We start from the raw sequence: 57,671 nt of genomic DNA, 5'->3' as shown, positions 1-57,671 counted from the left end.
TTAAGGCTTTCATCATTGGGTGTGAAATTACACTCTGTAAAGCCTCATTTACTTCAGTTTCGTAAAACGGTCGAATGGCATCAAACTTTTGCATTTTGGAATAATTTTATAAGGAACAAAAGAACAAAAAAAATATCAAACTAAAATCAATTCTGTATTAAATCCCAAAAACAGCTTTGGAATTTTCAGTAGTAATCCGAGCTATTTCAACTAAGGGTAGTTGGTACAATTCGGCTAATTTTTGGGCAACCAAAACTGCATAACTACTCTCGTTGCGTTTGCCACGATATGGAACAGGAGCTAAATAAGGCGCATCCGTTTCAAGGACAATATGTTCCAGCGGTATTTGGTTTAAAAACTGATCTATTTTTCCATTTTTAAAAGTAGCCACTCCACCGATTCCTAACTTTAAGCCTAATGATATGGCTCTTTGGGCTTGTTCTAAATTACCCGAAAAGCAATGAAAAATTCCAAACAATTCAGCTGATTTTTCCAATTCCAACACTTCAAAAACTTCGTCAAAAGCATCTCGACAATGAATATTGATAGCCAGCCCGTGCTGTTTAGCCAGTTGGATTTGGCGTTGAAAAGCTATTTTTTGAATATCCAAAGTCGTTTTGTCCCAGTACAAATCAATGCCAATTTCGCCAATAGCATAGAATTTATGAAGGGACAATTGTGCTTCTACATGCGTCAATTCTTCCAAATAATTTTCTTTTACATAACAAGGATGCAACCCAATCATCAGTCGAACATTGTTTGGAAATTGCGCCTCCAAATCATACATTTTCTGCGTTCCAGTACTGTCAATTGACGGAATAAAGAATCGAGACACTCCAGCAGCAATAGCGCGCTGAATCATTTCCATTCTATCTTGGTCAAATTCTTCTGAACACAAATGCGTATGGGTATCGGTAATAATCATAAAAGTTAATTTATATAGCTTAGTCTCGCTTTCTAAATGATAAATAAGCTACAATCGTGCTCAGTAACATCAAAAGACCTCCTAAAACAAAAGGCGCACCTGGAAACTTAAACGGTGCTTCGCTATGGGTAAAGAAATAAAATACCGTTGACATCATTGGCGGTCCAATAATTGCCGAAGCGCTCATCAAACTCGACATTGTTCCTTGAATTTCGCCTTGTTCATTAGCAGGAACTTGTTCTGAAATTACAGCTTGCATGGCAGGTCCAGCAATTCCTCCTAAACAATACGGAATCAAAAACACAAATAGCATCCAACTCTGGGTAGCAGTGGCAAACAAAAACATCCCTACAGTATACAAAGCCATTCCTACATAAATACTTTTTTCATTTCCTAATTTAGGGTTGATCCAACGAATTAATCCTCCTTGAACTAACCCTACCAAAAGACCAATAACACCTAACGATATTCCGACCATTTTCTCGTCCCAATTGAACTGGTACATCGTAAAGAAACTCCAGTTGCTATGTACAGCGTGAGATGCTACATACAATAAAAAAGTAGCGATTACCAACCCTATTAATTGAGGGTAATTTTTCAAATGCAATAACGCACCAATAGGATTGGCTCTCTTGATATCAAATTCTCTTCTGTTTTCTTTAGCAAGTGACTCTGGTAGAATAAAAAATCCGTATAAAAAATTTAACAAACAAAGAATCGCAGCGGCGTAAAAAGGTACTCTCGAACCGTATTGTCCTAACAAACCACCAATAACAGGCCCAATGATAAATCCTAATCCAAAAGCAGCGCCAATCATCCCAAAGTTTTTGGCTCTGTTTTCAGGCGTACTCACATCGGCAATATAGGCTGATGCTGTAGTAATACTTGCTCCTGTAAGTCCTGCAATAATCCTACCCAAAAATAACCACTGAATTGTTGGGGCAAAAGCCAACAATAAATAATCCATTGAAAAAGTAAAAAGCGAAATTAAGATAATAGGCCTTCTTCCAAATTTATCGCTAAGATTCCCAATTAGTGGCGCAAATAAAAATTGGGTAATCGCATACGCAAATGTTAACCAACCTCCGTATTTTGCAGCTTCGCTAATATCCCCATGAATCAATTCTTGAATCAATTTAGGGATAACTGGAATAATGATTCCCCAACCCGTAATATCAATTAACATAGTAATGAAAATGAATCCGATGGCGGCCGACTTTTTATTGGATGACATAACTGTACTTTTTAGGAAAGGCAAATAAACAAAAAAATCCTAAACTCTCTAGAGAGTTTAGGATTTAGATTCTGAATCAAGTTCAGAATGACAATTATTTAGACTGAGCTTGTAAAATTCTTATAATTCAAATGCTTTTTTAGGATTGTTATCACAAAGCAATTCTACTGGGTTTTCAAGCGCTTCTTTTACCGCAACTAAAAACCCAACAGACTCACGACCATCGATAATTCTGTGATCATATGAAAGCGCCACATACATCATTGGGTGAATTTCTACTTTACCATTTACAGCAATTGGACGCTCAATAATGTTGTGCATTCCTAAAATTCCTGATTGTGGAGGGTTGATAATTGGCGTAGACAACATACTTCCGAAAACACCTCCGTTAGTAATGGTAAATGTTCCTCCTGTCATATCATCTACTGTAATTTGCCCATCACGTGCTTTGATTGCCAAACGTTTGATTTCAGCTTCAATTCCACGGAAAGTTAAGTTCTCTGCATTACGAACTACAGGTACCATTAAGCCTTTTGGCCCAGAAACTGCAATAGAAATATCGCAAAAATCATAGGCTACTTTATAGTCTCCATCAATCATAGAATTAACATCCGGATACAATTGCAATGCTCTTGTAACCGCTTTTGTAAAAAATGACATAAATCCTAAGCTTACACCTCCATGTTTAGCTTTAAATGCATCTTTATATTCGTTGCGTAAGTTGTTAATTGGAGTCATGTTTACTTCATTGAAAGTAGTTAACATAGCCGTGTCATTTTTAGCAGCCACTAAACGCTCTGCTACTTTACGACGCAACATCGATAACTTAACTCTCTCTGCTCCACGATTTCCACCTGTTGGAGTTCCCATAGATGCTACGGCATTTACCGCATCTTCTTTAGTGATACGTCCATCTTTACCTGTTCCAACAATGTCAGAAGGTTGGATGTTTTTTTCATCTAATATTTTACGAGCCGCTGGCGAAGGCGCTTGAGCAGCATACGTTGCTGCTGGAGCTGGAGGCGCTACTGGAGTTGCTACTTTCTTTTCTTCAGCTTTTGGAGCTTCCGCCACTGGAGCTGGAGCTGAACCTGATGGCTTTGCTGCAGCGGTATCAATCAAACAAACTACTGCACCTACTGCAACTGCATCACCTTCTTCAGCTTTAAGTGTAATCACACCACTCGCTTCGGCTGGCAATTCTAATGTCGCTTTATCTGAATCTACTTCAGCAATAGCTTGGTCTTTTTCTACATAATCGCCATCTTTTACTAACCAAGTGGCAATTTCTACTTCTTTGATTGATTCCCCTGGTGAAGGGACTTTCATTTCTAAAATCATCGTTTGTAATTTTATTGTTGTTCTTGTATGATTAATCTAATAAATTTTCTATGGATATATCTTCATCTATTTCAGACCAGTGAACCCCTTCTCCTTTACCAATAAGCCTCCATTTACTTAATTCTTCGGAAGTTGCTTTCCTTAATCTTGGAAACCATTCTAACGGTATAGATAATTCTCTTCCATCTTCTAAAAAAACAATCATTTTTGAATTTTCAAAAGCGATATCAATGGCGTTTTTCGACTTGTTAATTGTTAAAATACTCATCCCATTTTTGTATTAATAGTTCCTGATTCTCTTCAACTAAAGTACGTATTTGTTTTAGTTCATTTGATTTAAAACCAAAAGATTTAACTAATTCTGCATTTTCAAGATAAAACTTTGCCGTCCTATCTCCGTTTTCAATATGAATATGTTTTGGCAAATGTTCATTACTATAAAAGAAAAATCGATATCCATTTATGTAAAAAACAGTTGGCATTATTATCTAAATAAATTTTTATCAAAAACCATTCTAATGGCATCTGCATGGCGTCTTCTATCTCGAGTATGACTTCCTGCTGCAGGAGCCGAGTAATTTTTCAATGATGCTAAACGCCAAGGAACCAAATTAAAGTTTACTAACATATAGCTGTAAGCTCCCATGTTTTTAGGCTCTTCCTGTGCCCAAACATAATCATCTGCATTTGGATAGGTTGCAATAATCGCTTTTAACTGCTCTGTTGGTAATGGGAATAATTGCTCAATACGAACTAAAGCCACATCTTTTCGTTCTAGTTTTTCTCTTTCCGCTAAAATATCATAATAGAATTTACCTGTACAAAAAACTACTGTTTTTACTTTTGATTTATCTACAGATGTATCATCAATGGTTTCTTGGAAACTTCCGTTAGCCAATTCCTCTTGAGTAGAAACACACAATGGGTGACGCAATAAACTCTTTGGAGAGAATACAACTAATGGCTTACGGAATTTCGTTTTCATTTGTCTTCTTAACAAGTGGAAGAAGTTAGCTGGCGTAGTACAATCAGCCACATACATATTATGACGAGAACACAATTGTAAGTAACGCTCCATTCTAGCCGAAGAGTGCTCTGCACCTTGCCCTTCATAACCGTGAGGCAACAACATTACAATACCATTTTGATTGTTCCATTTGTCTTCTCCACAAGAAATATATTGGTCAATCATAATTTGACAACCGTTAGAGAAATCTCCAAATTGTGCTTCCCAAATGGTTAATGAGTTTGGATTAGTTAATGCATAACCATAATCAAAACCTAAAACACCATATTCTGAAAGGAAAGAGTTAAACACATTGAATTTCCCTTTTTTATCTTGCACGGAGTTTAAAAGAATTACTTCCTCTTCACTATCTTCTACTTTTACCACAGCATGACGGTGAGAAAAAGTTCCTCTTTCTACATCTTGTCCTGATAAACGAACATCAAATCCTTCTTGTAATAATGATCCAAAAGCAAGAGCCTCTGCGGTACCCCAATCAATTTGATTGTTATCGTACATGACTTTTCTATCGGTTACAATCTTAGTAATCTTATTGATGAATTTTTTATCTGATGGTAAAGTCGAGATGGTTTCTAAAATTCCGTCTAATTTTTTCTTGTCATACGTGGTATCCACTTTTTGCAACATCACATCATCAGAGACTTGAACAAACCCTTGCCATTCATCTTGCATAAACGGCTTGATAATAGTCAAATCTTTCTTACGTGATTCTTGTAAATTTTCGTCCAATTTTGCTTTGTACTCACTTTCGATTTTGTTTACATACGCTTGGTCAATAATTCCATCAACAATCAGTTTTTCCGCATAAATATCTCTCGGGTTTTTATGACGTGCAATGATTTTGTACAATACAGGTTGTGTAAAACGAGGCTCATCCCCTTCGTTATGACCGTATTTTCTATACCCTAAAAGATCGATAAAGACGTCGCCTCCAAAAGCCATTCTATAATCCAAAGCAAATAACATTGCATGTACTACTGCTTCTGTATCGTCTGCATTGACGTGCAATACTGGCGACAATGTAACTTTTGCGATATCGGTACAATACGTAGAGGAACGCGCATCCAAGTAATTAGTAGTAAAACCAACTTGGTTATTAATTACTAAATGAATAGTTCCTCCTGTTTTGTATCCGTCCAATTGTGCCATTTGCACAATTTCATACACAATTCCCTGTCCAGCTACTGCAGCATCCCCGTGAACGGCGATTGGCAATACTTTTGAAAAATCGTCTGGGAAATATTTATCTTGTTTGGCACGAGCAATCCCTTCAATAACTGCCCCAACAGTCTCTAAGTGAGATGGATTGGGTGCCAAATTAATATTGATAGACTTACCCGATTTAGTTTTTCTATCCGAGGTTAATCCTAAGTGGTATTTAACGTCTCCGTCAAAATATTCTTGATCGTAGTCTTTTCCGTCAAATTCAGAGAAAATGTCTTGAGTGGCTTTACCAAAGATATTGGCTAAGATATTCAACCTTCCGCGGTGTGCCATACCCATTACAAATTGTTCTACTCCTTTTTCAGCTGCTGCTTCAATCAAAGCGTCTAAGGCAGGAATAATACTTTCTCCTCCTTCTAATGAGAAACGTTTTTGGCCCACATATTTAGTATGTAGGAAGTTCTCAAACGAAACCGCCTCATTTAATTTATCAAGAATATTTTTCTTTTGTTCTACATCAAAACTTGGTAAATTATCATTCACATTTAATCGATCTTGAATCCATTGCACTACTTCTGGTTTACGAATGTACATGTACTCCACCCCAATTGATTGACAATAAATATTCTCAAGTCGGCTAATAATTTCTTTTAAAGTGGCCGGTTGATGGCCTAAAATTTTAGCCGCATCAAATACTGTATCTAAGTCTGCCGTTGACAAACCAAAATTTTCAATCGCTAAGTTAGGTGTATGAATTCGTCTTTCACGAACAGGATTTGTCTTTGTGAATAAATGCCCACGAGTTCTATACCCATCAATTAATTTAATAACGTTAAATTCTTTCAATACTTTTTCAGAAACTTGTCCTGAAGCAACGGAATTAGAAGAATACTTTGCCATTTGGTCTGCCACATTTTCTTCATTGTAAGTTGCCATTCCAAAATCAAACCCTTGAAAAAAACTTCTCCAACTTGGTTCAACACTATCTGGATTATCTAAATATTGATCGTATAATTGAGCAAAAAATTCGGTATGAGCTGCGTTTAAAAAGGAAAACCTATCCATAATTATTGATTAATATGCTTTTTGTTTAATTTGTTGACAAAAGTACAATAAACCAAACTATTTAATCCTATTTTTTACCTACTTTTACGTTAAATTTTGTTAAAAATATTTAAAATCCCCATGAAAAAAAACGTTTTCGCCCCTATTTTTAATCTAAAAGTAATTGTAACTATTGGATTTATTTTTCTTTTTTCATTTTCGAATTCGCAAACGATTGCGAAAACCAACCAAAATGATTTCTGGAAACACGTACAATTTGGTGGCGGATTTGGATTGAATTTTGGTACAGGCTACACCGAAATTACTTTAGCACCCAGTGCCATTTATCCCGTAAATGATTATGTGAGTTTAGGCGCTGGACTATTAGGTAGTTTTACCAATTCCAAAAATTACTACACCACAGGAGTTTATGGCGTGAGCGCCATCAGTTTATTCAATCCGATAGAAAAAATACAACTTTCTTTAGAGGTTGAACAAGCAAGAGTCAATACTCAGTTTCAAATGATTCCGAATCCTGTAACCAAAAACTATTGGAACACAGGATTGTATGTTGGTGCTGGTTATCGCAATGGAAATGTTACCCTTGGAGCGCGCTACAATTTATTGTTTGATAAAAATAAAAGTATTTACAGCGATGCTTTGATGCCTTTTGTTCGATTGTATTTTTAATTAGAAATTAGTAATATTTATTTCTAAACCAAACTTTCATCCATTCACGTTTCAAAACTAAAAACGTCACTTGTTTTGATAATTCTAAAATATCCGAACCATCTAAACTTTTAATCTGTTCTTCTGGAACATCAACTATATAAAGCAGGTTCAAATATTCGGCAAATTTATATTGAATCAAGCGGTAGATTTTTTCATGCAAAGCTACTTTCAACTCTTCTGGCTGAATGTCTAAGGCCAAATCGATTGCTTCATTGGCAAAGTTGAAGTCTTTACTAATTTGCTCGATTAATTTTAGATACAAGTTTTCTTTTTCCGCTTCAGAAAGTAACTCATCCGTATTAATAGGCGCTGTATATAGGCTACTACTAGACATTTCGATTCATTAGCTTCTCTCCAAAAGCTTTTAAAAGTTCTTTTTTATCCGAGCTAATATTCATTTTATCCAAAGTGGCAAACGCTTTTAAAGTATAGTCCTGAATAGCTTGTTGTGTAGCTTTAGAGGCGCCTGTTGTGTTAAAAATAGTTTTAACTGCTTCTATCTTACTCGTATTGTCTTCTAGAGATACAGAAAATAACTGCACCAATTGGTTTTTTTCTTCGCTTGACGCAAATTCAATGGCTTTAAGGTACAAATAGGTTTTTTTATTCTCAATAATATCGCCTCCGACTTGTTTGCCAAAAGTGGCTGGGTCACCAAAAGCGTCCAAATAATCGTCTTGTAATTGGAACGCTAAACCTAAATTCAAACCAAAATCATAAATCAAATCGCCATTTTCAGCAGAAGTTTGAGCAACAATAGCTCCCATTTTCAAAGCTGCTGCAACTAAAACAGCCGTTTTGTATTCAATCATTTTCAAATATTCGAGTATAGTTACATCAGACCGCGTTTCAAAATCCACATCCCATTGTTGACCTTCGCAAACTTCTAACGCTGTCTTGCTAAACAACTTCGCCAAATCCCTAAAAATGACTGGTTTGTAGTGTTCAAAATATTGGTAAGCCAAAATCAACATGGCATCTCCCGAAAGGATTCCCGTATTGATATTCCATTTTTCGTGTACCGTAACATTACCTCTTCGCAAAGGTGCGTCGTCCATAATATCATCGTGAATTAACGAGAAATTATGAAAAACTTCTACTGCTAAGGCTGCTGGAAGTGCTTTTGTATATTCGGAATCAAAAATTTCGGCACTCATCAAAGTCAATACCGGACGCATTCTTTTTCCGCCCAACTCTAATATATAATGTATGGGCTCATACAAATTCTTAGGTTCTCTAACACAATGTTGCGCCTTGAGATACTCCAAAACAAATTCTTGATACTGTTGAATAGAATGCATAACTATTTAATTCCTGTTTACAAAGCTCCAAATATACAACTCCATACCGAAAATTCGATTCAAAAAACACACTGATTTTAAGATTTTTAATCTAAAATTAAAAAAATACTAAAAACATTGGAAACTTTTTTGGTATTTAAAGTTTCCATTTTATATTTGCACCACAATTTTTTATGAATGAAAGATAAAATCATATCCAAAGCAAGTAAGCTGTTTTTGAAAATTGGCTTCAAAAGTGTCACTATGGATGACATTGCTAACGAAATGTGTATCTCAAAAAAAACGATTTACAAATATTTTGCTAACAAAGAAATCTTAATAGAAAAGACCACAGAAGCAGGTTTGAAGGAAATAGACAAAATTATTGATGAAATAATTTCGAAAAATTTCAATGCAATCGAAGAAAACTTTGAAATTATGAAGATGTTCAAAGAGATGTTTAACTCTATTGAAACTTCGCCTTCCTTTCAACTAAAGAAACACTATCCTGAAATTTATCAAAAATTGATTTCAGAATCTGAAAACGAATGCAATCTCATGTTCAAACAAAATATTCAGAAAGGAATTGAACAAGGCTTATATCGCAAAGACATTAATGTTAATCATTACGCAATATTTTATCAAGTGCTTATTAATTATATTAACGAAAATATTTGCTCAGAAAAAGAATCTAAAATTTACGAATTAAATGCTCTAGAATACCACATTAGAGCCATGGCAACTCAAAAAGGTATTGTTGAACTCGAAAAAAATTTAAAAACCCACATTCTACACTAATGAAAAAAACACTATTAATCGTACTACTAGCTTTTACCACTAGTATCAACGCACAACAAAAAAGCACCATACCATCCTATTCGTATTCCTTAAACGAAGCAATCGAATATGCATTGACACACAATTACAGCGCAATCAATGCATCTAGAGATATTGATGCTGCAAAAAAGAAAAAATGGGAAACTACCACCATTGGATTACCACAAATTAACGCAGCAGTGGGTTACCAAAATAATATTAAACTACAACGTTCTTTGATTCCTGCTGAATTTTTTGGAGGACAACCTGGAGAATTCGCTGAAGTGGCTTTTGGAACCAAACAAAACATGGCTGCAAGTACCTCATTAAGCCAACTTATTTTCAACGGCTCTTATTTAGTAGGATTACAGTCGGCTAAAGTGTATTTGCAAATTTCTGAAAATGCCAAAATCAAAACCAATCAAGAAATTCGCGAAATGGTAATCAATGCTTACGGAAATGTTTTATTAGCTGATGAAAGCATCATCATTTTAGAAAAAAATAAAACTAACTTGGAAAAAACCTTGAACGAAACCACCCAGATTTTTAAGAATGGCTTGATTGAAGAAGAGAATGTCGAACAATTACAAATTACATTATCAACCATTAAGAGTGCACAAGAAAATGTAAAACGCCAAAAAACTATTGCTACTAATATGCTGAAATTAGTTTTAGGTATCGAGATGGAAAACGATTTAATATTGACAGACAGGCTAACTACATTAGCACAAAACAATATTAAACTTAGTTTGACGCAAGAGCCATTTCTGGTAGAAAACACTATTGATTATAAAATCCAAGAGAATGTAGTTCAAAGCAAAAAACTATTAGTGCTTTTAGAAAAAAGTAATGCACTACCTAGTTTGGCCGCTTCTTATAATTTAGGATACAATGCTTTTGGTAACCAATTTCAATTTTTCAATGCCAATCAACGTTGGTTAAACTACTCTAATATAGGCGTAAGTTTAAACATCCCTATTTTTAGTAGTCTTGGTAGAAGTGCCAAAACACAACAAGCTAAAATTGCCTTGGAGCAATCTAAAACACAAATGCTACAAGTAGAACAAAGCCTTAAATTACAATTTGAAAAAGCAAAAAGTGATTACGAATACAGCTTGGAACAACTAAATACTACCAAAAGTAGTTTGACACTGGCAGAACGTATTGAAAACAAACAACAAATCAAATTAAAAGAAGGATTGTCTTCGAGTTTTGATTTGAGCGAAGCACAACGCCAATTATACACAGCGCAACAAAATTATTTACAAGCCATGCTGGACGTAATCAATAAAAAAGCAGCATTAGAAAAAATTACAACTAAAAACTAATCTTGACAACAAATATGAAATCTAATAGAACACCTATGACTACAAAAATATTCCCTCTACTTCTTGCGGCTACACTAACTGTTTCTTGCGGAGAAAAAGACAACAACCAAACAGTTGACCAATTGATCGCTGCCAAAAACAATAAAGAATTACAAGCAAGAAAAGCAGCAATTCAAGCTGACTTAGCAAAAATTGATGCGGCACTAGCTACTTTAAATGTAAAAAAAGAAGAAGCATTAGTATCGGTTATGTCGCTAAAAGATACTGTGTTTAACCATTATTTAGACATCCAAGGAAGTGTAGAAACTAAAGAAAATATTTTAATCCAACCCGAAATACCTGGTACACTCATCGCATTGAATGTCAAAGCAGGACAACACGTAAGCAAAGGTCAAATTTTAGCACGTGTTGACGATGGTGGTTCAAGCCAACAAGTAGCGAGTTTAGAAACACAATACCAACTGGCTAAAACAACTTATGAAAGACAAAAAAACCTCTGGAATCAAAAAATCGGATCTGAAATTCAATATTTACAAGCACAAACACAAATGTTGAGCTTACAACGTTCTGTAGCACAAGCCAAAGCAATGTTAGCCAAAACCGTTATTCGCGCGCCGTTCTCTGGAACAATTGATGAAGTATTTGTTGAAAAAGGTCAAGTTGTTTCGGCAAACCCTCAAGGTTTGATGCGAATTGTGAATTTAAATAATATGTATGTTTCTACTTCGATTCCAGAAAGCTACATTGGTAAACTAAAAGTAGGTACTCAAGTAGATGTTTTTTTAACCTCATTAAATAAAAATTACAAAGGTAAAGTACGCCAAGTGGGTAATTTTATTAACCCTAACAACAGAAGTTTCGGTATCGAAGTAAGCATTCCAAATCCAGAAAATCTTTTGCGTCCTAACCAAGTAGCAAAATTAAAAGTGATTGATTACACAGCTAAAAATGCTATTGTAGTTCCAACCAATGTTATTCAAGAAGACGGAGAAGGAAACAAATTTGTCTTTGTTGCCATTAATAGTAATGGAAAAACAGCAACCGCAAAAAAAGTGTTAGTATCCACCGGAAAATCATCTGATAATGTAACAGAAATCCTAACCGGTTTATCAGCTAATGACATCATTGTAACCGAAGGAGTAAACTCCATTTCTGAAGGAATGAAATTGAACTTTTAAAGCCCCCTAACCCCCAAAAGGGGAATTAGCAACTTTGTAAACAAAATAAAAAGGCAGAAAAACTATTTTATTATTAACATAAATTCCTATTGACCCCTAATAGGAATTCCCCCCTTTGGGGGATAGGGGGCTACTATGTCACATCAAAATAAAGAATTCGGCATTTCAAGTTGGGCAGTAGATAATCGTGTTACGGTCTATATCTTAACTTTTATCATTGTCATCATGGGTTTGACCGCATATATTAATATGCCTAGAGAGGATTTCCCTGAAATTATTGAAAACAAAATATACATCTCATCTGTATTCCCAGGGAACTCAGCCGAAGATGTTGAAAAACTGGTTATCAAACCTTTAGAGAAACAAATCAAAAACATCAGCGGTGTTGATAAAGTAACTTCGAGTTCGTTTCAAGATTACGGAATGATTATCGCTGAATTCTCTGACGATGTTACGGTAGAACAAGCCAAACAAAAAATCAAAGACAAGGTGGACAACGCCAAAGCCGACACCGATTGGCCTAACATGGACAACGGAAGCAAGGTAGAACCAAATGTTTTTGAATTGAACATTTCAGAAGAAGTGCCCATTTTGAACATCAATTTGCAAGGAAATTATACTACCCAACAATTGAAAAAATACGGGGAGTTATTGCAAGACGATATCGAAGAAATTTCGGAAATCAAAAAGGTGGATATCCTTGGTGTGGATGACAAAGAAGTTGAAATCGCCGTAGATATTTTTAAAATGACGGCGGCACAGGTGACTTTTGACGAAATCCAAAATGCCGTGAAATATGAAAACATGACACTTTCGGGTGGAAATTTAATTTCGCAAGGTTCTCGCAATAACATCCGAATTGTGGGAGAATTCAAAGAACCTAAAGAATTAGAAAACATCATCGTGAAATCTTTTGGAGGCCCAGTGTATCTAAAAGACATTGCGACTATTCGTTTCAAAGAAAAAGAAAAAACAACCTACGCTCGTGAAAAAGGAACTGAAGTAGTAATGTTGAATGTTAAAAAACGTTCCAATCAAAACATGATTTCGGCGATTGAGCAGGTAAAAGAAAGAGTAAAAAGAGCACAAGAAACTTATTTGCCAAAAAACCTAAAAGTAGAATTAACAAGTGATCAATCCTCACGAGTGGAACATCAGGTTGACGAATTGTCCAACCACATTATCTTCGGAATCATTTTGGTAATGATTGTATTGATGTTTACTATGGGATTGCGCAACTCTTTATTTGTGGGAGCCGCCATTCCATTATCGATGATGATTGCTTTTGCTATCTTGTCTATGTTTGGATTAACCCTAAACACTATGGTGTTATTTGGATTGGTAATGGGATTAGGAATGCTAGTAGATGACGGTATTGTGGTAGTGGATAATGTGTATGCCAATATGCAAAAAGGAATGAGCCGAATTCAGGCTTCAAAAGTGGGAATTGGAGAAATTGCTTGGCCGGTAATTTCGTCGACTGCTACAACTTTGATGGCATTTTTACCATTTGCCCTTTGGCCAGGAACCATGGGTAAATTCATGAAATATTTCCCTATTACTTTGACAGTAACTTTAACAGGATCTTTATTCGTAGCCATGGTAATCAACGCCGCTATGACAGGAGGTTCTATGGCATTAGAAGATAAAAACATCAAGAAAAAAAGCTTGCGTTTCTACACTATATTATTCCTTGCGTTAGGAATTTTATTAGCCATTCCTGGCTACCTAAACGACAGTAAATTATTAAGAGGTGTTGGTCATTTATTGCTAATTTCTGTCGGATTAATGTGGCTGTATTATTGGAAAGTATTTCAATGGACACAAGATTTTCAACATAGTTTTTTCCCTAGAATGGAGGAAAAATACAAATTGTTCTTGGCTAAAATTTTGACGGGTAAAAATGCTTGGAAAGCCTTAGGAGGTATCATCGCATTACTATTCTTATCTTTTATCCTTTTGGGAATTTTTCCAAGAAAAGTATTGTTCTTCCCAGATAATATTCCAAACCAAGCCATTGCTTATATTGAATATCCTCAAGGAACTTCTATTGAAAAGACGAACAAAGCCACTTTATTTGTTGAAAAACAAATTATCAAAATTTTAGAGAAATATGTGGATCCAAAAACCAACAAAAACTATATGGCGGAATCTATCATTTCGCAAGTGGGTGTGGGTGCTGGAAATCCAAATGTGGATGCAGGTTCAGCTTCTGAAACTCCTTTTAAAGGTAAAGTGACCGTAAGTTTCTCTGAATTCAAATTTAGAAAAGGCGTAAATACTTCGGATATTTTAGAAGAAATTAGAAGTAAAGTGACCGGAATTGCTGGTGCTACCGTTACTGTTGAAAAAGATGCCAACGGACCACCTGCGGGTTACCCAATTAGTATCCAATTAACAGGAGCCGATTACGATCAAATGTTGAAAGAAGCCGATAGAATGATTGCCTTTATCGATTCTAAAAACATTCCGGGTATAGAGAAATTAAGTATCGATATCAATAAAGAAAGTCCAGAATTAGAAGTAAAAGTAGACCGTGCCAATGCAGGAAGTATGGGAATTTCGACAGGACAATTAGGTTTCAATCTACGTCGTTCGGTTTACGGACAAGAAATTTCAACTTACAAAGAAGGCGATGACGATTACAATATTGTAATGCGTATGCAGGACGACCAACGTAAAAATGAAAATATTCTTTTCAACCAATCGTTAACGTTCCGTAATCAAAACAACGGTCAGATTATGCAAGTCCCAATTTCTGCGATTTCAAAAACAGAAAAAACGACGACTTACAATCAGATTAAGAGAAAAAACCACAAACGAATTATGACCATTTATTCGAATGTGTTAACTGGATATAATGGAGACGAAATCACAAAACAAATCAAGGAGGAACTAAAAAGTTATGGCCTTCCTAAAAGTGTGAGTTATTCATTCTCAGGAGTACAAGAAGAACAAGGTAAAAACCAAAGTTTCTTGATGTATGCGTTATTTTTAGCTTTGGCTGGAATTACCATCATCATTGTATTGCAATTTAACTCGGTTTCTAAAACCATGGTGATTATGTTTACCGTATTGTTGAGTTTTAGTGGTGTCTTCTATGGTTATGTGATCGCCAATATGGATTTTGTTATCCTGATGACCATGATGGGAATCATCTCGCTGGCGGGAGTTGTGGTGAAAAACGGAATTGTATTAATGGACTTCTTTGTCTTATTATTGGACAAAAAAGTAGCCGATAAAAAACTAGAAAGCCACGACGATTTATCATTAGAAGAAATAAAAGAAGTAATTATCGAATCGGGTAAATCAAGATTACGTCCCGTATTATTGACTGCCTTAACAGCCATCTTAGGATTGATTCCTTTGGCTATCGGATTGAACTTTGACTTCTTTACCTTGGTAACCGATTTCAACCCACATTTCTTCATGGGAGGAGATAATGTAATGTTCTGGGGGCCTTTGGCTTGGACCATTATTTTCGGATTGACCTATGCCACCGTATTAACTTTGGTGATGGTACCGGTAATGTTCTTCCTTGTAAAAAGAACTAAATACTGGTTGCGTGACCGAAGAAACAAAAGAAATCAAGATGCAATAGCGGAATAAAATTGGTTTTAAATAAAGTGAATTAAGAGCCTGCAAAGTAAAATTTGCAGGTTTTTTTATTCTTATAATTTTATCCTGCATTTATTCATAATTAGTCCTAAATTTGCACACAAATATTTTTAATCATGTACAGAAGTCATCACTGTGGCGAATTGAACGCCTCACATATCAATACAGAAGTTACACTAGCGGGTTGGGTTCAAAAATCACGCGATAAAGGATTTATGAACTGGGTTGATTTGCGTGACCGTTACGGCATTACGCAATTGATTTTTGACGAAAGTCGCACTGAAAAATCGGTTTTTGAATTGGCCAAAACCCTTGGACGCGAATATGTAATTCAAGTAAAAGGAACTGTTATTGAGCGTGAGTCTAAAAACACAGCTATTCCTACTGGAGAAATTGAGATTTTGGTTTCAGAAATGACCATCTTAAATGCTGCCTTGACTCCTCCTTTCACGATTGAAGATGAAACCGATGGTGGTGAAGACATCCGAATGAAATACCGTTACCTAGATATTCGTAGAAATCCAGTAAAAAACAGTTTGCTTTTCCGTCACAAAGTGGCGATGGAAGTACGTAAATACCTTTCGGACTTGGATTTTTGCGAAGTAGAAACGCCTTATTTAATCAAATCAACTCCAGAAGGAGCACGTGATTTTGTGGTGCCTTCACGAATGAACGAAGGGCAGTTTTATGCCTTACCACAATCACCACAAACCTTCAAACAATTATTGATGGTGGGCGGAATGGACAAGTATTTCCAAATTGTAAAATGTTTCCGTGACGAAGATTTACGTGCCGACAGACAGCCTGAGTTTACTCAAATTGACTGCGAAATGGCTTTTGTAGAACAAGAAGACATTTTGAATATTTTTGAAGGACTTACACGTCATTTATTAAAAGAAATAAAAGGAGTTGAAGTAGCTAAATTTCCAAGAATTACTTACGATTATGCTATGAAAACGTACGGAAATGACAAACCAGACATTCGTTTCGGAATGGAATTTGGCGAGTTAAATGCCGTAGCACAACATAAAGAGTTTCCTGTTTTCAACGCTGCTGAATTAGTAGTGGGAATTGCAGTTCCAGGAGCTGGAAATTACACTCGAAAAGAGATTGATGCCTTAATTGATTGGGTAAAACGTCCACAAGTAGGTGCTTCAGGAATGGTATACGTCAAATGCAACGAAGATGGAACTTACAAATCATCTGTAGATAAATTTTACGATCAAGATGATTTAGCACAATGGGCGAAAGCAACACAAGCACAAGCAGGCGATATGATTTTTGTATTATCAGGTCCAGCTAACAAAACTAGAGCACAACTTTCGGCTTTACGAATGGAATTAGCTACCCGTTTAGGATTGAGAAAACCAAACGAATTTGCACCATTATGGGTAGTCGATTTCCCATTATTAGAATTTGACGAGGAAAGCGGCCGTTACCATGCCATGCACCATCCATTCACCTCCCCTAAACCAGAAGACATTAGCTTATTAGAAACAAATCCAGGAAAAGTGCGTGCCAATGCTTATGATATGGTGTTGAACGGAAACGAAATTGGAGGAGGTTCTATTCGTATTCATGATAAAGCGACACAAGAATTGATGTTCAAATACTTAGGGTTTACTCCTGAAGAGGCCAAAGCACAATTTGGCTTCTTGATGGATGCCTTCCAATTTGGCGCACCACCTCACGGAGGTTTGGCTTTTGGATTGGACCGATTAGTCGCTATTTTAGGAGGTCAAGAAACCATTCGTGATTTTATTGCCTTCCCAAAAAACAATTCGGGACGAGATGTGATGATTGATGCGCCTTCAACTATTGACGAAGCACAATTAAAAGAATTGCATATTCAATTGAATATAAAAGTGTAGCTGAACGAGTATTTTGGTCAGAAAACGTTGAAAATCAATATTTTTAGAAAATAAAAACCGAAGAACGCATTTCGTATTGTATTAAACGTTACATTTGTCTTATTATAAATTATTATTACTATTACAATGCGTACAGGTACAGTTAAATTTTTTAATGAATCTAAAGGTTATGGATTCATTACGGACGAAGAAACAGGAAAAGACATCTTCGTTCATGCATCAGGAATCACAGCGGAAGAATTACGCGAAGGTGACAGAGTGAGCTACGAAGAAGAAGAAGGAAGAAAAGGAAAAGTAGCTGCACAAGTAGCTGTTATCTAAGCTGAAAAATATTTTTTTTTAGCCTGAGAATGGGTCAAAACGCCTCGATTTACATCGAGGCGTTTTTTTGTTTAGTATATTTTACAACAACTTAAACACAAGTAATAATCCTTTGTTATTTATAATGAATAAAAATAAGCTATTTTTTAGATTTACAGTACAAATAATATCCTATTTGTGCTTGTGTTTTAATAACTTGAAAGTTATCTTTGTGGCTAAAATTCAATAAAAAATACCCAATCATTATGCAATCAGAACAATTGAATTATATTCCTATTTTCATGCAACTGCTTTTAGCAGTTGGTTTTGTGGCAGGCACCATATTTATTTCAGGAAAATTAGGTCCAAAAAGGAACTCCCAATCGAAAGATAAAAACTTCGAGTGTGGTATTGAATCTGTGGGAAATGCACGTATTCCTTTCTCGGTAAAATATTTCTTAGTAGCCATTCTTTTCGTTCTGTTTGATGTAGAAGTGATTTTCTTGTATCCTTGGGCTATTAATTTCAAGGATTTAGGAATGGAAGGCATGATTAAAATGGTTGTTTTTATGCTTTTGTTGTTAGTAGGCTTTTTCTACATCATCAAGAAAAAAGCATTGGATTGGGAATAATACAATCAAAGTTATAAATTCAAAAAATTACGAATTCAAAATGAGTGATTCAAAAACAAAAATGGTAGCGCCACCAGAAGGAGTTGTAGGAGAAGGTTATTTTGCCACAACACTTAATGAAGTTGTAGGTTTGGCTCGTGCCAATTCACTTTGGCCTTTGCCTTTTGCAACTTCTTGTTGCGGAATTGAATTTATGGCCACTATGGCTTCACATTATGATTTAGCCCGTTTTGGCTCTGAACGTGTGAGTTTCTCTCCTCGTCAAGCCGATATGTTGATGGTAATGGGAACTATTTCTAAAAAAATGGCTCCGATTTTACGTCAGGTATACGAACAAATGTCAGAACCTCGTTGGGTAATCGCTGTAGGTGCTTGTGCTTCTTCAGGAGGTGTTTTTGACACCTACTCTGTTTTACAAGGAATTGACAAAGTAATTCCAGTAGACGTCTATGTGCCAGGATGTCCTCCAAGACCAGAACAAATTGTAGATGGCGTGATGAAATTACAAGAAATCGTTAAAAACGAATCGGTTAGAAGAAGAAGTTCTCCTGAGTACCAAGAATTATTAGCTTCTTATAATATCAAATAACAAGATGGCTTTAGAAACAAACGAAATACAAGAAAAATTAGTAGCCACTTTTGGTTCAGACGTTTTTCAATTCAATCAAGAAAAAGATATTTTTTCATTTGAAGTAGCCGCTGATAAGATCACAGCCGTTATCCTTTTCTTAAAAAACGATCCTGTTTTACGTTTTCACTTTTTGACAGATTTATGCGGCGTTCATTACCCAGATAACGAAGAAACAAGACAGTTTGCAGTGGTATATCATTTGCACAATTGGTACGAAAACAAACGAATTAAAATCAAAGCGTTCATTAGCGGGAACAATCCTGAAATCAAAACCGTATCGAATATTTTCTTAAGTTCAAACTGGATGGAAAGAGAGGCCTACGATTTTTTCGGTATCAATTTCATTGGCCACCCACAGTTGAAACGTATTTTAAATATGGATGAGATGGTTTCTTTTCCAATGCGAAAAGAATTCCCAATGGAAGACAGCGGAAGAACAGATAAAGACGATCGTTTCTTCGGAAGAACAACAGCAAATTGCTAAAACAACAATATATAATTTTTCACATTCATTAAATGTCAGAACTATTATTACCACCAGAGCATCGCTATGCTAAAATAATCAAAGAGCGCCATAATGAAGACGGAAGCGAGCTTTCTATTCTGAACTTAGGGCCAACTCACCCAGCAACACACGGTATTTTCCAAAATATCTTGTTGATGGATGGAGAAAAAATCTTGGAAGCGGAACCTACTATTGGTTACATCCATAGAGCATTTGAAAAAATCGCAGAAAACCGTCCGTTTTACCAAATTACACCACTTACTGATAGAATGAACTATTGCTCCTCTCCTATTAATAACATAGGATGGTGGATGACTTTAGAAAAACTATTGGATATTGAAGTACCAAAAAGAGCGCAATATTTGCGTGTTATCGTAATGGAATTGGCTCGAATTGCAGACCACTTAATCTGTAATTCCATTCTTGGGGTAGATACTGGTGCGTATTCTGGTTTCTTGTATGTGTTCCAGTTTAGAGAGAAAATCTACGAAATCTACGAAGAGATTTGTGGTGCGCGTTTAACTACTAATATGGGAAGAATCGGTGGTTTCGAAAGAGATTGGTCGCCAGAAGCTTTCCGTAAATTAGAAGTGTTTTTAGAAGAGTTTCCTGTTGCTTGGAAAGAATTTGAAAACCTATTCGAAAGAAATAGAATTTTTATTGACAGAACCGTAAATGTAGGAGCTATTTCAGCTGAACAAGCGATGGCTTACGGATTTACAGGACCTAACTTGCGTGCAGCAGGTGTAGATTATGATGTACGTGTAGCACAACCGTATAGCTCTTACGAAGATTTTGACTTTATTGTTCCGGTTGGAAAATCAGGAGACACCTACGATCGTTTTTGCGTTCGTAATGCTGAAGTATGGGAAAGTTTAAGTATCATTCGTCAAGCTTTAGACAAATTGCCTGAAGGACCATACCACGCTGATGTTCCAGAATACTATTTGCCTCCAAAAGAAGACGTATACCATAATATGGAGTCTTTAATTTACCACTTTAAAATTGTAATGGGAGAAGTTCCAGTTCCTGTAGCTGAAATCTACCATCCTGTTGAAGGTGGAAATGGAGAAGTTGGATTCTATTTAGTAACCGACGGAAGTCGTACTCCTTATAGACTACATTTCCGCAGACCTTGTTTTATTTACTACCAAGCCTATCCAGAAATGATAAAAGGTGCGATGCTTTCGGATGCCATTGTCATTTTATCAAGTTTAAATGTTATTGCCGGCGAATTAGACGCTTAAATTATGGAACGTACCTTACACAAACAAGAAATAAACATGACCGAAGCCTTGATGAATCGCATCAATGAGTTGATTAGTCATTATCCCGAAGAAAACAGAAAATCAGCTTTGATTCCTGTTTTACACGAAGTACAAGATGCACACCAAAACTGGTTAAGCATTGAATTAATGGACAAAGTTGCCGAAATCCTTCACATTAAACCTGTTGAAGTATATGAAGTGGCTACTTTTTACACCATGTTCAATTTAAAACCTATTGGAAAATATATGTTTGAGTTTTGCCAAACGTCTCCTTGTTGTTTGAATGGAGTGGAAAACTTAATGGATTACACTTGTAAAAAATTAGGTGTGAAAGTGGGCGAAACCACTCCAGACGGTCTTTTTGAAGTTCGCGGAGTAGAATGCTTAGGCGCTTGTGGGTATGCTCCAATGATGCAGTTAGGCGATTTTTACAAAGAGCATTTGACCGAACAAAAAATCAATCAAATTATTGAAGATGCTAAAGCGGGTAAAATAATCTTACACGATAAATAAGATGTCACAAAAAATATTATTAGACAAAATCAATATTCCAGGGATTAAAACCTACGAAGTATACCGTCAAAATGGTGGGTATGCCTCTGTAGAAAAAGCCTTAAAAACACTAACACCTGACGAAGTAGTAGAAGAAGTAAAAACTTCTGGGCTAAGAGGTCGTGGTGGTGCGGGTTTCCCTGCTGGAATGAAATGGAGTTTTATTGATAAAAAATCAGGAAAACCAAGACATTTAGTGTGTAATGCTGACGAATCAGAACCGGGAACTTTCAAAGATCGTTTCTTGATGGAATACATTCCGCACTTATTAATTGAAGGAATGATTACCTCAAGTTATGCCTTGGGTGCTAACCGCTCGTACATCTACATTCGTGGAGAATACATGTGGGTTTTCAAAATTTTAGAAAGAGCCATCGCCGAAGCCAAAGCTGCCGGTTGGTTGGGTAAAAATATATTAGGGACAGGTTACGACTTAGAACTTCACGTTCATTGTGGTGCTGGTGCTTACATCTGCGGTGAAGAAACCGCTTTAATTGAATCATTAGAAGGGAAACGTGGTAATCCACGTATTAAACCACCCTTCCCTGCGGTATCAGGACTTTGGGCAAACCCAACAGTGGTAAACAACGTAGAAACCATTTCAGCTGTGCCTTGGATTGTCAACAATTCGGGCGCTGATTATGCTAAAATTGGAGAAGGACGTTCGACAGGAACCAAATTAATTTCGGCTTCGGGACACATTAAAAACCCTGGAGTTTATGAGATAGAATTAGGTTTAAGTGTGTATGAATTCATGAATTCTGACGAATATTTAGGAGGAATGAGCTCTGATCGTCCTTTAAAAGCCTTTGTTCCAGGAGGAAGTTCAGTGCCAATCTTACCCGCTCATTTAATTTACAAAACCGCCAATGGCGATGACCGATTAATGACGTACGAAAGTTTATCTGACGGTGGTTTTGCAACCGGATCAATGTTGGGTTCAGGAGGATTTATTGTATATGACGATACGGCTTGTATTGTTCGTAACACTTGGAATTTCTCTCGTTTTTACCACCACGAAAGCTGTGGTCAATGTACGCCTTGTAGAGAAGGAACAGGTTGGTTAGAAAAAGTATTACACCGAATTGAAAACGGTCACGGTCGTGAAGAAGATATTGAATTGCTTTTGAGCATTCAAAGTAAAATTGAAGGAAACACGATTTGTCCTTTAGGTGATGCAGCTTCTTGGCCTGTAGCTGCTGCGATTCGCCATTTTAGAGAGGAATTTGAATACCATATTCGTTTCCCAGAAAAAATAAAACATAGAGACCATTTTGTCAATGAACCATTTGAAAAAGTGAGACATTTAGTAACAAAACAAACTGTATAAATTAGTTACAGGTTTCAAGTTTAATGTTCCAAGTTGCTTATAACTTGAAACGTAAAACCTGAAACTAAAAAACAAAAAACAAAATGAAAGTAACAATAGACGGTCAGTCAATAGAAGTAGAACCAGGAACAACGATCCTGCAAGCAGCCCGTATGATTGGTGGGGATGTAGTTCCACCAGCGATGTGCTATTATTCTAAACTAAAAGGGAGCGGTGGAAAATGCCGTTGTTGTTTAGTTGAAGTTTCAAAAGGAAGTGACGCTGATCCAAGACCGATGCCAAAATTAATGGCGTCTTGTGTAACAGGATGTATGGACGGAATGGAGGTGAATTCAAAATCTTCAGAGCGAGTTGCTGAAGCTAGAAAATCCGTTACCGAATTCTTACTAATCAACCATCCTTTGGATTGCCCAGTTTGTGACCAAGCTGGAGAGTGTGACTTACAAAACTTAAGTTTTGAACACGGAAAATCAGAAAGTCGCTATATAGAGGAGAAAAGAACTTTCGAGCCTGAAGACATTGGTCCCTATATTCAATTACACATGAATCGTTGTATTTTATGTCAACGTTGTGTTCAAGTGGCTGATCAATTGACAGACAATAGAGTACACGGAGTAATGGATCGTGGTGATCACGCTAATATTTCGACTTGTATCTCTAAAGCGATTGACAATGAATTCTCTGGAAATATGATTGATGTATGTCCGGTAGGTGCTTTGACTGACAAAACGTTCCGATTCAAATCAAGAGTTTGGTTCAGTAAACCATACAACGCGCACAGAGATTGTGATAAATGTTGTGGAAAAACAACCGTTTGGATGTTTGGAGACGAGATTCAAAGAGTAACTGGAAGAAAAGACGAATACCATGAAGTGGAAGAATTCATTTGTAACGGATGTCGTTTTGACCATAAAGATGTAAATGATTGGACTATCGAAGGCCCAAGAGCTTTTGAAAAAGATTCGGTTATCAATCAAAACAAATACAACCACAAATTAGAAAAAGTGGTAATCAATACCGAAGAAACTATTCTGTTAGGTAGAGAAGAAGACCGTAAAAAAATCAGTATGGCTGAAATTCCATTGGACACTAACAACAAAAAATCGTAAGCAATGGATAGTACCTTTATTATAGAAAAAAGTGTTGTTATTGTAGTGGTTTTTGCTGTAACCATGATTATGGCGATGTACTCTACTTGGGCAGAACGTAAAGTAGCTGCCTTTTTACAAGACCGTGTAGGACCTAACCGAGCGGGTTTTGGAGGTTTACTTCAACCTCTTGCGGATGGTTTAAAATTATTCTCAAAAGAAGAATTTGAGCCGAATACTCCTAACCGTTTTTTATTCTTCGTAGGACCAGCCATTGCTATGAGCACGGCATTAATGACTAGTGCTGTCATTCCTTGGGGTGATAAATTACACTTGTTTGGCAAAGATATTTTACTGCAAGCGACCGACTTAAATATTGGTTTGTTGTACTTCTTCGGAGTTGTTTCTGTTGGAGTGTATGGCATCATGATTGGAGGTTGGGCATCGAATAATAAGTTCTCTTTGATGGGAGCAGTTCGTGCTGCTTCGCAAATGGTGTCGTATGAAGTCGCTATGGGATTATCGATGATTGCTTTATTAATGATGACTGGAAGTTTGAGCTTACGCGAAATTTCGGCACAACAAGAAGGAATGAACTGGAATGTTTTTTACCAACCTGTTTCGTTTTTAATCTTCTTGATTTGTGCTTTTGCAGAAACCAACCGTACTCCTTTTGACTTAGCCGAATGTGAAAGTGAATTAATTGGAGGATACCACACCGAATATTCTTCGATGAAAATGGGATTCTATCTGTTTGCTGAATATGCTAATATGTTCATTTCTTCTACCATTTTAGCCATTTTATTCTTTGGAGGATACAACTATCCTGGAATGAGTTGGGTACTAGAAAATGCAGGAGTAAATATTGCAAACCTAATAGGAATTGGCGTATTATTCATCAAAATATGTGGATTTATCTTTTTCTATATGTGGGTTCGTTGGACCATTCCAAGATTTAGATACGATCAATTGATGCATTTGGGATGGAGAATATTAATTCCGCTTGCAATCGTGAATATTATGATTACAGGAATTGTAATTTTAAGAGCGGATATCGCTGCTTATTTTGGGTTTTAAAAAAATGGAAGTCTTGAGGAGCCAAATTGACATCTCAAGTAAGGATGAAAATAATTTAAATATTTAAATTTTGAAGTCATAATTTGTGACCTCATTATAAGATAGGGTAAAATGAGTACAGAGTTAGTAATTACAGAAGAATTTATAATGAGTAAGATATTACTTATTAGAGATCAAAAAGTAATGATTGATTCTGATTTAGCCGCTCTTTATGGAGTAACAACAAAGCGACTCAATGAACAAGTTAAAAGGAACATAAAACGTTTTCCTAATAATTTCATGTTCCAATTGACTGCAATTGAAAAAGAGCAGGTGGTCGCAAATTGCGACCACCTCAATAAATTAAAATATTCATCAACATTGCCTTATGTCTTTACTGAACACGGAACAATGATGTTGGGGAATGTGTTAAATTCAGATCGTGCAATTGAATTTAGTATAAAAATAGTAGAAGCTTTTGTTAAAATGAGAGAATTTCTATCCCACAATTTAAGTGTTAAATTAGAAATTGAAAATATAAAAAAGAAGATTCTCAACCACGACAAAAACATAGAATTGGTTTTTTCGTATTTGGATGAATTGATGGAAAAACAAGAAAATAAAGTAGAACGAACAAAAATAGGTTATAAAAAATAAAGAAACGAATATCCTAGCCCTGATAGTAGCGGCATCCTTTTATACTAAGACGGAGCTTGTCGGAGGCTTATTATAAAAGATAGAGCGGATAGCAGGATTAGCTTCAAAAAAATAAAAAAATAAAAAATGTCAATAGAAACAATATCCTTATCGGGAAGAAAAAAAGTGGTCTCTAACAAAGAGATGACTTTTTTGGAAAGACTGTATCTTATCGCAATTATTAAAGGATTGTTCATTACAATCAAACACTTTTTTAAGAAAAAAGCAACAATTCATTATCCAGAGCAAGTGCGTGAGATGAGTCCAGTGTACCGTGGTCGTCACATGCTAAAACGCGACGAACAGGGTCGTGAAAATTGTACCGCTTGTGGACTATGTGCTTTGTCTTGTCCAGCGGAAGCCATCACAATGAAAGCAGCAGAACGTAGACCCGACGAAAAACATTTGTACAGAGAAGAAAAATATGCTGAAATCTACGAAATCAACATGTTGCGTTGTATTTTCTGTGGTTTATGCGAAGAAGCTTGTCCAAAGGATGCTATTTATTTGACTATTTCTAAAGAATTAGTTCCCGCTAATTACGACAGAGAAAATTTCATTTTTGGAAAAGAACAATTGGTCATGCCTTTAGAAATGGCGATTCAAAATGCTCAACTTAAAAACGCGAACTAATGTCTATATTACTTATCCTTTTTTGCGTATTAGCCGCAATCACATTATCAACCGCATTTTTAACCGTTTTTAGTCGAAACCCAATTCACAGTGCTATTTACTTGGTGATTTGTTTCTTCTCGGTTGCGGGACATTATTTATTGTTGAATGCACAGTTTTTAGCTATTGTACACATCATTGTCTATTCTGGAGCTATTATGATTTTGTTCTTGTTTACGATTATGTTAATGAACTTGAATAAAGAAAATGAAGTACACAAACCAAGAATTACTCGTTTAGGAGCTATTGTTTCTTTCTGTTTGGTATGCTTGATTTTGATTGCGATTTTCATCAATTCAAAACCAATTGCAGGAGAATACATTGCTACTGGGGAAGATTACCAATCGATTAACGTCTTGGGTAAAATACTATTGAACGAATATATGGTTCCTTTTGAATTTGCTTCTATCTTATTGTTAGTTGCTATGATTGGTACCGTTCTATTGTCTAAGAAAGAAAAACTAGAGAAATAAAATGAATAATATTTTAAATCAAATTGGTATAGAAAACTATATCTTCCTGAGTGTTATCCTTTTTTGCATTGGAATATTCGGAGTACTGTACAGACGCAATGCCATTATCGTTTTTATGTCCATCGAAATTATGTTGAATGCCGTAAACTTATTGTTTGTTGCTTTTTCAACCTACCATCAAGATGCTCAAGGACAAGTTTTCGTGTTTTTCTCCATGGCTGTAGCTGCTGCAGAAGTTGCTGTTGGATTGGCCATTTTAGTATCGATATTTAAAAATTCAGGTTCGATTAGTATCGATACCCTAAAAAACTTAAAAGGATAAATGGAAATGAATACCACTATAGCTTTACTATTAGTTCTTGCTCCTTTTGCGGGATTTTTAATCAATGTTTTCTTTGGGAAAAGTATAGGAAAAACCGTTTCTGGAATCATCGGAACACTTACGGTAGCGATTTCATTTGCTACTTCAATTTATTTCTTTAGCGCATTAACTGCTGAACCAAAAGGATTCAACATTACCCTTTTTGATTGGATTCATGTGAGTAATATCAAAATCGATTTTGGTTTCTTGTTAGACCAATTGTCTGTTTTATGGTTGCTTTTTGTAACAGGAATTGGTTCACTAATTCATTTGTATTCGATCAGCTACATGCACGACGACGAAAACATGCACAAATTCTTTGCCTACCTCAACTTGTTCGTTTTCTTTATGATTACGTTAGTAGTGGGAAGCAACTTATTAGTATTATTCATCGGTTGGGAAGGTGTAGGATTGTGTTCATACTTATTGATTGGATTTTGGTACAAAAATCAAGACTATAATGATGCCGCTAAAAAAGCCTTCATCATGAACCGAATTGGGGATTTAGGATTACTAATTGGAATCTTCATTTTAGGATATTTATTCTCTACTTTAGATTATGCAACGTTAAAGACAGCTATTGCTGGCGCAACTAACATCGATTTATATTGGCTTTCAGCAGCTGCCTTGTGTTTGTTTATTGGTGCAACTGGAAAATCAGCACAAATTCCATTATACACTTGGTTGCCTGATGCGATGGCGGGACCAACACCGGTTTCGGCATTGATTCACGCAGCAACAATGGTAACAGCGGGTATTTTTATGATTACGCGTCTGAACTTTGTTTTTGATTTAACACCAGACGTTCAAAGCATCATTGCAGTAATTGGAGCCATTACGGCTTTAGTAGCAGCTACTATTGGTTTAGTACAAAACGATATTAAAAAGGTCTTGGCCTACTCTACTGTTTCGCAATTAGGATTAATGTTTTTAGCATTAGGTCTAGGCGCTTACGAAGTAGCTGTTTTCCACGTAATCACACACGCCTTTTTCAAAGCCTGTTTGTTCTTGGGTTCTGGTTCTGTAATCCACGCTTTACATGGCGAACAAGACATGCGCAAGATGGGTGGTTTGAAAAAAGCCATGCCAATTACTTTCATCACGATGTTAGTCTCTTCTTTGGCAATTTCAGGAGTGCCTGTATTTTCGGGATTCTTCTCTAAAGACGAAATCTTGTTAACGGCTTTTCATCATAACATTCCGTTATGGGTTGTCGCTTCGGTGGCGTCTATCATGACCGCTTTTTATATGTTCCGATTGATGTTTTTAACTTTCTTTAATGAGTTTAGAGGAACGGAAGAACAAAAACACCACTTACACGAAAGTCCAGCTTTGATTACGTTTCCTTTAATTGTGTTGGCAATTTTGGCTACCATTGGCGGTGTAATTAGCTTGCCAGGGAATTCTTGGTTGAATCACTATTTGATTCCAATTTTACCAAAATTAGCTTCGGCAGAACACCATTTAGGAAATACTGAATACCTATTAATGGCGGTAGCGGTTGTTGGAGGGTTAGTTGGAATTGGATTGGCTTACGCCAAATACAACAAACAAAATACGGTTCCTGGAGACGATGCTTCCATTACAGGATTTGCTAAAGTGTTGTATAACAAATACTATTTGGACGAAATCTACAACTCCTTGTTTGTAAAATCGGTTAACGAATTGTCTAAATTCTTCAGAGACCAAGTAGAAACTAACTTGTCAGCATTCGTATTTGGATTCGGAAAAGTAACCACCGCAATTAGTCTTCAAGGAAAAAAAGTACAAAATGGAAGTGTAGGATTATACCTTTTTGCCTTTGTTTTGGGTCTTTGTGCCATTATTTCCTTTTTATTTTTAGCTCAATAATATATCTACTATGAACGTATCTCTTATATTACTTATTCTTTTGATCGGTGCTTTGGCAACCTATATGGTAGGTGACAAATTTGCATCCAAAGTGGCGTTGCTTTTTGGACTAGTTTCCTTGGGCACTTCTATTGTAGTTTTGAACCATTACAATTTGGGCGAAAATATCGGATTCATTTCTCAATGGATTGCAAAACCGAATATTTCTTTTGCTTTACAAGCAGACGGATTGGCTTTAGCCATGCTATTGCTAACAACCGCTTTGACGCCAATAATTATCTTTTCATCTTTTGGAACCGAAGTTCAACATGCCAAAACCTTCTATGCTTTGATTCTATTTATGGCATTCGCCATGGCAGGTACTTTCTTAGCAGCTGACGGATTGTTATACTATATCTTCTGGGAATTGTCTTTATTGCCAATCTATTTCATTGCCTTAGTTTGGGGGAATGGAGATGCTGAAGAACGTAAAAAAGCCGTAGTGAAATTCTTCATTTACACTTTAGCGGGTTCGTTATTTATGTTGGTTGGCTTTGCCTATTTATACCAAAAAGCAGGAAGCTTATTGATTGAAGATTTATATAAACTGAACTTAAGTGGAGCTGAACAAGTTGGGTTGTTTGTTGGATTTTTCTTGGCGTATGCTATCAAAATTCCAATCATTCCTTTCCATACTTGGCAAGCGAATGTCTACCAAAAAGCACCTACTGTTGGAACCATGCTTTTATCTGGTATCATGCTAAAAATGGGATTGTACAGTGTTATTCGTTGGCAATTGCCAATCGTTCCATTAGCAGCAAAAGGTCATGTAATCATTATGCTTATTCTTGGAATTGGCGGAGTGATTTACGGTTCAATAGTGGCGTTGAGACAAAAAGACTTGAAAAAATTGTTAGCCTATTCGTCATTGGCACACGTAGGATTGATTGCAGCAGGAGCTTATACCTTAACTGCTGATGGTATTAGTGGAGCTGTATTGCAAATGATTGCTCACGGATTTGTAGTAGTAGGCTTGTTTTTTATTGCTGAAATTATTTACAGAAGATACGAAACGAGAGTTATTGCTGATATGGGTGGCATTCGCTCACAAGCACCAAAATTTGCCTCACTATTTTTACTTATCGTTTTGGCATCAGTAGCTTTGCCTACTACCTTTAACTTCATTGGAGAGTTTACTGTTTTGTACAGCTTGTCTCAAGTGAATATTGCCTTTGCTGTTTTAGGAGGAACTACTATCATTTTAGGTGCTTATTATATGTTAAAAATGTACCAATCAGTAATGTTAGGCGAAACAAACACCAAACCTTTTGCCGATGTAACCGCTAATGAAGGAATTGTTTTGGTAGTAATTATTGCAGTATTGTTCTTCTTTGGATTGTATCCAAAACCAATCATTGAATTGATTATGCCAAGTATCGAAGGAATTTTAAACCAAATTAATAGAATCAAATAAGTCCACTACAAAATGAATACATTAATAGCTATAATAGGATTAGGTGTTTTATGCCTTGTATTTGAAATTCTAAATCTAAGAAAAGCCATTGTGCCTATTACCATTATTGGATTATTGGCCGTATTGGGATTGAACATCTCTGAATTTGGTTCAACTGAAAGTTACTATGGAAATATGATTGTGGTGAGTAAATTCTCTACCGCATTCTCTTCTTTGTTTATTGTGCTGACTATTTTCTTAGTGGCATTGGGACATCATTTTTATGATAATCATCAAAATAAAATCTCCGATTATATTGCCATCAAAGTGTTTTTATTGTCGGGTGCTGTAGCTATGGTTTCTTTCGGGAACTTAGCGATGTTTTTCTTAGGTATCGAAGTATTGTCTATTTCTTTATACGTTCTAGCAGCTAGCGACCGATTGAATTTAAAAAGTAACGAAGCCGGAATGAAATATTTTTTGATGGGTTCTTTCGCTTCAGGGATTTTATTGTTCGGAATTTGCTTGGTGTATGGAGCTATGGGAAGTTTTGATGTAGCAGAAATAAATGAATTATCTCAATCTGCTGAATTGCCAATTTGGTTCCCTATTGGAATTGCTTTATTGACTGTAGGGATGTTTTTCAAAATTGCAGCCGTTCCTTTTCATTTTTGGGCACCCGATGTATACGAAGGCTCTCCAGCTTTAACAACAGCCTTAATGAGTACCTTGGCCAAAATAGTGGCTATGACTACCTTATATAAACTACTATCTGTCCTCAATGCAGACATTTCTGAAAATTATAAAATGGTAATTGTAGTAATTTCAATGGCATCAATGACGGTAGGAAATATCATGGCATTGAAACAAACCAATGTGAAACGTATGTTAGCATTCTCAGGAATCTCACATGCTGGTTTTATGTTAATGACCTTATTAAGTTTAGCGACTTCAGCAAGTAGTTTATTATATTATACTACTGCTTACGCTTTAGCTGGAATTGCAGCTTTTAGCGTGATTTTATACGTTTGTAAAAACAAACATAACGAAGACATTACCAACTTCCACGGATTAGGAAAAACGCATCCTTTCTTAGCAGCGGTATTAACAGCATCATTACTTTCTATGGCAGGTATTCCAATTTTTGCTGGATTCTTTGCTAAATTAATTTTGTTCACTCAAACGATTCAAAATGGTTTTATTGCCTTAGTGATTGTGGCGGTAATCAACTCGATTATTAGTGTGGGTTATTATTTTAAATTAATCTTAGCTATGTACACTAAGGAGTCTAATGAAGAACGTACTGGACAACCTTTCTTGATTTATGCTGTGGCTTTTACCGCTATTGCTTTGAATATTATTATCGGTTTGTTTCCATCATTGATATTGGACTTATTGGGATAGTTTAATTTCATTATATTCTATACAACCCGTCAAGAGTAATTTTGACGGGTTTTTTATTCTTTATGCCACGAAAGCATAAGGGCCAGCCTATAAGTTCCAAAATAATTAGTAGAATTAAGACCGATTCTAATATCTCAACACACTTTATGTATTTATAATAACCTAAAATGTAAATATGAAATCCCCTCTGTCACCAGAAGGGATTTTGTTTGCTTAAGATTATGTACTACCAAAACTTCACATACAACGCAAAAATAGTCAAGACTAACAAGACAATTAAGATAGTGGTTTGTGGTTCCATTTTGAACATCGCTTTGTCTAGTTCAAAGGCTTTTTCATTTATTTTAGGTCCCGCTAAACTTACTGCAATCATTAAGATCATCGTAAAAATAAAAGACAAGCCCATACAAATCAAGAACGGGATTTCGTAACCCCCTTTACCTTTGGCATAAGCCGTGTAGAGCCAAGTATCATTACCAAACCAAGCGGGTGCCAACTCATTAAACACTACAGACAATACAAAACCAGCTAGAACTCCTACCACCGCAGCAGCTCCTGTAGTGCGCTTCCAAAACATCCCTAAAATAAACATTGCAAATACCCCTGGGCTAATAAAACCCGTATATTTTTGAATGTACGTAAAACCGCCCACACCACCAATACCTAAAGTGTCGTTCCAAGTAAAAAGTACCGCTAAAAATAAGGCGGCAAAGACAGCATACCTCCCAATATTCACTTGATTGGTATCTGTTGCTCCCTTTTGAATGTATTTTTTATGAATATCCAAAGTATAAATTGTAGAGATGCTATTTACTTTGCCGGCTAATGAAGCTACAATCGCTGCGGTTAATGCCGCTACGGAAAGTCCTTTTAAACCCGTAGGTAAGAAGGTTAAAATGGCCGAATAGGCTCCGTCTTTTCCTCCCACTAATTGTGGTAAATGGCCACTTTCATGTAAAACATAGGCTGCAATCCCAGGTAAAATCACAATGAGAGGCATAAATAGTTTAATGAAACCTGCAAATAAAATTCCAGAACGCGCCGTGTCTAAATCGGCTCCTAAAGCGCGTTGAGTAATGTATTGGTTACAACCCCAATAGTTTAAATTGATAATCCAAATTCCCGCCAAATAAGCCATTAACCCTGGAATAGTTAAATATTTATTGATTTCTTCTTGAGTAGATGTTGCTATTGGTTCAGGCATAATCATTTTAAAATGGTCTGGTGCTTGATCCATCAACACTTGAAATCCTGCAATACAATCGTGCCCAAAACCATAATATTGGCTCACTGTTGTCAATGCAATATAGGAAGTTACTAAACCTCCTATAATCAATACAGCTACTTGAATAACATCGGTATAAGCAACTACTTTCATTCCACCTAGAGAAATAATCAACGCAAATACAGCTAACCCTGTAATTATAAGATGTAAATACTGCCCTCCAGCCAAACTATTAATCGCAACAGCTCCTAAATATAAAATAGATGTTAGATTAACAAAAACGTATAAAAACAACCAAAATACTGCCATAATCAATGCAGTCGACTCATTGTATCTCGTTTTTAAAAACTGAGGCATTGTGTAAATCTTGTTCTTCAAATAGACTGGGATGAACCAGATAGCCACAATCAATAATGAAATAGCTGCAATCCATTCGTAAGCAGCTACAGCAATTCCTAAAAAAAAGCCTTCGCCACTCATCCCTATGAATTGTTCTGCTGAAATATTAGAGGCAATTAAGGAGGCACCGATAGCCCACCAGGTCAGTTTTCCTTCAGCTAAAAAATACGCTTTCGCATCGTTTTCGTTTTTTTCGCGCTTGCGGTAAATAGTGTATCCATAGATAGATACCACTAAAAAATAAATGATAAAGACAATGTAATCGGTTAATTCAAGACTTTTCTGATTCATAATTGTAATTGGTTAAATAGCGGAACTAAATATACTAGTTTTTATTTGAAGTAGATGATGATAGGTATAAAATGTTATGCCACGTCACAAAGAGATTATTTAGCATAATTTTTTGATGTGTTTAACAACATACTATCTAAATTATTGTAAGTTTGGCTATAAATTTTTCTCTCAAAACGGCAAAAAATGAATAAAAAACCAGACAATATTGTATATTCTGAAGAGCAAGGATACAACGCCAGCCTACTCCCATATGCTACTACTGTTGGAGCGCCAGTAATCCAATCAGAAGATCTAGTTGCGTGGAAAACACGTGGTATTCATAACGTTAACAAAGTTTTTGAAAATAAATTTGCCGAATTAAAATTAGAGTACCAAAAACTGATGGAAGAATATAAATGGAATGAACTAGTGTACAACGCTAAATTTTCATTTGAACCTGTAATTGGCGAGACTTATCATATGTATTTAGGAGAAGATGGGACAGAATTCTTATCTCTAATCCCACCTAACGAATGGAACAAAAAATTTATTGGTTCATTTCAACTTAATAGCGACAAAAAATGGATAGTAGTCACAACATGTTCTGAATCATCTTAGTCTTTTAACCACAAATTCCGAAAAACTTTCTTTTTATCGTAATCCATTGCTTGTTTCTCAATATTGAAATAGCGATGCCCTCTAGGATCATTGCCTACTCCCGCTAAATAGGCCCAATTGCCCCAATTACTGCATACATCATAATCAATTAATTGCTCTTCAAAATAGGCCGCTCCTACACGCCAATCCATATTCAATTCGTTACAAAAATAACTCGCTACATTTTGTCGTCCGCGATTACTCATAAATCCAGTTAGCTGTAATTCAATCATATTGGCATTGATAAAATCGGATGGTGTTGTACCATTCATCCATTGCGAAAGTAGTTTCTCGTTTAAGGATTTTGAATTCACTTTTTCTGATTTTATTCCTTCATACAAGAAAAATTTCGTTTGGTATTTCTTAAACATAAATCGAAAAAAATCGCGCCAAAGCAATTCAAAAACCAACCAATAGGTCGAGTCATTAGCGCCAAATTGTTTTTCGTATTTTTTAATTTCAGCATAAATGAATCGAGGCGAAATACAACCTAGAGCCAACCAAGGCGAAAATTTAGAGGAATAATCCCTTCCTACCATACCGTTGCGAGTTTCTTTGTAGGACGACAAACATTGCGTATCGTAAAAATAGTGTTGCAATCGTTGAATGGCTTGGCTTTCTCCTCCTTTAAATGGTAACACTGCACGAGAATCGATGGTAGTTTTGGTTACACCTAAAGCCTCTAATGTTGGTAAATCAATTGCTGGAATTGCTGGCGAATTAATTTTCGTTGGAGCTTCAAACGGATTTCTGATAGTAGCGTCTTTTTCTGTTTTTTTTCTGAAATTGGTAAAAACATCCGGAATATCTTTGATAGAAAACGGTAAGTCTTCTGCATGATATAGTGTACTTGTACTTACTGTTTCAAATTCACATCGCAACTTAAACAATTCTAATTCAACTTTTTTCTCTGTTTGCTTTTCTTCAAAAGCTACTTCTCTTTTTGCAAAAACCTTTTGGACTTTATATTCTTGAACTAATTTCGGAATTTCAACTTCTGGCTTCCCTTGTACAATACGTAATCCCGAACCTAACTCGCGTAATTTGACATCCAAATCTTGAAGCGATTCTAATAAAAACTGCGCTCTAAAACTCCCTGTTTTTTTAAATCCATGTTCTGTAGTTTCAAAATGAGATTCGTCAAAACAATACACAGGAATTACCTCTTTACTTTGAGCAATAGCTTTGACTAAAGTTTCGTTATCTCCAATTCGTAAGTCGGTCTTGAACCAAACTAATGCTGTCTTTATCATAACTGATTGATATTATTTAAATAGTAATCGGCTTGCTTCAACAAGGCCTCTTTGTCTTTGGAATTCATTTTATGCCACACATTATACATCATTCCGATGCGCGGGTTTTTGCCCAATTTATCTTCGTTTTTATCATAAAAATTCCAATACAAACTATTGAAAGGGCAGGCTTTATCTCCTGTTTTTAGTGCTTTTTTGTAAAAACAACTACCACAATAATGACTCATTTTATCAATGTATGCCGATGAACTTACATAGGGTTTAGTTCCAACAATTCCACCATCAGCAAACTGGCTCATACCACGTGTATTGGTAATTTCTACCCATTCAATAGCATCGATGTAAATACCCAAATACCAAGCATCTACTTGATCCGGATGAATGCCTGCCAAAAGTGCAAAATTACCCGTCACCATCAATCGCTGAATGTGATGCGCATAGGCAAAATTTAAAGATTGGTTGATGGCATCTTTCAAGCAATTCATTTTTGTTTTGCCTGTCCAAAACCATTCTGGAAGTTGGTTTTCGTTATTGAAATAATTCATCGTGGCGAATTCGGGCATTTTGTTCCAATAAATTCCTCGCATGTATTCGCGCCAGCCAATAATTTGGCGAACAAACCCTTCTAATTGATGGTAGGCTATTGTATCTGGATGATTCTCCCATTCAGATATCGCTCTATTGATGACTTCGAAAGGTGAAATTAGTTTTAAATTCAAAGAAAACGAAAGACGAGAATGGTACAGCGACCATTCGTTAGGCGTCATAGCATCTTGGTAGCTCCCAAAAAGTGCCAAGCATTCTGTTACAAAAAAATCGAGTAATTCTAACGATTGCTTTCTATTGATCGGCCAAACAAAATTTTCGGCATCAATTGTTCCGATGGTTTTGATGTCTGTTTTCTGAATTTCTGAAAGAATTTCCGTCACCTTATTATTGAAAACCAAAGGCGGAGTGGGTTTGTGGTCTTTGGGCAATTTTTTTCGGTTTTCACCATCGTAGTTCCATTTTCCCGTTAGCGGTTTGTCGCCTTCCATCAAAATGTGGTGTTTTTTTCGCATCATGTGGTAAAAACTTTCCATTAAAAAGTTTTTTTTACCTTCAAAAAAATCACCTAATTCGTTTCTCGAACTCATAAAATGCTCCGAATCGCATACCGAAGTAGTGATGGAAAGTGACTGGCACAAGTTTTTCAACTGCTCGTCCAAACGGTATTCGTCAGGGAGTTGGTATTCAAAATGGGTAAACTGTTCTTTTTCAATTAAATATTTGATATTTTTTTCAAACGACTGTAAATTAATGGCATCATTCAAGTGAATATAAAAAACTTGATGTTGTCGTGATTGTAATTCGGCAGCAAATTGACGCATGGCCGAGAAAAATCCAACCACTTTTTGAATATGATGCGTGGCATAATCCGTTTCTGTTCGAATTTCCATCATGACATAAGTCACGGAATCATCTAACGAACTAAACCAAGAATGTTGGATGTTCAATTGATCTCCAAGAAGTAATCGTAACGTTTTTGACATTTTTTATAATTTAACGATTAAAGGATTTAAAAATTTAAAGATTAAGATTGTTTTTCAATCTTTCAATCTTTTTTTCATTCCTACATCTATCACTACAATATTTTACTTCTTCCCAAACCTTTTCCCATTTTTTGCGCCAGGCGAATGGTTTTTGGCACACAGTACAGATTTTAGTTGGTAGGTTTTGTTTTTTTATTCCTCGCATTGTTGGGTTTATTGGGGTTACTTACGTGTTTTTGTAAAATTCGTTTCCCTTCTTGTTTGACTTCCTCTTTTTTTCGAAAACTCCAAACGATGTCACTAGCCTGTTTTCGAGTTGCTTCAATATCAACAATAGGAGCTGGATAGTCTTTTCCTATAATACAATTGTAAAACTGCTGCTCCATTTCGTTCATTTTCCAAGGTTCGTGAAGCAAATGCACTGGTACTTCTGCTAATTCGGGCAACCATTGTTTAATAAATACCCCTTCAGAATCGTGTTCTTCGGAATTTTTTATTGGATTGTAAATTCGAATCGTATTGATCCCCGTTGTACCTGATTGCATCTGAATTTGCGGGTAATGAATTCCGGGTTCGTAATCTAAAAATTGACGGGCTAAAAAATGTAATTCGCGCCAATCTTGCCATAAATTAAAGGTAAAAAACGACACCACCATGGCGCGCATTCTGAAATTGATATAACCTGTTGCCACCAAACAACGCATGCACGCATCGACTATTGGCACACCTGTTTTTCCTTCTTGCCAGGCCTTGATATAGATTTCATTTCTTGGTTTTACCAAAGCATCATACGCTCGGTTGGCATTTTCAAATTCCATTTCGCATTCGTCTTCAAACTTTTGCATAAAATGACAATGCCAATGCAAGCGCGAAACAAAATTGAGAATAGCGCGTTTGTTTTTTGACACTTCGTAGTGCTTATTGGTGTATTGGTAAATCATGCGCATACTGATGTTACCATAAGTCAAATATGGAGACAGTCGGCTGCAACCTTTTCGACTCAAAGCGGGTTTAGAAATGTGTTTGCTGTAATTGACATAACGTTCTTTTACAAAACTGTCCAAATAACGCCACGCCCAGTATTCGCCACCACGTTGAAAATTTTTGTTAGGAGTGGTGATTTCAGTTGATAATTCGGCTCCTTTTATTTTCTCATAAAACTCCGAATCTAATACTATCGTTTTTAAATCGGATTCATTTATAATTTTTGGGGTATCACGCATTACCTGCTCCCAGCGCTTGTCCCAATCTTGTCTTGATTTTAATTTACGAATGACACCGTGCATTTGAAATTCTTTCCAAATGATGTCATTGGAATCAAAAAACGCTTTCATTTCCAAATCGCGGTCGTAAGTCACTTTATTTCCAATTTCTTGATGAGAGAAAACAGATTCTACTTCAAATTTTTGAATTAATTCTGAAAATACGTTCTTAACTTCATCATGAAAAAAATAAATTTTTGCGTTAAATGGTTGAAGTTTTTTATTCAAATCTTGAATGGATTCGTACACAAACCGCCAATGCCGTACATCAGAATCGGGATAATTCATAACGGACGGCTCAAAAAAACAAATCAATAAAAGCGGCACACCCGATTGATGGGCATGAAACAAAGCTTCATTATCAATTAATCGAAAGTCGCGTTTGAACCAAACAATATGTATAGGCTGTTTTTTCAAAAGAGAAAAATAGATTATTTTGTTTAATTTTTTTGTAAAAATAATAAACAAATATACTGTTTTTTAGTAATTGTAAAGAAAATAACAGGAGCAAATACTAAAGATAAAGCAATATTAAAGAAGAAAGTAAAAACAAAAAAGCCTCTTCTTTCGAAGAGGCTTTTGTACCCAGGACCGGGATCGAACCGGTACTCCTAAGAACTGGTGTTTGAGACCAGCGCGTCTACCAATTCCGCCACCTGGGCTTAACAGAAATAAAATAACAAGTGTTATTTTAGCATGAGAAAAGAAGAAATTGTTTTAAATCAACCATCAATTCTTTTAACACGGTGCAAATGTAAAAAATAAAATTAAAACCTCTAATAAAAATACTTAATTTTTTCCTTTCAGAGTTGAATAAATTTTCTAAATTTGCACCTCGTTACAACACAACTTACTAACTAACTACAGCCGAGGCAAATAGATACTTAAGCAAGTAGTAGCAAATGAAGCTTACTTATTTAATTGAATCGGTTTTAACAACAGATTATCAATGTCACACCACGAACCAGAAGCTAAAATTTTTGCCTGTTCAAAAAGTGTATATTTAGCCGAGCAGATAGCAGAAGCTTACGGAATTCCATTAGGAAAGGTAATAACCTCAACCTATAGCGACGGAGAATTTCAACCTTCTTATGAAGAATCAATCCGTGGATTACGTGTTTTTATTGTGTGCTCTACGTTCCCAAGTGCTGATAATTTGATGGAATTGTTATTGATGATTGATGCTGCTAAACGCGCATCAGCTCGACATATTACAGCTGTTATCCCTTACTTTGGTTGGGCAAGACAGGATAGAAAAGACAAACCAAGGGTGCCAATAGGAGCAAAATTAGTAGCTAATTTATTGGATGCCGCGGGAGCAACTAGAGTAATGACAATGGATTTACATGCAGATCAAATCCAAGGCTTTTTTGAAAAACCAGTTGACCATCTCTTTGCTTCAACCATCTTTTTACCTTATATAAAAAGTTTGGACTTGGATAATTTAACTATAGCTTCTCCTGACATGGGAGGCTCAAAAAGAGCATATGCCTACTCTAAATTTTTAAATTCAGATGTAGTCGTTTGTTATAAACAAAGAAAAGTTGCCAATGTGATTGACACTATGGAGTTAATTGGTGAGGTAAAAGGTAGAAATGTAATTCTAGTAGACGATATGATCGATACTGGAGGTACTTTAGCAAAAGCTGCCGATTTAATGATTGAAAAAGGAGCATTAAGCGTCAGAGCTATTTGTACCCACCCAATCTTATCTGGCGATGCTTATGAAAAAATAGAAAACTCAAAATTAAGCGAGTTAATTGTTACCGATTCTATTCCGTTGAAGAAAGAATCAAGCAAAATTAAAGTGTTGAGTTGTGCACCACTTTTTGCAGAAGTAATGCAAATGGTACAAAACAACAATTCCATCAGTGGAAAATTTATTATGTAATATTTTTAATAACTATATTTTTTTACAATGAAATCGATTACAATTAAAGGATCAGAAAGAGAAAGCGTGGGCAAAGTTGCTACTAAAGCCTTACGTAATGCTGGAGCGGTTCCTTGCGTGTTATACGGAGGAGATCAACCAGTTCATTTTTCAGCAGAAGAAAAAGCATTCAAAAACTTGGTTTACACTCCAAACGCACACACAGTTGTGATTGATTTGGGTAACGGTAAATCGTTCAATGCTATTTTACAAGACATTCAGGTTCATCCAGTATCTGACAGAATCTTACACATTGACTTTTTTCAATTGTTTGATAACAAAGAAATTACTATTGAAGTTCCTGTAAAAATCATCGGTAACTCTAAAGGAGTTATGGCAGGTGGAGATTTACGTATCAACAACCGTAAATTAAAAGTAAAAGCTTTACCAAAAAATCTTCCTGATTTTGTTGAAGCTGACATTACTCCTCTTGACATGGGTAACAAGTTATATGTAACTAAAGTTCCTACGCCTAACTTCAAAATCATGCACCCTGATAACACCGTTATCTGTCAAGTGAAGATGTCTCGTGCAGCTATGAAAGCGGCTCAAGAAGCGGCAAAAGCGGCAAAAGCACCTGCAAAAGGAAAGAAAAAATAATTTTTTCAAATCCAATTATACCAAAAGCATCAGTTTTTCAACTGGTGCTTTTTTTATTTGATTTTTCTTGGCTTTTGAAAGTCAAAAACTATTAAAAAAATAAGTTTACTTTTGCAAAATGATACAATGGATAACCCAACTGTTTAGAACGACTCAATCAAAAAAGGAAACCAAGGATATGAAGAAATTTTTAATTGTAGGATTAGGAAATATTGGTGCTGAATATGTAAACACACGGCACAATATTGGTTTCAAAGTGTTGGATTTTTTAGCCAAAAAAGAAAGTCTTTCTTTTGAAACAGTAAAGTTGGGAACTCTAGCGGAATACAAGTTCAAAGGGCGTACTTTTTTATTGCTAAAACCAAACACCTACATGAATTTAAGTGGGAAAGCGGTAAAATTTTGGATGGACAAAGAAAATATTCCTTTGGAAAATGTTTTAGTAATAACCGATGATTTGAATTTGTCTTTTGGAACCATTCGCATCAAACCCAAAGGAAGTGATGGTGGCCATAACGGACTTAAAAACATCAATTTGATTTTAAATACTCAAAATTATAGCCGTTTCCGATTTGGAATTAGTGACCAATTTAAAAAAGGTCAACAAGTAGATTATGTTCTTGGCGAATGGACCGAAGAAGAAAAATCAAAACTTCCAGAACGACTTGAATTAGCTTCAGAAATAATTAAATCTTTCGGTACTGCAGGATTAGAAAACACCATGACCTCTTTTAATGGGAAATAGAACGATTCAATAACTCAATTAACAAATATTTTTTTCACGGTTTCATTATATCCGTCTACTACTGTTAATAAGTATACCCCGGATTGAATTCCTTTTATTTGAATTGTTTCTGCAAAGATAGGAGTACTAGGAAAACTCGCCTGGTATATTTTCTTACCTGTTAAATCATGAAGCGTTATAGTGACTCCAGAAGTATACATGCTAAAAAACACCACATTAAACTCTCCATTATTTGGGTTTGGAAATACCGCTAAACTGTTCCTGTCAATATCTGGAGCAGCAATAGGTGTGTACGTTTTAGTACAAATAGATACTGAAGCAGCATTAATTGATCCAATATCTCCTGCAAATTCGTCCCTAACTCTAAAAGACCAAATCCCTGAAGGATTCGATTCATTATACAAACTTAAAGACTCTTCAGGTGCAACTGTTTGTATGGGTTTGTTTTTCACAAGAAAGAGACCCTCCTAAATCATAATTTTAAAACTAAACTCCCGTTAGTATCCTCACATGAATTTGAAAATAGACGCACGGTTCTCCCTTCTGGATTGATAATTTCCATCTCAATATCTGACAAATAGGTATGAGTTACATTAACTGCCACATTTACATCCGAAACTACTGCCGTAGTAGTTGGAACTACTATTGTTTTAGTAGTATAGGTTGCTGTTTCAGGAATAACAAATGGAGCTGAAAAATCATAGGTAGCACAACTAGAAACCGTTGTGTACCCAATAGCAAAAGGTTCTTGATTGATAGCATAAAAAATATTGTCTGTCGGTTCTATCATAATCCGACAATTTTTTCCTGAAATCCCCTCAGGTACAATAATCAACTCATAGCCATCATTTGGAGTATTTGCTTTTAACGTTTTGGAGAAAGTAAGTCCTCCATCAACAGACAATTTAATATTCACACGTGAAGCTCCGGGTAGCGTAACTGTGTTATTTACCGTCCAAGTAATAATTTGACAACTTAATGGTACCCAAGATAAATCTTTAGTGTTTTGAGAGGTCACTACAAAAGGACCTCTGGTGGCATCAACTGCAACCTGCATTGCATCTGTATTAGTTTGTGCTAATCCCTGTATAGCATTATCTCTAACTGTAAGCGTAAAATGTAGCGTCCTAGAAATATCTGAAACCGATTCCCATTTAGAATTCAACTTATTACTCAACACTTTGTTTAAAGCCGGCATATAACGATTAGGAGAAGTACTTGGCATAACTGATCTAAAAAGCGGCCCATCTATCTTTGTTGGGTAGGCAATACTATTGGACCCATACGATGAAATAGCAGCATCATTTTGTTCCCAACAATAACTCAACACATCGCCATTAGGATCTGAGCCAGAACCTTTAAGAATAAATGGAGTCCCTTTAGGAATACTATAATCAGGTCCTGCATTAGCAATTGGTGTTTTATTTGACAAGAATGTTGTAATTGGACACGTTTTATTTGCAAGATTATTTTGAATTTGTGCAATACTAACAAAAGCAAAATAATTGTCTGAATGCATTTGAACATTAAAATCACTAACTCCTGCATACGCCATAATAGTAGATCCGCCTCCTGGTTCTACATTAACACCAGTGCCTTCAACCTCATGAGAAAACGTATGATTTGCTCCTAATTGGTGACCCATCTCATGTGCCACAAAATCAATATCAAAGGTATCTCCCTCAGGTTTTCCATCTGCCGGAGAAGTATAACCACTTCCTTTAGCTAAATCAGTTGATGAGATTGGATTCTGGCAAACACAACCAATACAACCGGCATTCCCTCCTCCTCCAGATGCTCCAAATAAATGCCCAATATCATAGTTTGCATTTCCTATCTTAGCAGTCAAATCACGTTGTAGTTCTAAATTCCAGGCACCATTAACTCCAACAGACGAAGGTGAGTACGGATCAGTTGCAGCATTCGTATACAATAAAACTGTATTGTTGGCAATCAAATTTAAATGCAAGGCCAAATCTCTATTAAAAATACCATTCACGCGAGTTAAGGTGGCATTCATCGCAGCTAATGCTTGAGTCACTCCTCCAAAATACGCTGTATATTCTCCTGTACATGCCAATGCCAATCGTAATGTTTTATACACTCCATTATTAGCTGTTACAGCCGCCGTTTTACTAACTAATTGCTTATTTAAAAGACTATCTGAAGTAGAACAATACAATGGCAAACTCCCCTTTTGCCTAGTATTGGAATCGAACAATTCATAAATTTCCTGACCATCAGAACGTTTTTCGATAAATTCAGTTGCATTATCGGAACGCAATACCATAGTTTGAATTCCTTTTGGAGACATACTAAAATAGACCGTTGCATTTTTATCTGTCAAACCAAGCCCTGCATACGAACGAATATCAGGAAATTGAGCTTGTAAAGCGGGCTCAAAATTAGAGAATTCATGAATTTTAAACTTTTCTAATTCTCCCTTTTTATTTGGTATTTCTATTTCAATTTCGCTAGCAATAGTGGAATTTTGAAGAGGTTGTAAAGCTTGTTTTAAAGCTGGTACATCTAATTCAAACAATACTGAATGTTCATTATCTTCTCTGATGTTTACACGCTCTATTAAGGAAATTTGAGCTCGAGAAATTCTTTTCCACGGCGATACATTTTGGGCTTGCATCAACGAAAAAGAAAAGATAAGAATTAAAAACAGAAAGTATCTTTTCATTGATTTGGTGTCTTTGGAATTCCAAAAGTAGTTTTTTTGATTTAAAATTAAAACGTAAAATCCTTAATTTTATTGGAAAAATAGCCATTTAATGCACTTTTGACAGATAGTTTAAAATTGTAATTAAAAGGAATTCATTTTGGCAAGAATTTTCAAATAGTTTAGTTTAAATTTGCACCCAAAATAAAGAGGAGACTGACTTGAAAATTTTTCATTCCATAAACGAATTTCATTCCAACAAGAAAACCATATTAACACTTGGTACTTTTGATGGGGTGCATATTGGTCATGCGGCAATTCTAAAAAAGTTAACCCAAAATACCAACAATGGAGAATTTGAAAGTACCGTGCTTACTTTTTTTCCACATCCAAGAATGGTGTTACAAGGAAAATTCGATTTGAAATTACTGAACACCATCAATGAAAAAATGGAGTTGTTAGAAACCATCGGAATTGAGAATCTAATTATCCATCCTTTTGATGAGAGCTTTGCTCAATTAAGTGCCGAAGAATTTGTCAAAACCGTTTTAGTTGATCAACTACATATTCAAAAAATCATCATTGGCTACGACCACCGATTTGGAAAAAACCGAACGGCAAATATTGATGATTTAATCCATTTTGGTACACAATATGGGTTTGAAGTAGAGCAAATATCAGCCCAAGAAATCAACGCAATTTCAATTAGTTCTACCAAAATCAGAACGGCTCTTGAAACAGGAGACATCCAGTTAGCTAATGAATATTTAGGCTATGCTTATTTTTTAAGCGGAACCGTTGTAAAAGGGAAACAATTAGGTAGAACTATTGGGTTTCCAACAGCCAACATTGAGTTAAAAGAAGCGTACAAATTAGTTCCAAAAAATGGCGTTTATATTGTCCGTTCAGATATAAACGGAGCACAAGTATTTGGTATGATGAATATTGGTTTTAATCCAACTGTTGAAGGAAAAACCAAAACTATCGAAGTACACTTTTTTGATTTTAATGATGACATTTACGATAGCCATATTAAAATTGCCATTTTACAACGCATTCGTTCAGAAAAGAAATTTGAATCCGTTGCATTGCTAACCAAACAATTGGAAGACGATCAAAATTTTTCAAAACAGTATCTTCAAAATCTAGAAAACAAGTAGCCTTCCTTTTAAATACACTACATTGCTTGTTTGAAACTATTTGATTACTTTTGACCTATAAAATTATACCCATGAGCATTACAAAACACGATTGGACCAAAGAAGAAATTATTGCAATTTACAATAAACCTTTGATGGACTTGCTTTATGAAGCAGCTTCTATTCACAGAGAAAATCACGATCCAAACGTGGTACAGGTTTCCACTTTATTGTCTATTAAGACGGGTGGGTGTTCTGAAGATTGTGGCTATTGTCCTCAGGCAGCGCGTTACAACACCAACATAGAAGGAAATGATTTAATGACGGTGAGCCAAGTAAAGGCACAAGCTTTGAATGCCAAATCAGCTGGATCTTCTCGCGTATGCATGGGAGCGGCTTGGCGTAATGTAAAAGATGGGCACGAGTTTGACCAAGTGTTAGAAATGGTGCGCACCATCAACAAACTAGACATGGAAGTATGTTGTACTTTGGGTATGATTACCGAAAACCAAGCTAAACGCTTAGCCGAAGCAGGTTTGTATGCTTACAACCATAATTTAGATACCTCAGAAGAATATTATAAAGAGGTAATTTCGACACGCGGTTTCGAAGACCGTTTGCAAACTATAGAAAACGTTCGTAAAACTAACGTAACCGTTTGTAGTGGTGGTATCATCGGAATGGGAGAAAGTATCGAAGACCGTGCAGGAATGCTTGTAGCGCTTTCTACGTTGAACCCACAACCGGAATCAGTGCCAATTAATGCTTTGGTGGCTGTAGATGGAACACCTCTAGAAGACGAAGAACCGGTTGAAATTTGGGAAATGATTCGAATGGTAGCCACTACCCGAATTGTTATGCCTGAAACACAAGTTCGTTTATCAGCAGGTAGAACCAACATGAGTCGTGAAGGTCAGGCGATGTGTTTCTTTGCAGGAGCCAATTCGATTTTTGCCGGAAATAAATTATTGACCACTCCAAATCCCGATGTGAATGAAGACATGAAAATGTTTGAATTATTGGGATTAAAACCACAGAAACCATTTACTAAAATGGTACAACCACAAACTGTAGAAGCCGAAGATTCTCAATATGTTGCCTTAGGCGAAAAACCAAAATGGTCGCGTCCAGGACATACTATCGAAAGAAATTTAGAGGCCTCTGTTAAAGGAAAATAAAAATAGCATTCAAGCATATAAAAGCTTCCAGCCATTACGATTGGAAGCTTTTTCTTTTACAACAATACTTTACGACTAACTACTGCTCCTGTTTTCAATGTTATTTGAACAATAAGTACTTTTGTCTTCCAAAGCGCCGCTTCAATGGTATGGGTTTTGGCTTCCAATGATTCGACATGATACAATTGCTTCCCTTCTAACGAATACAAGGACACTTTACTAAGTATCTCTTTAGAGGAATTTATCTGAACTTGATTGTTTCGAGTTACAATTTGAACTTCAGCGGAAATTGCTGAGGGAACAGTATTTTTAGTTTGAAAACGCACTACAAACCGATTGTCAAACGTGCCTTTGGTAGTAGTGAATGAATAATCGGCTTTCTTTAAATTCTGTGTTTTTGCTTCTAATTGGTCTTCCAAAAAAATGTCTTGATTTGCAAACAATCCGTCAAAATCATCCAAACTAATCGTATAATTCCCTTCTTGTTTGGCTCGATAACCAATCGGAACCGAATCTGAATCATCAAATGGTAAAGCTCTCGCCTGAATACTGTTTTTATCTCCTTCGTTTAGACTATAAAAATCCAACCATTCGTTGCTATCTAACGAAAGTCCATCAAATTTCACGTCTTTTCCATTAGTCGCTCCTGTGGCATAGCCCAATAAAATTTGTTTGAAAGCCCCTTGTTTGTTAGATAAGTTGAGCCAAATTCGGTGTTTCTCAAAGGTAGAAGTAGTAATCGATTTACTAGCACTATTTTTAAAAAACAGATTGTTCCCACCTTTTAATCGCATTGCATTTTTAAAGACAATATTTCCTTGCTGATTGTTTCCTAAAATAAAAAAAGCTTGCCCTGATGCGATTTTACCATTTGGGATTGTGTTATTTATCCCGCCATTTTTAGCCGCTGTTCCTACTCCACCCAAAATGGTATACACCGCATAATCATCTGAAGTATATTGCCCATTATCAATAGGAGTATTGTGTGTCCAAAAATACAAGCTCCCTTGTAGCACATTCTGATTCTCCAGAATAAATGCATCGGCATTTAGTGATGAAGGATACGGATTCCCAATTAAATTGGGCGTTTTGGTTTTAGCTATAGGCAGTGAAACCAAACCATTATTGGGTATTCCAGAAAAAGCAGCTTCGAAAATTGCCGGAGTCGTTGCTGAAAAACTTTCGGGAGCTTGAAAAATATAACCTTTACCTAAACCCATCGTGTTAGTTGTCAATTCTTTGTGCCAATTATTGGAAATCGCATCAAAAGAATAAAAGGTAGAAGAAGGCGAATTCGGAGAAAGCAATTTCAACTGTTGACCTGCCACTGGCGAGGACCAATAGGTATAATCCGTTTTACGAACTGGGGTGGTTTTTCGCTTGAACTGAATAATTCCTGTATTTACAACGGAATCATCTGTTTGATATAATGAAGCGTTATTCTCGAAAACTAAATTTCCTGTTCCCGAATAATTCAATACCAATTCTAAAGTAACTGCAGTTGCAACTGTAACTTTTACCCCTGAATTGACTACACAAGAACACATTTTAGTATCAGTCGAAATTTCATAATTGCTATTAAACATAACCGTTTTATCCTTCGTTGGCAAACCATTACTCCAATTTATACCGTCCCAAATTGTGCCTTCTTGGCAAAATAACAACTTAGCTATCCGATGCTTCGATATTCCGGAAACCGAATTGAAATTACCTCCAATAACCGCTCCACCTTGAACCAAACAAATACTATTGAGTTGCCCATTCAAAATAATTGGAAAAGAAACATCGTAAGTCCCATCGGGCAATAAACGCACCATTCTTTTTACAGTCGCCCCATTATAATTCCGCGAAAAAGAACCACCTACTAAAATCCTTCCGTTAGATTGTGCCACGATGGAACGCACTGTTCCTCCACTAAAACCAGTTCCTGAATTAAACGTTGTGTCTGAAGTTCCATTAGAATTCAATCGTATTATTTTGCCAATCGTTTGTCCGTTGTATTTGGATAGTGAACCTCCCACAAGAATTTTTCCGTCATTTTGTAATGCTATAGTATAAATAGACCCAACAAATCCTGTCCCAACAGAGAAACTAGAATCGACAGACCCATCTGTGTTCAACCGAATCAATTTATTGGAAGTGATTCCGTTAAAAATAGCAAAATCTCCGCCTACTACAACCTTCCCATCAGCTTGGAGAACCAATAAATTCGGTGTTGCATCAGGATTTGTTCCAATAGTAAAACTAGTATCCAAATTACCATCGGGTAATAACCGAATCACTTTTTTTACTAACACCCCATTATAAGAAGTAAAACTGCCGGCCACTATAATTTTGTCGTCAAGCTGCAAAGCCAAAGCATAAACCATATAGTTAAAACCAGAACCAATAGTAAAAGACACATCAATAGTCCCATCTGGATTCAAACGAACTATTCGTTTGATAGGAACACCATTGTATTTTGTAAAATTTCCCGCCACAAGAAGTTTCCCTTCTGGTAGTACCATTACTTCTTTGACTGTATTATCAAATCCAGATTGATTCGAATTGAAAGTGGTGTCCAACTCACCGTTTGCTGTCAGTTTTGCCATTCGATTAACTTGTTTTCCATTGAATTGAGTAAAACTTCCAAAAGCGATATAACTTCCATCTGCTAAAGGAACTATTTTGTCTACCGCTTTGTCAAATCCTACTCCAGCTGTTAAATACCCTGAATCCAATTCGCCAACGGTACTAATTTTAGCTAACTTTCCCTGTTTCAAATCATCAAAAACAGAAAAAGAACCTCCTACAAAAAAGCTATCTGTTGACTCACACAAACCGTATATCGTCGCTGAAGATGGTCCCGCGCCTATGTCAAAATTGGTATTCACTGTCCCGTTTGAATTTAACAAAACCAAACGATTGACAGCTGTCGATTTATAAGTACCGCTAAAGCTACCGCCTACTAGAATTCCGCTAGAAGTACTATGAATTGCATGAAGTGCTCCATTATTAAACCCCGATCCAGAGAGAAAACTTGTGTCAACAGTTCCATTCGCATTCAAACGAACAATTCTATTTTGAGATGTTCCATTATAATTTAAAAAACTACCCCCTACTACAATTTTACCATCTGACTGGACTGCAATAGCTTCAATAGCATCATCAAATCCAGCACCTATAGAAAAAGTAGTGTCAATGCTTCCATCTGAATGTAACTGAACTAATTTGGAATAATTAGTATTCCCATTAAAAGAACTAAACGATCCCGAAAGCACTATTTTACCATCAGGAGCAATCGCCACATCGTCAATTGTACTTGTGGTTCCTGTCCCTGTAACAAAACTACTATCCAAATCACCATTAGGTAAAATCCTTGCAATTCTGTTTACGGTAATTCCATTGAATTTGGTAAAACTTCCTACCACCAATACTTTGCCATCAATCTGTAAAGCCAGCCCATAAATAGTACCACTACTCGCCGCAATAGAGGTATCGAAAGTTGTATCTCTCGAACCGTCTGTATTCAACCGCACCAAGCGTCCTACTGGAATTCCATTACAAGTAGTAAAGGCTCCCGCCACAATAATTTTACCATCAGGTTGGATAACCGAAGTATAAATTTTTCCGTTGAAAGAAGTGCCAAGATTAAATCCAATATCTTTAGAACCGTCCGTCTGTAAGCGACAGAGATACGGACTGGCACTGCCATTATAATTTAGAAATTCACCTCCTACTATTAATTTTCCGTCGGTTTGAAGAGACAATGTTCGGACGGTTCCATCAAAGCCATCGCCCAAAAGTCCGTCATCATAGGAGTTAAATTTAGGATCAAGTTGTACTTCTTGGCTGTAGCCAAAACAAGAAAGAAAAAAGAATAGCACCAAGACTACCCTTTTTTTGGGTTTAATTTGGGTAAAAGATAACATAAAGGGGGCGCTTTAAATTATGGTTATTACGTACTAATTCAACTAGTTATCACAAACTTAACTTAAAAACAAACAGATTGAAATACCCACATTTAGTGATTTTTGGCAAACCGAAAGATGGCAATCCAAATAAATTACTTATTTTTCGAGTATAAAAACTACCTCAATGAGCGAAGTCAATTCCGTTAAAGAAGCGATTCATAAAATAGAACATTTCTGTGCCTATCAGGAGCGTTGCCACGATGAAGTGGTGCAAAAATTACGCACTATGAAAATGGATTCGGCAGAAATTGACGAAATTTTGGCTCATTTAATCCAAGAAAACTACCTCAACGAAAGTCGGTTTGCCTGTAGTTTTGCCCGAGGAAAACACCGCATTAAGTTTTGGGGCAAAGTTCGTATTGTAAACGAATTGAAATTGAGAAATATCTCCACTTACAACATCAATTTGGCACTTAAAGAAATTACCCCTGAAGAATATGAAGCAAATTTCAATGCTTTGGCCGAACGAAATTGGTATTCCATTAAAGAATCCAACGGACTCAAAAAACGTAAAAAATGTTGTGATTTCTTATTGCGAAAAGGCTACGAAAGTACTATGGTGTACGAAAAAGTGAAAGAGTTAGAAGCTGGGAAAAATTAGATTTTTGTGCTACTAGGCACAAGATTATGGAAAAAAAATTCGAACGTGTTTTTCCGTGCCGTAGGTACGGGATTTATATTATTTCGAACCTAACGGCACTCTCGAAAACATACCCTACAAGTCTACCTTTATTCTGTGCCTAAAGGCACTATTTTTTTAAAAAGTTAATTTAAATTGATACCAACACACTCACCGCATTTCCCCCAAAACCAACGGCATTCACCAATACTTTTTTGATAGGTTTTGTTGGTGTTTGTGCTATCGCAAAAGGAACGCCCACAAACTGATTATGTTGCAACATTAAGATGGCCAACTCCAAACTCAAAATGCCCGAAGCACCAAACGTATGTCCTATTTTCCATTTGTTGGTGGTCAATAAAGGGAGCTTGCTGCCAAATACTTTTTCAATAGCTCTATATTCTGTCAAATCGCCTTTGATAGTTCCAGGAGCGTGCATTACAATGGCATCTACTTCGGATACATCTGTGTTGGCCAAAGCCATTTTCATGGATTTTTGGAAACAATCTGCCTCCGCAGAAATGGAAATATTATGTTCTAAAATTTCGGTAGCATAACCAATGCCTTCGATGTAAGCCAAGGCATTTTCTTTTTTTCCAATTTCCAAACAACAAACGCCAGCACCTTCGCCCAAAATCATCGTATTTTGCGTTTTATCTAAATCCAAAGCGCGATTCGGGTAGTGTTCTTCGCTTCGAGAATAGATTTTTAAGGCACGCATTTGGGCAATGGTAAAATCAGTCAAAGGCGCTTCGCTACCGCCAACCAAAAATTTATCTGCCATTCCCGAACGCAACCAAGCCACGCCATTCAAAACCGCATGCAAAGCGGTAGAACAGGTGATTGAATGCGAAATTTCAGGGCCCTCAGTCTGCAAATCATGGGCTACCCAAGAAGAAATATTACCCAAAGTGGTGGTTGGCGAAGCCAAAGTCTGTGCTTTGCCCGTTGTAGTATATTCTTGAAAGTGCTTTTCGAATAAATCGGTGGCACCGCGAGACGAACCAATATTGATTCCGAAAACATCATTTTTTGACCAACCCGCTTTTGCAATAGCTTTGCGCGAAGCGAGCATGGCAAACAAAACAGAATTGTCTAAAAATTTGTATTTACTATCCGATTGTCTCAAAGCCTCGATTTGAGGTTTGGAATCTTCGTCCAAAGGAGCAATCAAAGTTTCTTTTTGATCTAAAAACCGACTTTGAAAACACGGATTAAGGTTTTGGTACTTATTCCAAATAGTTTCTGGTTCATTCCCCAAAGGAGAAACAGAAGCAATGGCCGTTATGGAGATAGTTGGTGACAAAGGACTATTTTTATGCAAAATTACACTATTTCAAGAGCACTTTCGACTACTTGATAGACTTTTTCTAATTGCTCGTCCGTAATTATATACGGCGGCAGCACATACACAATATTGCCCACAGGACGTAATATCACGCCATTTCCAATAAAGAAATTATACAATTTGTTACGCAAATTTCCGTAATAACTTGCAGCCGATTCGGTCTTGATTTCCAAAGCAAAAATAACCCCTAATACTCGGGTAGTTACTACTTTTGGATGTGATTGGACTCTTTTTTCAAAAGCCAAATGATTGGCATTTACTCGCAAAATATTGGCTTGCATTTCAGGAGTTTGTAACAATTCCAAACTCGCTAAAGCCGCAGCACAACCCGTTGGATTCGCCGTAAATGTGTGCCCATGAAACAACGCCTTATTAATATCTTTATCATAAAACGCATCGAAAATTTCTTGAGTGAAAGTCGTAATTGCCATCGGAATCGTACCACCTGTTAAAGCTTTGGACAAACACATCATATCGGGTTGTTCTGTTAGATAATCCGAAGCAAAGGTTTTTCCTGTTTTTCCAAAACCTGTCATCACTTCATCAGCAATCGTCAACACGTTATTGTCTTTACACATTCGGATTAAGGTATCCAAAGCAGCGGGTTCGTACATCACCATTCCTGCGGCACCTTGTACCAAAGGTTCGTAGATAAATCCAGCGCAATGGTGATCTTTTAGAACTTTGACCAAAGCTTCAAAACAGGATTTTTCTTGTCCAACAACTGGAACAGGAATCCGAATTACATCAATAAACATTCCTTGAAAAGCATCGGTAAAAAAAGAAATTCCGCTCGCTGCCATAGCTGCAAATGTGTCACCGTGAAACGCATTTTCGAAGGCAATAATTGTTGTTTTCTTTTCTCCTTTATTGAAAAAATACTGCAATGCCACTTTAATCGCCACTTCTACAGCGGTAGATCCATTATCTGAAAAGAATAATTTTTGTTGGTTTTTAGGCAAAATCGCCATCAATTTTTCAGCCAAAACCACAGCAGGTTCGTGTGTAAATCCGCCAAAAAGCACGTGTTCTAAAGTAGTCAATTGCTTGTAAATCGCATCAGCGATAAACATATTGGAATGCCCGTACGGATTTACCCACCAAGACGCAATCGCATCAATATATTCTTTATCATTTTCATCCCACAACAAAGCACCTTTCCCTTTTGTAATCGCAATAGGAGCCGAAGCGGTCTTATGTTGTGTATACGGATGCCAAAGGTATTGACTGTCTTTTTCGGTTAAACTCATAGTAGATTGAAGATTTTTGATTGTAGAGTAACGATTTCAGAAATTGATTTTTGATATTGTGATTGCTATTGAATTTTCAAAAGATTCTCTCGAAACAAATCGGCATATTCTACTATGACGTTGGTATCAAAATACGGTTCTTGGTCAATTCTGCCAATGCACGGCAAACCCGTTCTGTTTAAAATTATAGATTCAGAACTTGTGTTTTCTTCGCCAGAAAAAACAATTCCTGCAATAGACAACTTTCGGTTTTGCAAGGCTTCTACCGTTAATAACGTATGATTAATACTGCCTAAATAGTGTCTAGAAACTACAATTACTTTATAATCGGACTGAATAATATCTACCACCGATTGTGTTTCATTAAGCGGAACCAAAATGCCTCCCGCTCCTTCAATGACCAAGTGATTCTTGGTTTGAGGCTCTTGAATTTGGTTCAAATCGATAGTTATTCTGTCTTTCGCAGCAGCTAAATGCGGACTTGCTGGAGTTTGCAAAGCATAACTATTCGGATGAAATTGCGATTGTGTATTCGAAACTAAGGCTTGTACTTTATGGGTATCCGAGTGTTCTAAATCACCTGCCTGAATCGGTTTCCAATAATCGGCTTGGAGCGCTTCCACAATAATTGCCGAAGCAATTGTTTTGCCCACATCGGTCGAAATGCCTGTTATAAATAATTTCATATTAATAGAGTATTCAACCACAAAGGTCGCTAAGTTTTCACTAAGTTCACAACAATTAAGCTCCTAAAAAAATAAGAGCACTCAACAATTGTAACACCTCGGTTATTTCTTGTTCTGAATTAAAACTATGTAAACAAAATCGTAAGCGTTCTTGACCTTCGGGTACTGTTGGCGACAAAATAGGTTTCACATCAAATCCCTTACTTTGTAATTGTTGTGCTATGCTTTTTACTTTTTCATTCCCCGGAATTATAGCCGATTGAATGGCTGATTTACTGCGAACAAACAACGTTTTTAAACTCAACCGATTCTTTTCTTGATTGAAATGAGCGATGTTATTTTTTAATTGTTGTTGGCTGTGGGTTGCTCTTTCTAACTGCTCATAAGCGGTCAAAATAGTCGCCACCGAATGGGGTGACAAACCCGTTGTATAGATAAAACTTCGCGCAAAATTGACTAAGTAACTCTTCAAATCTTCTCCTCCTAAAACGGCAGCTCCATGGCAACCCAATCCTTTTCCGAACGTCATAATTCGGGCAAAAACAGTTTCTTGTAAACTTAAACTTTGCACTAACCCTTCCCCTTTTTCACCAAAAACCCCCAAAGCATGCGCCTCATCAACCACTACATAGGCTTTGTGTTTTTCAGTCAATTGAACTAATTCTTCTAGATTAGGCGTATCACCATCCATTGAAAAAACCGATTCAGTAACAATATAAATAGTAGTATCCGGATGTCGAACTAACAATCGTTCTAAATCTTCCAAGTCATTGTGTTGGAATTTATAGGCCTTTGCATTCGATAATTGGATTCCATCACGAATGGACGCGTGACACAATTCATCGTACAAAATCAAATCTCCCTTTTGAGGAATCGCACTAAAAAAACCCACATTAGCATCATACCCTGAATTGAAAATCAAGGCTGCTGGCGCTTGATGAAATTGAGCAATACAGTCTTCGGTAACTTGATAAACTTGATGATTTCCTGAAAGTAAACGAGAGCCTGTCGCTCCATTTTGTTTCTGATTATGGTCTAGTAAATACTGATGCGTTGCTTCAAAAATCGCATCGGATTTAGAAAATCCCAAATAATCATTCGAAGCAAAATCTACCAAGTCAGAAGCTTTTGGCAACTGCCTCAAGGCGTTGTTTTGCAACCGCAGCGCTAATTTATCTGAAAGAGTTACAGGTAATTTTTTCATACTCCACAAAAATAAGGCATTTTTTGGTCTTTTAGATTCTTAAATTTTCAAACTTAACCTATTAAAAAAAATCGAAATCGGTTTCGATTTTTTAAAAATTGAACTTTTGTTAAAAAAATCTTAAAATTTGATTTGGATAGTATTGCTCAATCAAATAGTTTTCTACTTTCGGAGCAATGAAAAGAATAGCCACCCTTTTTTTAATTGTAACCTTGTTCTATAACATGATAGGTTACTATTTAATGTTTGCTTACCAAGAACAGCAAGCATGGGTAGCACGTATGGAAAAAACAAACCATACTGATTTTCGTGTTATGAAATTAAATGCTTCTTTATACACCTTCGTAGAAGACACTGAATTTGAAGATGTGAACGAAGATGTTATCATTAATAAGAAGAGTTATCACATCTTTAAGAAACAAATTAAAGACAACACACTTCATCTTTATTATTTGCCTAATTCTAATGAAAATAAAGTCAGTAAGGATTTAAACGATATCGTAGACAGTCAACTTTTCAATAATGGAAATTCAAAGGAATCTCCTGTCAAAAAAATTCTTAAATCTTTTATCAAAGATTACGTCGACAACCCAGAAATTAGTATTCCTACACAACTCGAAAAACTAGTTTCAACTAGCTTAATTTCAACAACCGTTGTGAATTTTACTGAATCTGAACACCTTTCTTTACCCTATTCCCCTCCGGATTTTATTTAATTTTAGGTTTTAACCCATTTACGAATTGATTGATTTTCAATTAGGTAGAGTTGTATTTGTATGACTGCTATAAGTACATTATAATCATACCTTTCAATACATTTTCATCATGATAAATTGGTGTAAACCTTTGGTGTTGTACCTTTCTTAGAGGTATTTCTACACATCCAATTCATTATTACATTTTCTATTTATTTTTCTTAAAATGAATATTCTATAAGCATCCTCTAAATTAATTGGAAGCTTACGCCTACTCTATTTTTTTAAAAGAAATGAGTACAGAGTATTTGATTTTGAGATCCAACCAATTACTAAAAAAATGAAACAAATATACTTTTGTTGCCTACTATTAGGGACTTTATTTACTAATGCTCAAACCGAAATTGACGGTATTATGATGAGTAAAAAACAACTTTGTACTGGTGCAGTTTATCAGTACAGCGCTTGGGACAATTACTGGGAAGGAACTTTCAAAAGAGACAATCAAAATTTAGGAACAGTCTCAAATAACAATATCAGCGTAAACGCCAACTACGGTGTGTCAGACAAATTGAATATTATAGTGAGTTTGCCTTATATGACCACACAAGCTTCTGCAGGTACTTTAAAAGGTCAAAATGGATTGCAAGATTTTTCGGCAACAGTGAAATACATGCCTATTGAAAAGACTATTGGAGGAGCTACTTATTCTTTATACACCATTGCAGGTATCTCTGTGCCAACAACAAATTACGTTGCAGATTATTTACCCTTAAGTATTGGGTTGCAAAGCAAAACAGGAACTTTCAGATTGATGGGAGATTATCAAAAAGGTCATTTTTTCACAACGCTATCTGGCGCTTATCTAAAAAGAGCTAAAATTACAATTGATAGAAATGCCTATTTCACCAACGAAATGATTTACTCCAATGAAGTTGCCATGCCAGATGTAATTAATGTTAATCTTAGGATGGGGTATCGTTCTAATCGCTTGATTGCCGAAGCAATTTTGGACAACCAAGTAACTCAAGGCGGGTTTGACATTACAAAAAACAATATGCCTTTCCCGAGTAATACTATGAATACCCTTAAAGTTGGCATACATACCAAATACACTTTCCCTAAAAAAGAAGCATTAGCGCTTGTGGGTGGGTTCAATCATGTATTAGAGGGACGCAATGTAGGTCAAACAAATGCCGTATATGCAGGATTCTTTTATATCATCAACTTCAACAAAAAATAAAAT

The 57,671-nt window shown here is 36.1% G+C and carries 53 protein-coding genes and 1 tRNA gene (2 of these 54 running past the window's edge); 32 read left to right on the top strand and 22 right to left on the bottom strand.

The annotated features are described in order from the left end of the window. From MG292_RS04210 to MG292_RS04185, 7 genes are all read right to left on the bottom strand, one after another. Positions 1–94 carry the 5' portion of a 1-acyl-sn-glycerol-3-phosphate acyltransferase gene (locus MG292_RS04210; protein WP_264533954.1) on the bottom strand. It extends 1,043 nt beyond the left edge of the window, so the window shows 94 of its 1,137 coding nt (coding positions 1–94); its start codon is at positions 92–94; its stop codon lies off the left edge, out of view. A gap of 63 nt (positions 95–157) precedes the next feature. Next, the gene (locus tag MG292_RS04205; protein ID WP_264533955.1) at positions 158–925 is read right to left on the bottom strand and encodes a TatD family hydrolase; all 768 of its coding nucleotides are present in this window, start codon (positions 923–925) and stop codon (positions 158–160) included. A 19-nt stretch (positions 926–944) separates the two neighbouring features. Next, entirely contained in the window at positions 945–2,159 is a 1,215-nt protein-coding gene (locus MG292_RS04200; RefSeq protein WP_264533956.1) for a TCR/Tet family MFS transporter, read from the bottom strand. 120 nt (positions 2,160–2,279) lie between these two features. Continuing rightward, positions 2,280–3,500, bottom strand: a complete 1,221-nt coding sequence (gene odhB, locus MG292_RS04195; RefSeq protein WP_264533957.1) for a 2-oxoglutarate dehydrogenase complex dihydrolipoyllysine-residue succinyltransferase — start codon at positions 3,498–3,500, stop codon at positions 2,280–2,282. Positions 3,501–3,531: 31 nt separating this feature from the next. After that, the gene (locus MG292_RS04190; protein ID WP_264533958.1) at positions 3,532–3,768 is read right to left on the bottom strand and encodes a DUF2442 domain-containing protein; all 237 of its coding nucleotides are present in this window, start codon (positions 3,766–3,768) and stop codon (positions 3,532–3,534) included. Continuing rightward, complete coding sequence (locus MG292_RS11370; RefSeq protein ID WP_374506659.1) at positions 3,749–3,982, bottom strand: DUF4160 domain-containing protein; 234 nt, start codon at positions 3,980–3,982, stop codon at positions 3,749–3,751. Before MG292_RS11370 ends, MG292_RS04190 begins: the two co-directional genes overlap by 20 nt. 2 nt (positions 3,983–3,984) lie before the next feature. Continuing rightward, complete coding sequence (locus MG292_RS04185; RefSeq protein WP_264533959.1) at positions 3,985–6,756, bottom strand: 2-oxoglutarate dehydrogenase E1 component; 2,772 nt, start codon at positions 6,754–6,756, stop codon at positions 3,985–3,987. 120 nt (positions 6,757–6,876) lie between these two features. Here MG292_RS04185 and MG292_RS04180 point away from each other — a divergent pair, with 120 nt between their 5' ends. Then, entirely contained in the window at positions 6,877–7,425 is a 549-nt protein-coding gene (locus MG292_RS04180; RefSeq protein WP_264533960.1) for a hypothetical protein, read from the top strand. A gap of 7 nt (positions 7,426–7,432) precedes the next feature. Here the strand turns inward: MG292_RS04180 and MG292_RS04175 are convergent, their stop codons facing one another. Continuing rightward, a complete protein-coding gene (locus tag MG292_RS04175) occupies positions 7,433–7,801 on the bottom strand; it encodes a hypothetical protein (protein WP_264533961.1) in 369 nt (122 codons plus the stop codon). Then, complete coding sequence (locus MG292_RS04170; protein ID WP_264533962.1) at positions 7,794–8,768, bottom strand: polyprenyl synthetase family protein; 975 nt, start codon at positions 8,766–8,768, stop codon at positions 7,794–7,796. Before MG292_RS04170 ends, MG292_RS04175 begins: the two co-directional genes overlap by 8 nt. A 177-nt stretch (positions 8,769–8,945) precedes the next feature. On the opposite strand from MG292_RS04170, the gene MG292_RS04165 reads away from it, so the two are divergent. From MG292_RS04165 to MG292_RS04065, 21 genes are all read left to right on the top strand, one after another. Next, the gene (locus tag MG292_RS04165) at positions 8,946–9,545 is read left to right on the top strand and encodes a TetR/AcrR family transcriptional regulator (protein ID WP_264533963.1); all 600 of its coding nucleotides are present in this window, start codon (positions 8,946–8,948) and stop codon (positions 9,543–9,545) included. Beyond that, the gene (locus tag MG292_RS04160) at positions 9,545–10,891 is read left to right on the top strand and encodes a TolC family protein (RefSeq protein ID WP_264533964.1); all 1,347 of its coding nucleotides are present in this window, start codon (positions 9,545–9,547) and stop codon (positions 10,889–10,891) included. The genes MG292_RS04165 and MG292_RS04160 overlap by 1 nt, the downstream gene beginning before the upstream one ends. A 35-nt stretch (positions 10,892–10,926) precedes the next feature. Beyond that, complete coding sequence (locus tag MG292_RS04155; RefSeq protein ID WP_264533965.1) at positions 10,927–12,069, top strand: efflux RND transporter periplasmic adaptor subunit; 1,143 nt, start codon at positions 10,927–10,929, stop codon at positions 12,067–12,069. A 135-nt stretch (positions 12,070–12,204) separates the two neighbouring features. Further along, positions 12,205–15,678, top strand: coding sequence for an efflux RND transporter permease subunit (locus tag MG292_RS04150; RefSeq protein ID WP_264533966.1), 3,474 nt, complete (start codon positions 12,205–12,207; stop codon positions 15,676–15,678). A gap of 125 nt (positions 15,679–15,803) precedes the next feature. Further along, on the top strand, positions 15,804–17,558 hold the full coding sequence (gene aspS / locus MG292_RS04145; RefSeq protein WP_264533967.1) for an aspartate--tRNA ligase: 1,755 nt from the start codon (positions 15,804–15,806) through the stop codon (positions 17,556–17,558). A 126-nt stretch (positions 17,559–17,684) separates the two neighbouring features. After that, positions 17,685–17,879 (top strand): cold-shock protein, encoded by a 195-nt coding sequence (locus MG292_RS04140; protein ID WP_220763283.1) that lies wholly within the window; start codon positions 17,685–17,687, stop codon positions 17,877–17,879. Between the two features lie 245 nt (positions 17,880–18,124). Beyond that, positions 18,125–18,490, top strand: a complete 366-nt coding sequence (locus MG292_RS04135; RefSeq protein WP_264533968.1) for an NADH-quinone oxidoreductase subunit A — start codon at positions 18,125–18,127, stop codon at positions 18,488–18,490. A 40-nt stretch (positions 18,491–18,530) separates the two neighbouring features. Further along, complete coding sequence (locus MG292_RS04130; RefSeq protein WP_264533969.1) at positions 18,531–19,079, top strand: NADH-quinone oxidoreductase subunit B; 549 nt, start codon at positions 18,531–18,533, stop codon at positions 19,077–19,079. A gap of 4 nt (positions 19,080–19,083) precedes the next feature. Next, complete coding sequence (locus MG292_RS04125; protein ID WP_264533970.1) at positions 19,084–19,605, top strand: NADH-quinone oxidoreductase subunit C; 522 nt, start codon at positions 19,084–19,086, stop codon at positions 19,603–19,605. A gap of 32 nt (positions 19,606–19,637) precedes the next feature. Next, a complete protein-coding gene (locus tag MG292_RS04120) occupies positions 19,638–20,873 on the top strand; it encodes an NADH-quinone oxidoreductase subunit D (protein WP_264533971.1) in 1,236 nt (411 codons plus the stop codon). 3 nt (positions 20,874–20,876) lie between these two features. Next, positions 20,877–21,407 (top strand): complex I 24 kDa subunit family protein, encoded by a 531-nt coding sequence (locus MG292_RS04115; protein WP_264533972.1) that lies wholly within the window; start codon positions 20,877–20,879, stop codon positions 21,405–21,407. 1 nt (position 21,408) lies between these two features. Then, positions 21,409–22,776, top strand: coding sequence for an NADH-quinone oxidoreductase subunit NuoF (nuoF, locus tag MG292_RS04110; RefSeq protein WP_264533973.1), 1,368 nt, complete (start codon positions 21,409–21,411; stop codon positions 22,774–22,776). Positions 22,777–22,859: 83 nt separating this feature from the next. Continuing rightward, complete coding sequence (locus MG292_RS04105) at positions 22,860–23,885, top strand: NADH-quinone oxidoreductase subunit G (protein WP_264533974.1); 1,026 nt, start codon at positions 22,860–22,862, stop codon at positions 23,883–23,885. Between the two features lie 3 nt (positions 23,886–23,888). Continuing rightward, positions 23,889–24,941 (top strand): NADH-quinone oxidoreductase subunit NuoH, encoded by a 1,053-nt coding sequence (gene nuoH / locus MG292_RS04100; RefSeq protein WP_264533975.1) that lies wholly within the window; start codon positions 23,889–23,891, stop codon positions 24,939–24,941. A gap of 111 nt (positions 24,942–25,052) precedes the next feature. Next, positions 25,053–25,577 (top strand): ORF6N domain-containing protein, encoded by a 525-nt coding sequence (locus MG292_RS04095; protein WP_264533976.1) that lies wholly within the window; start codon positions 25,053–25,055, stop codon positions 25,575–25,577. A 126-nt stretch (positions 25,578–25,703) separates the two neighbouring features. Next, positions 25,704–26,249, top strand: a complete 546-nt coding sequence (locus MG292_RS04090; RefSeq protein WP_264533977.1) for a NuoI/complex I 23 kDa subunit family protein — start codon at positions 25,704–25,706, stop codon at positions 26,247–26,249. Then, a complete protein-coding gene (locus MG292_RS04085; protein ID WP_264533978.1) occupies positions 26,249–26,761 on the top strand; it encodes an NADH-quinone oxidoreductase subunit J family protein in 513 nt (170 codons plus the stop codon). Before MG292_RS04090 ends, MG292_RS04085 begins: the two co-directional genes overlap by 1 nt. Before the next feature lies 1 nt (position 26,762). Continuing rightward, positions 26,763–27,083 carry an NADH-quinone oxidoreductase subunit NuoK gene (gene nuoK / locus MG292_RS04080; RefSeq protein WP_229318145.1) on the top strand — a complete coding sequence of 107 codons (321 nt, stop codon included), beginning with the start codon at positions 26,763–26,765 and terminating at the stop codon, positions 27,081–27,083. 6 nt (positions 27,084–27,089) lie between these two features. Next, positions 27,090–28,973, top strand: a complete 1,884-nt coding sequence (nuoL, locus tag MG292_RS04075; RefSeq protein WP_264533979.1) for an NADH-quinone oxidoreductase subunit L — start codon at positions 27,090–27,092, stop codon at positions 28,971–28,973. Positions 28,974–28,983: 10 nt separating this feature from the next. Next, positions 28,984–30,426 carry a complex I subunit 4 family protein gene (locus tag MG292_RS04070; RefSeq protein ID WP_264533980.1) on the top strand — a complete coding sequence of 481 codons (1,443 nt, stop codon included), beginning with the start codon at positions 28,984–28,986 and terminating at the stop codon, positions 30,424–30,426. 12 nt (positions 30,427–30,438) lie between these two features. Further along, positions 30,439–31,809, top strand: a complete 1,371-nt coding sequence (locus MG292_RS04065) for an NADH-quinone oxidoreductase subunit N (protein ID WP_264533981.1) — start codon at positions 30,439–30,441, stop codon at positions 31,807–31,809. 226 nt (positions 31,810–32,035) lie between these two features. Here MG292_RS04065 and MG292_RS04060 read toward each other — a convergent pair whose 3' ends face one another. Continuing rightward, positions 32,036–33,724 carry a sodium/sugar symporter gene (locus tag MG292_RS04060; RefSeq protein ID WP_264533982.1) on the bottom strand — a complete coding sequence of 563 codons (1,689 nt, stop codon included), beginning with the start codon at positions 33,722–33,724 and terminating at the stop codon, positions 32,036–32,038. Positions 33,725–33,910: 186 nt separating this feature from the next. Between MG292_RS04060 and MG292_RS04055 the strand changes: the two genes are divergently transcribed. Further along, positions 33,911–34,324 (top strand): DUF2452 domain-containing protein, encoded by a 414-nt coding sequence (locus MG292_RS04055; RefSeq protein ID WP_264533983.1) that lies wholly within the window; start codon positions 33,911–33,913, stop codon positions 34,322–34,324. Here the strand turns inward: MG292_RS04055 and MG292_RS04050 are convergent. From MG292_RS04050 to MG292_RS04030, 5 genes are all read right to left on the bottom strand, one after another. Beyond that, positions 34,321–35,616, bottom strand: a complete 1,296-nt coding sequence (locus MG292_RS04050) for a DASH family cryptochrome (RefSeq protein WP_264533984.1) — start codon at positions 35,614–35,616, stop codon at positions 34,321–34,323. The two genes, MG292_RS04055 and MG292_RS04050, sit on opposite strands and share 4 nt — an antisense overlap. Next, positions 35,613–37,148, bottom strand: coding sequence for a cryptochrome/photolyase family protein (locus MG292_RS04045; protein ID WP_264533985.1), 1,536 nt, complete (start codon positions 37,146–37,148; stop codon positions 35,613–35,615). Before MG292_RS04045 ends, MG292_RS04050 begins: the two co-directional genes overlap by 4 nt. A 34-nt stretch (positions 37,149–37,182) precedes the next feature. Further along, positions 37,183–37,353, bottom strand: coding sequence for a DUF2256 domain-containing protein (locus tag MG292_RS04040; RefSeq protein WP_374506622.1), 171 nt, complete (start codon positions 37,351–37,353; stop codon positions 37,183–37,185). Further along, on the bottom strand, positions 37,319–38,827 hold the full coding sequence (locus MG292_RS04035) for a cryptochrome/deoxyribodipyrimidine photo-lyase family protein (RefSeq protein ID WP_264533986.1): 1,509 nt from the start codon (positions 38,825–38,827) through the stop codon (positions 37,319–37,321). Before MG292_RS04035 ends, MG292_RS04040 begins: the two co-directional genes overlap by 35 nt. Positions 38,828–38,992: 165 nt before the next feature. Next, positions 38,993–39,072: transfer RNA gene (locus tag MG292_RS04030), tRNA-Leu, on the bottom strand. 287 nt (positions 39,073–39,359) lie between these two features. Between MG292_RS04030 and MG292_RS04025 the strand changes: the two genes are divergently transcribed. The 3 genes from MG292_RS04025 (at position 39,360) to pth (ending at position 41,685) form a co-directional block, all read left to right on the top strand. Next, positions 39,360–40,301, top strand: a complete 942-nt coding sequence (locus MG292_RS04025) for a ribose-phosphate pyrophosphokinase (RefSeq protein WP_264533987.1) — start codon at positions 39,360–39,362, stop codon at positions 40,299–40,301. A 27-nt stretch (positions 40,302–40,328) separates the two neighbouring features. Continuing rightward, positions 40,329–40,940 carry a 50S ribosomal protein L25/general stress protein Ctc gene (locus tag MG292_RS04020; RefSeq protein ID WP_264533988.1) on the top strand — a complete coding sequence of 204 codons (612 nt, stop codon included), beginning with the start codon at positions 40,329–40,331 and terminating at the stop codon, positions 40,938–40,940. A 118-nt stretch (positions 40,941–41,058) separates the two neighbouring features. Beyond that, entirely contained in the window at positions 41,059–41,685 is a 627-nt protein-coding gene (pth, locus tag MG292_RS04015; protein WP_264533989.1) for an aminoacyl-tRNA hydrolase, read from the top strand. Positions 41,686–41,699: 14 nt separating this feature from the next. Here the strand turns inward: pth and MG292_RS04010 are convergent, their stop codons facing one another. Together MG292_RS04010 and MG292_RS04005 are read right to left on the bottom strand one after the other, a co-directional pair. Further along, positions 41,700–42,137 (bottom strand): T9SS type A sorting domain-containing protein, encoded by a 438-nt coding sequence (locus tag MG292_RS04010; protein WP_280158214.1) that lies wholly within the window; start codon positions 42,135–42,137, stop codon positions 41,700–41,702. A 20-nt stretch (positions 42,138–42,157) separates the two neighbouring features. Beyond that, complete coding sequence (locus MG292_RS04005; protein ID WP_280158213.1) at positions 42,158–44,374, bottom strand: reprolysin-like metallopeptidase; 2,217 nt, start codon at positions 44,372–44,374, stop codon at positions 42,158–42,160. Between the two features lie 200 nt (positions 44,375–44,574). On the opposite strand from MG292_RS04005, the gene MG292_RS04000 reads away from it, so the two are divergent. Both MG292_RS04000 and bioB read left to right on the top strand, forming a co-directional pair. Continuing rightward, positions 44,575–45,513: a bifunctional riboflavin kinase/FAD synthetase gene (locus MG292_RS04000; RefSeq protein ID WP_264533991.1), complete on the top strand. Its 939-nt coding sequence runs from the start codon at positions 44,575–44,577 to the stop codon at positions 45,511–45,513. Positions 45,514–45,584: 71 nt separating this feature from the next. Further along, the gene (gene bioB, locus MG292_RS03995) at positions 45,585–46,670 is read left to right on the top strand and encodes a biotin synthase BioB (RefSeq protein WP_264533992.1); all 1,086 of its coding nucleotides are present in this window, start codon (positions 45,585–45,587) and stop codon (positions 46,668–46,670) included. A 56-nt stretch (positions 46,671–46,726) separates the two neighbouring features. Here the strand turns inward: bioB and MG292_RS03990 are convergent, their stop codons facing one another. Then, positions 46,727–50,581: a calcium-binding protein gene (locus tag MG292_RS03990; RefSeq protein ID WP_264533993.1), complete on the bottom strand. Its 3,855-nt coding sequence runs from the start codon at positions 50,579–50,581 to the stop codon at positions 46,727–46,729. A 166-nt stretch (positions 50,582–50,747) separates the two neighbouring features. Here MG292_RS03990 and MG292_RS03985 point away from each other — a divergent pair, with 166 nt between their 5' ends. Further along, positions 50,748–51,224, top strand: a complete 477-nt coding sequence (locus MG292_RS03985; protein ID WP_264533994.1) for a regulatory protein RecX — start codon at positions 50,748–50,750, stop codon at positions 51,222–51,224. A 169-nt stretch (positions 51,225–51,393) separates the two neighbouring features. Here the strand turns inward: MG292_RS03985 and MG292_RS03980 are convergent, their stop codons facing one another. From MG292_RS03980 to MG292_RS03965, 4 genes are all read right to left on the bottom strand, one after another. Beyond that, a complete protein-coding gene (locus tag MG292_RS03980; RefSeq protein WP_264534562.1) occupies positions 51,394–52,548 on the bottom strand; it encodes a beta-ketoacyl synthase N-terminal-like domain-containing protein in 1,155 nt (384 codons plus the stop codon). Positions 52,549–52,568: 20 nt separating this feature from the next. Continuing rightward, positions 52,569–53,840: an adenosylmethionine--8-amino-7-oxononanoate transaminase gene (gene bioA / locus MG292_RS03975; protein WP_264533995.1), complete on the bottom strand. Its 1,272-nt coding sequence runs from the start codon at positions 53,838–53,840 to the stop codon at positions 52,569–52,571. 65 nt (positions 53,841–53,905) lie between these two features. Further along, positions 53,906–54,526 carry a dethiobiotin synthase gene (bioD, locus tag MG292_RS03970; RefSeq protein ID WP_264533996.1) on the bottom strand — a complete coding sequence of 207 codons (621 nt, stop codon included), beginning with the start codon at positions 54,524–54,526 and terminating at the stop codon, positions 53,906–53,908. A gap of 55 nt (positions 54,527–54,581) precedes the next feature. Beyond that, entirely contained in the window at positions 54,582–55,730 is a 1,149-nt protein-coding gene (locus MG292_RS03965) for an aminotransferase class I/II-fold pyridoxal phosphate-dependent enzyme (RefSeq protein ID WP_264533997.1), read from the bottom strand. A gap of 176 nt (positions 55,731–55,906) precedes the next feature. Here MG292_RS03965 and MG292_RS03960 point away from each other — a divergent pair, with 176 nt between their 5' ends. From MG292_RS03960 to MG292_RS03950, 3 genes are all read left to right on the top strand, one after another. Beyond that, positions 55,907–56,446, top strand: a complete 540-nt coding sequence (locus tag MG292_RS03960) for a hypothetical protein (protein WP_264533998.1) — start codon at positions 55,907–55,909, stop codon at positions 56,444–56,446. A 319-nt stretch (positions 56,447–56,765) separates the two neighbouring features. Beyond that, complete coding sequence (locus MG292_RS03955; RefSeq protein WP_264533999.1) at positions 56,766–57,668, top strand: hypothetical protein; 903 nt, start codon at positions 56,766–56,768, stop codon at positions 57,666–57,668. A gap of 1 nt (position 57,669) precedes the next feature. Further along, on the top strand, positions 57,670–57,671 hold a 2-nt sliver of the coding sequence (locus tag MG292_RS03950) for a vanadium-dependent haloperoxidase (protein ID WP_264534000.1). Its footprint extends 1,534 nt past the window's final position; only 2 of the gene's 1,536 nt are visible here; the start codon is cut by the window's right edge — 2 of its three bases fall inside, at positions 57,670–57,671; its stop codon lies off the right edge, out of view.

The organism is Flavobacterium keumense, assembly GCF_029866485.1.
Lineage (GTDB): Bacteria > Bacteroidota > Bacteroidia > Flavobacteriales > Flavobacteriaceae > Flavobacterium > Flavobacterium keumense.
Note: the sequence above shows the minus strand (reverse complement) of the source record. Positions and strands in the feature narration are given on the sequence as shown.

Coding starts and splice junctions, on each gene's coding strand:
- MG292_RS04120 (WP_264533971.1), top strand. CDS start 19,638: ATGTCAGAACTATTATTACCACCAGAGCATCGCTATGCTAAAATAATC.
- MG292_RS04085 (WP_264533978.1), top strand. CDS start 26,249: ATGTCTATATTACTTATCCTTTTTTGCGTATTAGCCGCAATCACATTA.
- MG292_RS04185 (WP_264533959.1), bottom strand. CDS start 6,756: ATGGATAGGTTTTCCTTTTTAAACGCAGCTCATACCGAATTTTTTGCT.
- nuoL (WP_264533979.1), top strand. CDS start 27,090: ATGAATACCACTATAGCTTTACTATTAGTTCTTGCTCCTTTTGCGGGA.
- MG292_RS04105 (WP_264533974.1), top strand. CDS start 22,860: ATGAAAGTAACAATAGACGGTCAGTCAATAGAAGTAGAACCAGGAACA.
- MG292_RS03960 (WP_264533998.1), top strand. CDS start 55,907: ATGAAAAGAATAGCCACCCTTTTTTTAATTGTAACCTTGTTCTATAAC.
- MG292_RS04070 (WP_264533980.1), top strand. CDS start 28,984: ATGAACGTATCTCTTATATTACTTATTCTTTTGATCGGTGCTTTGGCA.
- MG292_RS04150 (WP_264533966.1), top strand. CDS start 12,205: ATGTCACATCAAAATAAAGAATTCGGCATTTCAAGTTGGGCAGTAGAT.
- MG292_RS04125 (WP_264533970.1), top strand. CDS start 19,084: ATGGCTTTAGAAACAAACGAAATACAAGAAAAATTAGTAGCCACTTTT.
- MG292_RS04180 (WP_264533960.1), top strand. CDS start 6,877: ATGAAAAAAAACGTTTTCGCCCCTATTTTTAATCTAAAAGTAATTGTA.
- MG292_RS04135 (WP_264533968.1), top strand. CDS start 18,125: ATGCAATCAGAACAATTGAATTATATTCCTATTTTCATGCAACTGCTT.
- pth (WP_264533989.1), top strand. CDS start 41,059: ATGATACAATGGATAACCCAACTGTTTAGAACGACTCAATCAAAAAAG.
- MG292_RS04130 (WP_264533969.1), top strand. CDS start 18,531: ATGAGTGATTCAAAAACAAAAATGGTAGCGCCACCAGAAGGAGTTGTA.
- MG292_RS04045 (WP_264533985.1), bottom strand. CDS start 37,148: ATGTCAAAAACGTTACGATTACTTCTTGGAGATCAATTGAACATCCAA.
- MG292_RS04050 (WP_264533984.1), bottom strand. CDS start 35,616: ATGATAAAGACAGCATTAGTTTGGTTCAAGACCGACTTACGAATTGGA.
- aspS (WP_264533967.1), top strand. CDS start 15,804: ATGTACAGAAGTCATCACTGTGGCGAATTGAACGCCTCACATATCAAT.
- MG292_RS04165 (WP_264533963.1), top strand. CDS start 8,946: ATGAAAGATAAAATCATATCCAAAGCAAGTAAGCTGTTTTTGAAAATT.
- nuoH (WP_264533975.1), top strand. CDS start 23,889: ATGGATAGTACCTTTATTATAGAAAAAAGTGTTGTTATTGTAGTGGTT.
- MG292_RS11370 (WP_374506659.1), bottom strand. CDS start 3,982: ATGCCAACTGTTTTTTACATAAATGGATATCGATTTTTCTTTTATAGT.
- MG292_RS04025 (WP_264533987.1), top strand. CDS start 39,360: ATGTCACACCACGAACCAGAAGCTAAAATTTTTGCCTGTTCAAAAAGT.
- MG292_RS04095 (WP_264533976.1), top strand. CDS start 25,053: ATGAGTACAGAGTTAGTAATTACAGAAGAATTTATAATGAGTAAGATA.
- MG292_RS04175 (WP_264533961.1), bottom strand. CDS start 7,801: ATGTCTAGTAGTAGCCTATATACAGCGCCTATTAATACGGATGAGTTA.
- MG292_RS04190 (WP_264533958.1), bottom strand. CDS start 3,768: ATGAGTATTTTAACAATTAACAAGTCGAAAAACGCCATTGATATCGCT.
- MG292_RS04170 (WP_264533962.1), bottom strand. CDS start 8,768: ATGCATTCTATTCAACAGTATCAAGAATTTGTTTTGGAGTATCTCAAG.
- MG292_RS03965 (WP_264533997.1), bottom strand. CDS start 55,730: ATGAAAAAATTACCTGTAACTCTTTCAGATAAATTAGCGCTGCGGTTG.
- bioA (WP_264533995.1), bottom strand. CDS start 53,840: ATGAGTTTAACCGAAAAAGACAGTCAATACCTTTGGCATCCGTATACA.
- MG292_RS04090 (WP_264533977.1), top strand. CDS start 25,704: ATGTCAATAGAAACAATATCCTTATCGGGAAGAAAAAAAGTGGTCTCT.
- MG292_RS04155 (WP_264533965.1), top strand. CDS start 10,927: ATGACTACAAAAATATTCCCTCTACTTCTTGCGGCTACACTAACTGTT.
- MG292_RS04160 (WP_264533964.1), top strand. CDS start 9,545: ATGAAAAAAACACTATTAATCGTACTACTAGCTTTTACCACTAGTATC.
- MG292_RS04060 (WP_264533982.1), bottom strand. CDS start 33,724: ATGAATCAGAAAAGTCTTGAATTAACCGATTACATTGTCTTTATCATT.
- MG292_RS04200 (WP_264533956.1), bottom strand. CDS start 2,159: ATGTCATCCAATAAAAAGTCGGCCGCCATCGGATTCATTTTCATTACT.
- MG292_RS03955 (WP_264533999.1), top strand. CDS start 56,766: ATGAAACAAATATACTTTTGTTGCCTACTATTAGGGACTTTATTTACT.
- bioB (WP_264533992.1), top strand. CDS start 45,585: ATGAGCATTACAAAACACGATTGGACCAAAGAAGAAATTATTGCAATT.
- MG292_RS04020 (WP_264533988.1), top strand. CDS start 40,329: ATGAAATCGATTACAATTAAAGGATCAGAAAGAGAAAGCGTGGGCAAA.
- bioD (WP_264533996.1), bottom strand. CDS start 54,526: ATGAAATTATTTATAACAGGCATTTCGACCGATGTGGGCAAAACAATT.
- nuoF (WP_264533973.1), top strand. CDS start 21,409: ATGTCACAAAAAATATTATTAGACAAAATCAATATTCCAGGGATTAAA.
- odhB (WP_264533957.1), bottom strand. CDS start 3,500: ATGATTTTAGAAATGAAAGTCCCTTCACCAGGGGAATCAATCAAAGAA.
- MG292_RS04205 (WP_264533955.1), bottom strand. CDS start 925: ATGATTATTACCGATACCCATACGCATTTGTGTTCAGAAGAATTTGAC.
- MG292_RS04055 (WP_264533983.1), top strand. CDS start 33,911: ATGAATAAAAAACCAGACAATATTGTATATTCTGAAGAGCAAGGATAC.
- MG292_RS03985 (WP_264533994.1), top strand. CDS start 50,748: ATGAGCGAAGTCAATTCCGTTAAAGAAGCGATTCATAAAATAGAACAT.
- MG292_RS04115 (WP_264533972.1), top strand. CDS start 20,877: ATGGAACGTACCTTACACAAACAAGAAATAAACATGACCGAAGCCTTG.
- MG292_RS03990 (WP_264533993.1), bottom strand. CDS start 50,581: ATGTTATCTTTTACCCAAATTAAACCCAAAAAAAGGGTAGTCTTGGTG.
- MG292_RS04040 (WP_374506622.1), bottom strand. CDS start 37,353: ATGCGAGGAATAAAAAAACAAAACCTACCAACTAAAATCTGTACTGTG.
- MG292_RS04005 (WP_280158213.1), bottom strand. CDS start 44,374: ATGAAAAGATACTTTCTGTTTTTAATTCTTATCTTTTCTTTTTCGTTG.
- MG292_RS04065 (WP_264533981.1), top strand. CDS start 30,439: ATGAATACATTAATAGCTATAATAGGATTAGGTGTTTTATGCCTTGTA.
- MG292_RS04140 (WP_220763283.1), top strand. CDS start 17,685: ATGCGTACAGGTACAGTTAAATTTTTTAATGAATCTAAAGGTTATGGA.
- nuoK (WP_229318145.1), top strand. CDS start 26,763: ATGAATAATATTTTAAATCAAATTGGTATAGAAAACTATATCTTCCTG.